Annotated in this window: 58 protein-coding genes and 1 pseudogene (2 of these 59 cut by a window edge); 30 read left to right on the plus strand and 29 right to left on the minus strand. The window is 67.6% G+C overall.

Translation table 11 applies throughout. The features are described from left to right. The 4 genes from EV643_RS26790 to EV643_RS26805 form a co-directional block, all read right to left on the minus strand. On the minus strand, positions 1-1,342 hold the 5' portion of the coding sequence (locus tag EV643_RS26790; RefSeq protein WP_133802916.1) for a VanW family protein. It extends 422 nt beyond the left edge of the window; 1,342 of the gene's 1,764 nt are visible here — the first part of the coding sequence; it begins with the start codon at positions 1,340-1,342; its stop codon lies beyond the left edge, outside the window. Positions 1,343-1,508: 166 nt separating this feature from the next. Beyond that, positions 1,509-2,024 carry a flavin reductase family protein gene (locus EV643_RS26795; protein WP_133802917.1) on the minus strand — a complete coding sequence of 172 codons (516 nt, stop codon included), beginning with the start codon at positions 2,022-2,024 and terminating at the stop codon, positions 1,509-1,511. 106 nt (positions 2,025-2,130) lie between these two features. Next, positions 2,131-3,042, minus strand: coding sequence for an N-acetyl-1-D-myo-inositol-2-amino-2-deoxy-alpha-D-glucopyranoside deacetylase (mshB, locus tag EV643_RS26800; protein ID WP_133802918.1), 912 nt, complete (start codon positions 3,040-3,042; stop codon positions 2,131-2,133). A 65-nt stretch (positions 3,043-3,107) separates the two neighbouring features. Beyond that, positions 3,108-3,404, minus strand: a complete 297-nt coding sequence (locus EV643_RS26805; RefSeq protein WP_238165824.1) for a response regulator transcription factor — start codon at positions 3,402-3,404, stop codon at positions 3,108-3,110. A gap of 121 nt (positions 3,405-3,525) precedes the next feature. Between EV643_RS26805 and EV643_RS26810 the strand changes: the two genes are divergently transcribed. Then, the gene (locus EV643_RS26810) at positions 3,526-5,973 is read left to right on the plus strand and encodes an ATP-binding protein (protein WP_133802920.1); all 2,448 of its coding nucleotides are present in this window, start codon (positions 3,526-3,528) and stop codon (positions 5,971-5,973) included. Positions 5,974-6,062: 89 nt separating this feature from the next. On the opposite strand, the gene EV643_RS26815 is transcribed toward EV643_RS26810, so the two are convergent. From EV643_RS26815 to EV643_RS26840, 6 genes are all read right to left on the minus strand, one after another. Further along, complete coding sequence (locus EV643_RS26815; RefSeq protein ID WP_133802921.1) at positions 6,063-7,760, minus strand: ABC transporter substrate-binding protein; 1,698 nt, start codon at positions 7,758-7,760, stop codon at positions 6,063-6,065. Positions 7,761-7,945: 185 nt separating this feature from the next. Continuing rightward, positions 7,946-8,986, minus strand: coding sequence for an ABC transporter ATP-binding protein (locus EV643_RS26820; protein ID WP_133802922.1), 1,041 nt, complete (start codon positions 8,984-8,986; stop codon positions 7,946-7,948). A 19-nt stretch (positions 8,987-9,005) separates the two neighbouring features. Further along, positions 9,006-10,076 carry an ABC transporter ATP-binding protein gene (locus tag EV643_RS26825; protein WP_133802923.1) on the minus strand — a complete coding sequence of 357 codons (1,071 nt, stop codon included), beginning with the start codon at positions 10,074-10,076 and terminating at the stop codon, positions 9,006-9,008. A 16-nt stretch (positions 10,077-10,092) separates the two neighbouring features. Then, positions 10,093-11,097: an ABC transporter permease gene (locus EV643_RS26830; protein WP_133802924.1), complete on the minus strand. Its 1,005-nt coding sequence runs from the start codon at positions 11,095-11,097 to the stop codon at positions 10,093-10,095. A gap of 3 nt (positions 11,098-11,100) precedes the next feature. Then, complete coding sequence (locus tag EV643_RS26835; protein WP_133802925.1) at positions 11,101-12,147, minus strand: ABC transporter permease; 1,047 nt, start codon at positions 12,145-12,147, stop codon at positions 11,101-11,103. A gap of 91 nt (positions 12,148-12,238) precedes the next feature. Beyond that, positions 12,239-12,664, minus strand: a complete 426-nt coding sequence (locus tag EV643_RS26840) for a (deoxy)nucleoside triphosphate pyrophosphohydrolase (RefSeq protein ID WP_133802926.1) — start codon at positions 12,662-12,664, stop codon at positions 12,239-12,241. Between the two features lie 50 nt (positions 12,665-12,714). Here EV643_RS26840 and EV643_RS26845 point away from each other — a divergent pair, with 50 nt between their 5' ends. From EV643_RS26845 to EV643_RS26880, 9 genes are all read left to right on the plus strand, one after another. Further along, positions 12,715-13,341, plus strand: a complete 627-nt coding sequence (locus EV643_RS26845) for a hypothetical protein (RefSeq protein WP_133802927.1) — start codon at positions 12,715-12,717, stop codon at positions 13,339-13,341. 107 nt (positions 13,342-13,448) lie between these two features. After that, positions 13,449-13,742 carry an Rv0250c family protein gene (locus EV643_RS26850; protein ID WP_133802928.1) on the plus strand — a complete coding sequence of 98 codons (294 nt, stop codon included), beginning with the start codon at positions 13,449-13,451 and terminating at the stop codon, positions 13,740-13,742. A gap of 79 nt (positions 13,743-13,821) precedes the next feature. Next, complete coding sequence (gene sdhC / locus EV643_RS26855; RefSeq protein WP_133802929.1) at positions 13,822-14,622, plus strand: succinate dehydrogenase subunit SdhC; 801 nt, start codon at positions 13,822-13,824, stop codon at positions 14,620-14,622. Positions 14,623-14,654: 32 nt separating this feature from the next. Further along, entirely contained in the window at positions 14,655-16,535 is a 1,881-nt protein-coding gene (locus EV643_RS26860) for a fumarate reductase/succinate dehydrogenase flavoprotein subunit (RefSeq protein ID WP_133802930.1), read from the plus strand. A gap of 76 nt (positions 16,536-16,611) precedes the next feature. Next, complete coding sequence (locus EV643_RS26865) at positions 16,612-17,364, plus strand: succinate dehydrogenase/fumarate reductase iron-sulfur subunit (protein WP_133802931.1); 753 nt, start codon at positions 16,612-16,614, stop codon at positions 17,362-17,364. A gap of 78 nt (positions 17,365-17,442) precedes the next feature. After that, positions 17,443-17,745, plus strand: a complete 303-nt coding sequence (locus tag EV643_RS45920) for an AarF/UbiB family protein (RefSeq protein ID WP_238165825.1) — start codon at positions 17,443-17,445, stop codon at positions 17,743-17,745. Beyond that, on the plus strand, positions 17,745-17,909 hold the full coding sequence (locus EV643_RS45925; protein WP_238165826.1) for a hypothetical protein: 165 nt from the start codon (positions 17,745-17,747) through the stop codon (positions 17,907-17,909). The genes EV643_RS45920 and EV643_RS45925 overlap by 1 nt, the downstream gene beginning before the upstream one ends. Before the next feature lie 44 nt (positions 17,910-17,953). Beyond that, positions 17,954-19,357, plus strand: coding sequence for an MFS transporter (locus tag EV643_RS26875; protein WP_133802932.1), 1,404 nt, complete (start codon positions 17,954-17,956; stop codon positions 19,355-19,357). 105 nt (positions 19,358-19,462) lie between these two features. Continuing rightward, positions 19,463-19,750, plus strand: coding sequence for a 4a-hydroxytetrahydrobiopterin dehydratase (locus tag EV643_RS26880; RefSeq protein ID WP_133802933.1), 288 nt, complete (start codon positions 19,463-19,465; stop codon positions 19,748-19,750). 1 nt (position 19,751) lies between these two features. Here EV643_RS26880 and EV643_RS26885 read toward each other — a convergent pair whose 3' ends face one another. From EV643_RS26885 to EV643_RS26895, 3 genes are all read right to left on the minus strand, one after another. Continuing rightward, positions 19,752-20,102: a VOC family protein gene (locus tag EV643_RS26885; RefSeq protein WP_166665590.1), complete on the minus strand. Its 351-nt coding sequence runs from the start codon at positions 20,100-20,102 to the stop codon at positions 19,752-19,754. 38 nt (positions 20,103-20,140) lie between these two features. After that, positions 20,141-20,983 (minus strand): helix-turn-helix domain-containing protein, encoded by an 843-nt coding sequence (locus tag EV643_RS26890; protein ID WP_133802935.1) that lies wholly within the window; start codon positions 20,981-20,983, stop codon positions 20,141-20,143. Positions 20,984-21,051: 68 nt separating this feature from the next. Continuing rightward, positions 21,052-22,071, minus strand: a complete 1,020-nt coding sequence (locus EV643_RS26895) for an NADPH:quinone reductase (protein WP_238165827.1) — start codon at positions 22,069-22,071, stop codon at positions 21,052-21,054. A 112-nt stretch (positions 22,072-22,183) separates the two neighbouring features. Between EV643_RS26895 and EV643_RS26900 the strand changes: the two genes are divergently transcribed. Beyond that, complete coding sequence (locus EV643_RS26900) at positions 22,184-23,008, plus strand: acyltransferase domain-containing protein (protein WP_133802936.1); 825 nt, start codon at positions 22,184-22,186, stop codon at positions 23,006-23,008. A gap of 26 nt (positions 23,009-23,034) precedes the next feature. On the opposite strand, the gene EV643_RS26905 is transcribed toward EV643_RS26900, so the two are convergent. Next, positions 23,035-23,670, minus strand: a complete 636-nt coding sequence (locus tag EV643_RS26905) for a DedA family protein (RefSeq protein WP_238165828.1) — start codon at positions 23,668-23,670, stop codon at positions 23,035-23,037. 75 nt (positions 23,671-23,745) lie between these two features. After that, positions 23,746-26,655, minus strand: a complete 2,910-nt coding sequence (locus EV643_RS26910; protein ID WP_133802937.1) for a helix-turn-helix transcriptional regulator — start codon at positions 26,653-26,655, stop codon at positions 23,746-23,748. A gap of 351 nt (positions 26,656-27,006) precedes the next feature. Between EV643_RS26910 and EV643_RS26915 the strand changes: the two genes are divergently transcribed. The 4 genes from EV643_RS26915 to EV643_RS26930 all read left to right on the plus strand — a co-directional run bounded on the left by EV643_RS26915 (position 27,007) and on the right by EV643_RS26930 (position 31,370). Continuing rightward, positions 27,007-28,077, plus strand: a complete 1,071-nt coding sequence (locus tag EV643_RS26915; RefSeq protein WP_133802938.1) for a class I SAM-dependent methyltransferase — start codon at positions 27,007-27,009, stop codon at positions 28,075-28,077. Between the two features lie 136 nt (positions 28,078-28,213). Further along, positions 28,214-30,274 (plus strand): alpha/beta hydrolase, encoded by a 2,061-nt coding sequence (locus EV643_RS26920; RefSeq protein WP_238165829.1) that lies wholly within the window; start codon positions 28,214-28,216, stop codon positions 30,272-30,274. Positions 30,275-30,607: 333 nt separating this feature from the next. Then, a complete protein-coding gene (locus EV643_RS26925; RefSeq protein WP_238165830.1) occupies positions 30,608-30,940 on the plus strand; it encodes an ArsR/SmtB family transcription factor in 333 nt (110 codons plus the stop codon). Then, entirely contained in the window at positions 30,924-31,370 is a 447-nt protein-coding gene (locus EV643_RS26930; protein WP_133802940.1) for an SRPBCC family protein, read from the plus strand. The genes EV643_RS26925 and EV643_RS26930 overlap by 17 nt, the downstream gene beginning before the upstream one ends. Positions 31,371-31,385: 15 nt before the next feature. On the opposite strand, the gene EV643_RS26935 is transcribed toward EV643_RS26930, so the two are convergent. From EV643_RS26935 to EV643_RS26970, 8 genes are all read right to left on the minus strand, one after another. After that, positions 31,386-32,141: an ABC transporter permease gene (locus EV643_RS26935; RefSeq protein ID WP_133802941.1), complete on the minus strand. Its 756-nt coding sequence runs from the start codon at positions 32,139-32,141 to the stop codon at positions 31,386-31,388. Between the two features lie 25 nt (positions 32,142-32,166). Beyond that, a complete protein-coding gene (locus EV643_RS26940) occupies positions 32,167-33,000 on the minus strand; it encodes a 2-aminoethylphosphonate ABC transporter permease subunit (protein ID WP_133802942.1) in 834 nt (277 codons plus the stop codon). Beyond that, positions 33,000-34,034: an ABC transporter ATP-binding protein gene (locus EV643_RS26945; protein WP_133802943.1), complete on the minus strand. Its 1,035-nt coding sequence runs from the start codon at positions 34,032-34,034 to the stop codon at positions 33,000-33,002. Before EV643_RS26945 ends, EV643_RS26940 begins: the two co-directional genes overlap by 1 nt. Beyond that, a complete protein-coding gene (locus EV643_RS26950; RefSeq protein WP_133802944.1) occupies positions 34,031-35,062 on the minus strand; it encodes a 2-aminoethylphosphonate ABC transporter substrate-binding protein in 1,032 nt (343 codons plus the stop codon). The genes EV643_RS26945 and EV643_RS26950 overlap by 4 nt, the downstream gene beginning before the upstream one ends. After that, positions 35,059-35,766, minus strand: coding sequence for a phosphonatase-like hydrolase (locus EV643_RS26955; protein WP_133802945.1), 708 nt, complete (start codon positions 35,764-35,766; stop codon positions 35,059-35,061). The genes EV643_RS26950 and EV643_RS26955 overlap by 4 nt, the downstream gene beginning before the upstream one ends. Further along, entirely contained in the window at positions 35,763-36,866 is a 1,104-nt protein-coding gene (locus tag EV643_RS26960) for a TIGR03364 family FAD-dependent oxidoreductase (RefSeq protein ID WP_133802946.1), read from the minus strand. Before EV643_RS26960 ends, EV643_RS26955 begins: the two co-directional genes overlap by 4 nt. 153 nt (positions 36,867-37,019) lie before the next feature. After that, on the minus strand, positions 37,020-37,721 hold the full coding sequence (locus EV643_RS26965) for a GntR family transcriptional regulator (RefSeq protein WP_133802947.1): 702 nt from the start codon (positions 37,719-37,721) through the stop codon (positions 37,020-37,022). Positions 37,722-38,095: 374 nt separating this feature from the next. Next, the gene (locus EV643_RS26970) at positions 38,096-38,275 is read right to left on the minus strand and encodes a DUF5302 domain-containing protein (protein ID WP_133802948.1); all 180 of its coding nucleotides are present in this window, start codon (positions 38,273-38,275) and stop codon (positions 38,096-38,098) included. Between the two features lie 132 nt (positions 38,276-38,407). Here EV643_RS26970 and EV643_RS26975 point away from each other — a divergent pair, with 132 nt between their 5' ends. Beyond that, positions 38,408-39,127 carry a hypothetical protein gene (locus EV643_RS26975; protein WP_133802949.1) on the plus strand — a complete coding sequence of 240 codons (720 nt, stop codon included), beginning with the start codon at positions 38,408-38,410 and terminating at the stop codon, positions 39,125-39,127. Positions 39,128-39,187: 60 nt separating this feature from the next. Next, positions 39,188-39,838 carry a LysE family translocator gene (locus tag EV643_RS26980; protein WP_202869774.1) on the plus strand — a complete coding sequence of 217 codons (651 nt, stop codon included), beginning with the start codon at positions 39,188-39,190 and terminating at the stop codon, positions 39,836-39,838. Positions 39,839-39,866: 28 nt separating this feature from the next. Here the strand turns inward: EV643_RS26980 and EV643_RS26985 are convergent, their stop codons facing one another. Next, the gene (locus EV643_RS26985) at positions 39,867-40,502 is read right to left on the minus strand and encodes a class I SAM-dependent methyltransferase (protein ID WP_238165840.1); all 636 of its coding nucleotides are present in this window, start codon (positions 40,500-40,502) and stop codon (positions 39,867-39,869) included. A gap of 560 nt (positions 40,503-41,062) precedes the next feature. Between EV643_RS26985 and EV643_RS26995 the strand changes: the two genes are divergently transcribed. Then, positions 41,063-41,353 (plus strand): helix-turn-helix domain-containing protein, encoded by a 291-nt coding sequence (locus EV643_RS26995; RefSeq protein WP_133802951.1) that lies wholly within the window; start codon positions 41,063-41,065, stop codon positions 41,351-41,353. Further along, entirely contained in the window at positions 41,350-42,639 is a 1,290-nt protein-coding gene (locus tag EV643_RS27000) for a type II toxin-antitoxin system HipA family toxin (RefSeq protein ID WP_133802952.1), read from the plus strand. The genes EV643_RS26995 and EV643_RS27000 overlap by 4 nt, the downstream gene beginning before the upstream one ends. 72 nt (positions 42,640-42,711) lie before the next feature. Here EV643_RS27000 and EV643_RS27005 read toward each other — a convergent pair whose 3' ends face one another. After that, the gene (locus EV643_RS27005) at positions 42,712-43,026 is read right to left on the minus strand and encodes a YciI family protein (protein WP_133802953.1); all 315 of its coding nucleotides are present in this window, start codon (positions 43,024-43,026) and stop codon (positions 42,712-42,714) included. Positions 43,027-43,118: 92 nt separating this feature from the next. Here EV643_RS27005 and EV643_RS27010 point away from each other — a divergent pair, with 92 nt between their 5' ends. Next, entirely contained in the window at positions 43,119-44,063 is a 945-nt protein-coding gene (locus tag EV643_RS27010) for an AraC family transcriptional regulator (protein WP_166665592.1), read from the plus strand. 118 nt (positions 44,064-44,181) lie between these two features. Here the strand turns inward: EV643_RS27010 and EV643_RS27015 are convergent, their stop codons facing one another. The 3 genes from EV643_RS27015 to EV643_RS27025 form a co-directional block, all read right to left on the minus strand. After that, positions 44,182-45,243 carry a hypothetical protein gene (locus EV643_RS27015; RefSeq protein ID WP_202869775.1) on the minus strand — a complete coding sequence of 354 codons (1,062 nt, stop codon included), beginning with the start codon at positions 45,241-45,243 and terminating at the stop codon, positions 44,182-44,184. A gap of 144 nt (positions 45,244-45,387) precedes the next feature. Continuing rightward, positions 45,388-46,464 carry a redox-regulated ATPase YchF gene (gene ychF, locus EV643_RS27020; protein ID WP_133802955.1) on the minus strand — a complete coding sequence of 359 codons (1,077 nt, stop codon included), beginning with the start codon at positions 46,462-46,464 and terminating at the stop codon, positions 45,388-45,390. A 140-nt stretch (positions 46,465-46,604) separates the two neighbouring features. Continuing rightward, complete coding sequence (locus tag EV643_RS27025) at positions 46,605-47,135, minus strand: GNAT family N-acetyltransferase (RefSeq protein ID WP_133802956.1); 531 nt, start codon at positions 47,133-47,135, stop codon at positions 46,605-46,607. 138 nt (positions 47,136-47,273) lie between these two features. Here EV643_RS27025 and EV643_RS27030 point away from each other — a divergent pair, with 138 nt between their 5' ends. The 3 genes from EV643_RS27030 to EV643_RS27040 all read left to right on the plus strand — a co-directional run bounded on the left by EV643_RS27030 (position 47,274) and on the right by EV643_RS27040 (position 50,286). Next, positions 47,274-48,149, plus strand: coding sequence for a DUF817 domain-containing protein (locus EV643_RS27030; RefSeq protein ID WP_133802957.1), 876 nt, complete (start codon positions 47,274-47,276; stop codon positions 48,147-48,149). 70 nt (positions 48,150-48,219) lie between these two features. Then, positions 48,220-48,981, plus strand: a complete 762-nt coding sequence (locus tag EV643_RS27035; protein WP_133802958.1) for a polysaccharide deacetylase family protein — start codon at positions 48,220-48,222, stop codon at positions 48,979-48,981. 72 nt (positions 48,982-49,053) lie between these two features. Continuing rightward, a complete protein-coding gene (locus EV643_RS27040) occupies positions 49,054-50,286 on the plus strand; it encodes a DNA recombination protein RmuC (protein ID WP_133802959.1) in 1,233 nt (410 codons plus the stop codon). Here the strand turns inward: EV643_RS27040 and EV643_RS27045 are convergent. Then, entirely contained in the window at positions 50,257-50,931 is a 675-nt protein-coding gene (locus EV643_RS27045) for an ArsR/SmtB family transcription factor (protein ID WP_133802960.1), read from the minus strand. The genes EV643_RS27040 and EV643_RS27045 overlap by 30 nt on opposite strands. 70 nt (positions 50,932-51,001) lie before the next feature. Here EV643_RS27045 and EV643_RS27050 point away from each other — a divergent pair, with 70 nt between their 5' ends. The 7 genes and pseudogenes from EV643_RS27050 to EV643_RS45930 form a co-directional block, all read left to right on the plus strand. Then, a complete protein-coding gene (locus EV643_RS27050; RefSeq protein WP_133802961.1) occupies positions 51,002-51,583 on the plus strand; it encodes a dienelactone hydrolase family protein in 582 nt (193 codons plus the stop codon). A 305-nt stretch (positions 51,584-51,888) separates the two neighbouring features. Beyond that, positions 51,889-53,076: a glycoside hydrolase family 64 protein gene (locus tag EV643_RS27055; RefSeq protein WP_133802962.1), complete on the plus strand. Its 1,188-nt coding sequence runs from the start codon at positions 51,889-51,891 to the stop codon at positions 53,074-53,076. Between the two features lie 726 nt (positions 53,077-53,802). Next, positions 53,803-54,285, plus strand: a complete 483-nt coding sequence (locus EV643_RS27060; RefSeq protein ID WP_238165831.1) for an ArsR/SmtB family transcription factor — start codon at positions 53,803-53,805, stop codon at positions 54,283-54,285. Continuing rightward, positions 54,282-54,731 carry an SRPBCC domain-containing protein gene (locus EV643_RS27065; protein ID WP_133802964.1) on the plus strand — a complete coding sequence of 150 codons (450 nt, stop codon included), beginning with the start codon at positions 54,282-54,284 and terminating at the stop codon, positions 54,729-54,731. The genes EV643_RS27060 and EV643_RS27065 overlap by 4 nt, the downstream gene beginning before the upstream one ends. A gap of 63 nt (positions 54,732-54,794) precedes the next feature. Next, positions 54,795-55,847: an aromatic ring-hydroxylating oxygenase subunit alpha gene (locus EV643_RS27070; RefSeq protein WP_202869776.1), complete on the plus strand. Its 1,053-nt coding sequence runs from the start codon at positions 54,795-54,797 to the stop codon at positions 55,845-55,847. A gap of 76 nt (positions 55,848-55,923) precedes the next feature. Next, a pseudogene (locus EV643_RS47000) lies at positions 55,924-56,148 on the plus strand (sigma factor); the annotation flags it as partial. Between the two features lie 163 nt (positions 56,149-56,311). Continuing rightward, on the plus strand, positions 56,312-56,479 hold the beginning of the coding sequence (locus EV643_RS45930) for a hypothetical protein (RefSeq protein WP_238165832.1). It continues 459 nt past the right edge of the window; only the first 168 of its 627 coding nucleotides appear in the window; it begins with the start codon at positions 56,312-56,314; its stop codon lies off the right edge, out of view.

A 56,479-nucleotide genomic window follows, 5' to 3' on the forward strand; every position in this document is an offset into this window, starting at 1 on the left:
CCTCGCGGCCCATCGGGTAGCGGCTGATGTAGACGCTGTGCGCCTTGTGCTCGACATCCTTCAGCCCGGCGAAGAAGGCCGCGTTGAAGGTGGTGGTGGCCGACTGGGAGACGCCGCCGCCGAGGTCGAGGACGAACTTGCCGCCGTTGATGATGTTGCCCTCGGTGAAGCCGTTCTCCTTGGTCCGCTCGCCGACGATCTTGTTCAGGCTGAACGTCTCGCCCGGCTTCAGCATGGTGCCGTTGATCTTGCGGGCCGCGGTGCCGATGTTCACGTTCCGGTACTCCGCGTACGGGAACCGGGTGGTGAACTCGCCCATGATCTCCTTGATCTCAAGGGCCTGCGCCTGCTCGGTGGTGAACTCGGCCTTCGACTTGGCCAGCCCGACCGCCGCCCTCCGGTCGCCTTCCGGCTTGGGCAGGATCGACAGGATCGCGGGCACCACCTTGTCCCGGGCAACGACCTGGCCGTCGACCGCGGGGACTACCTGCGGCTTGCCGTTGACGATCTGGACGGTCGCGTCCTTCGGCAGCGTCTCCAGGTCCTTGAACCGCTCCTGGAACAGGGGTTCGAGCTTCTTCGCATCCAGGCTCGGGGTGAAGTCGCCGTCCTTCGCGACCAGCTTGAGCGCGGGCGCGAGATCGGACGGCTGCAGGTTCACACCCTTGTCGCCGACGGTCAGCCGGATCGGGCCGGACATCGCGGGCTCGGCGTACTCCTTCATCGCCTTCTCGATCGCTTCCGTCCCGGCCTGCGGCTTGGTCACGCTGACCGGGAGGTCCTTGGCCTTGCCGTCGGACGGGTAGGCGGCGACCAATGTGTCGGTGGCCTTGCCGTTGTCCAGCTTCAGACCGTCGGCCGGCGGGTGCTGCTCGGCCTTGGCGTCGGGGAACGTGATGGTGCCTTCGGTGGCCGTCCGGTTCACCTGCTTGGCGAGCCGGTCGACGGCCGCCTTCAGCTTCGGCTCGTCCCGCTTCACCACCGGCGTGATCGCGTTACCGCCGGTGAGCACCTGCCACATCCGGGCCGGGCTCAGGCTGCGCCCGGCGCCCGCCTCGGCGATGGTCGCGTCCACGTCCAGGCTGAGCCCGGCGTCGGCCGGCTTCACCTGGTACGTCGTCTCGCCGGCGGTCAGCTTGATCGGCTGGTTCCGCCGGTCCTTCAGCCCCGCCTCGAGTTTGGCCTTGGCCTCCTCCTGGGACAGTCCGCCGAGCGGAATCCCCAGCACCGTCGTGTCCCCAGGGACCTTGTCTCCGGTCACCGCGAACGTGACACCATAGGCGACCACGAGCACGCCGAACCCTGCCGCGGCGATGATCCCCGCGAGCTGTTTTCTCCCCACCGGACAGAGTCCTCCTGCTCGTTACCGACGCCAGACGGCACATCTTACGGGACGGACCGGCATCGTCCTGCCCCGGAGTTCCCCAGGTTGCCCCGGGATTCCCCAGCGGACCACGTCTCCGCCAGGCACTCGGAGGTTCGACTCCGGAAGGCGCCGAAAAGTTCGGCTACTCACCTGGGAGTTCGCGGTACTGCCCCGCGTAGTACATCAGTGCGACGGGGTCAGCGGCCTCGTTCGTGCCCAGACTGAGGATCTCGCCGACCACGATCGTGTGGTCGCCGCCCTCGTACGTCGCCCACGTGCGGCACTCCAACCACGAAAGCGCACCCGTGACCAGCAGGCAGCCGGTCTTCGGCCCTGCCGTGGTGGGAATCCCGTCGAACTGGCTGTAGAGGTCTCTCCCCGACCGGGCGAAACGCTCCGCGATCGGTTGCTGACTCGCAGCGAGTACGGAGGCGGCCCAGTACCCACAGTCCAGCACCGCGTCGTGCATCCGGACGCCTTTGTCGACGCAGACCAGTACCAACGGTGGATCCAGCGAGACCGAGGTGAACGCGTTCGCCGTCATCGCGTGCGCCACCCCGGCCTGCAACGTGCTCATGATCGTGATCCCCGACCCGAACCGGCCCAGCGCCAAACGGAAATCCCCGGGGGCGATGGTGCCACTGGGTTCCGACGTCACCCCAGCAGCCTAGATCGCGCAACTGGTTGATGCCTCAACCCACCGTGTGGAACCGCTCACGTCCGACGCCGGCGGCCAGCCCACAGGCCGGTTGAGGGGCCGAAACTCAGAGACCGGCGAAGAGGTCGTGCTCGAGACCGTCCGGACCGGGCGCCGCGGTGCCCTTGACCAGGCGGTAGGACTCGTCGCCCCAGATCTGGTTGCCGTTGTTGTTCGACAGCGCGAAGAACGGGCCGTCGACGGTGATCTGGGTCGCGTGCGCCTTCATCGCGTTCATCTTGCGGTCGACGTACTCGCCCGCCGGGACGACGCAGTCGATGAACCGGTCGGGCGTCACGAACGGACCGAGCGGCCCCTCCGGGTCGAGCCCTTCGAAGGTCGTCGAGTCACCGGACTCCCGCAGCTGCCGCAGACTCGCCCGCATCGCCGACTCCGCCATCGCGGTCCAGTAGATCTTTGGGATGTCCCACACCTCGCCCAGGTCTTCCCGGTACGACGGCGCGGCGGCGAGCGCGGCCGCATACGTCGCGACGCGGTGCGCCTGCACGTGATCTGGGTGCCCGTAGTTCCCGAACTGGTCGTAGGTCACCAGTACCTGGGGCTTGAGCTCCCGGATCACCGGCACCAGATCGTTGGCCGCGGTGAGCAGATCGGCCTGCCAGAAGCTGTCCGGCCGGGTCTCCGGCGGCTCGGCGGCGTTGCCGTCGGCGTCGTACACCATCCCGGTGTCGCGGTACTTCCCCGGACCGCCGAGGAACCGGTGGTCGGTCACGCCCAGCTCGGCCATCGCGGTGTCCAGCTCGCCGATCCGGTGCTGGCCCAGCTGATCGGTCTGGTCGGCGGCCAGGTGGATCAGGTCCGGCACCAGCACCTCGCCCTCCTCACCCAGGGTGCAGGTGATCAACGTGACCTGGGCACCCTCGGCCACGTAGCGCGCCATCGTCGCGCCGTTGTTGATCGTCTCGTCATCCGGATGCGCATGCACCAGCAACAGCCGGCGATCGGGAAGCTCACTCATACTCAAACCCTACGTGCCGCCCCGGACAGTTCCAGTTCCTTCCCGAACAGCTCAGTCGGAACAGCTCAGCCGAAGCGGCGGACCAGGAGGCAGCCTGCCTGGAACCGGGAGCGGGCGCCCAGGCCCGCGATCAGGGCGCTGATCTCCGCGCGGACGGTGCGCAGCGACAGCCCGAGCTGGCGGGCGATCGCGGCGTCCTTGGCGCCGGTGGCCATCAGCCGGCCGATCAGGATCTGGCGGTTGGTCAGCTCCTTCGCAGCGGCCGGGGCGCGGCGTCGCGACCCCAGCTCGTAGACCTCACAGACGATCTCCGGCGCGAAATCCTCCATCCGCACCGCAGGAACAGCCTGGTATGACGACATCCAGCATCTCCTCCCCCAGGTGGGCCAGCGGATGCTCATTCTTCAAGCGGTGCAGAAAGGTTGACCAGGTACAACCCATACAGTTCACCCATACAAATCCGGTGGATGCGGGGAGCGAAGAGTGGAGTCGCAGTTCGCGGCCCTGCTGCGGCGGCACCGTACGGCGGCCGGCCTGACCCAGGACGAGCTGTCCACGGCGTCCGGCGTCAGTGTGCAGGCCATCAGCACCCTCGAGCGCGGCACCCGTCGCTACCCGCAGCTGAGCACCGTCACCGCCCTCGCCGACGCCCTGCACCTGAACCCCGACCAGCGAGCCGCCCTGACAGCCGCCGCCTCCCGCCCCGGCAGGAAGGGCGGACGGGGAATAGGCGGGGGTCGAGCGGGTGGGCTCGAGGCGGGCGGGGCCGGAGCGGGCGGGGGCGGAGCGGGCCGCACGACGGTGATTGGCGCCGCCGCCTACTCCGTTGTGTCGCCGCGGCAGTTGCCGTTTGCCAGTGGGGACTTCACCGGGCGTGAGCGTGAGCTGGGCGAGCTGAGTCGGTACCTGATCAGCAGTCCCGGCGTCAGCCTCACCGCGATCACCGGGATGGGCGGGATCGGCAAGACCACGCTGGCCGTTCACGTGGCCCACGAGGTGGCCGACCACTACCCCGACGGCCAGTTGTACCTTGACCTCAGCGGCTTTGGCCCCGGCGAACCACTCGAACCGCTGAAGGCCCTCACCTACCTCCTCGAAGACCTCGGCGAACCCCCGCCGGCCGACCTGCCCACCGCATCGGCCCGCTTCCGTAACGCACTCGCCAACCGGCGGCTGGTCCTCCTCCTGGACAACGCCGCCGACCCCAAACAGGTCCGTCCCCTCCTCCCCGGCACCGGCTGCTGCGGCGTCATCGTCACCAGCCGCCGCAGCATGGCGGGCCTGAGCGGCAGCCGCCAATACCCATTGGGCGTCCCACAGCTCCCCGAGGCGATCGACATGCTCCGCCGGATCTCCGGCCGCACCGACGCCCCCGAGGACGAGTGCGCCGAGGTCGTCCGCCAGTGTGGTGGCCTCCCACTGGCCATCCGGATGGCGGGCGCCCGTCTCGCCTCCCGTCCCTCCTGGCCGGTCGCCCACCTCGCGCAACGCCTTGCCGACGGGCGTCGCCGGCTCGACGAACTCCAGCTCGACGACTCCGGCGTACGGGCGACCCTGGTGCTCTCGATCGAACAACTGGCCGGCAGCGTCGACCCGGTCGACGTACAGGCGGTCTCCATGTTCGCCCTGCTCGGCCTGTCGAACGCCCTCGACCTCACTGCTCCCCTGGCCGCAGCCCTGTCGGACAGCCCGGAGCCGGAGGCCGAGGTCGTCCTCGAACGCCTCGTGGACGTCCACCTGCTCACCACTCCCGCTCCCGGCCGCTACCGCTTCCACGACCTCGTCCGGGTCGCCGCGCAGGAACTGGCCGAGCAGACGCTGTCCGAGGCCGACCGGATCGCCGCGACCACGCGCTGGGTCAAACGGGTGTCCGCGGTCGTCTGGAAGGCCAGCGAGTACGCCGGACACGGGCTGACCCGGGAGAAGTGGCTCAACCAGTCCTGGCTGGAAGGGGCCGACGACCTGGCCAACCAGGACGACGTACTGGCGTGGCTGGACAACGAGCGAACCAGTCTGGTCTCCACCATCCAGCAGGCCGTGCGGGAGCAACCACAGCTCGCCGTACAACTCGCTGTCGGCCTCAACGCGTACTACGCCCTCCGGCGTGCGTGGCTCGACTGGTTGCAGGCCAACGAGTCCGTACTACGCCTCGTCCGTGGCGGGCCGGATCGGACAGCCGAGGGGATCGTCCTGCACGATCTCGGAGCGGCCCACGCCGAACTGGAGCAGTACCAGGAGGCCGTGGCTCCCCTACGACAGGCTGTGCAGGCCGCGCACGAATCGGGCGACGAGAACCTGCAGGCGCTCTGCCTGAGCAGCCTCAGCCACGTCCTCGAACGCGCCGGCCGCATCGCCGACGGCATCCCGTACGCCGCCCGCGCCCGCGAGATCGGCCTGACCCTGGGCAGCCCACCACGTGCCGCGTGGGCCTGTCTCGCCCTCGGCATGCTCTACCTGCGCACGGGAGCGACCGACTCCGCCCAGCACCACTTCACCGAGGCCCTGGACCTCCTCGTCGAACCAGGGCAGGAGCGGTACCGCGGCATGGTCGCCCAGAACGTCGGCGTCGCCTACCGCGAGGCCGGCCGCCTCGACCTCGCCGACCGCTACCTGCAGCAGGGCCTCGACCTGTACCGCGAGGCCGGAGCCGCGATCCAGCAAGCCGAAGTCCTCAACGAACTCGGCAAGCTCTGCCTGGACACCGACGACCTCGACACCGGCGCCGCCCACCTCACCGAGGCCCTCGCCATCGCCGGCCGGCACAGCGACTGGCTCTGCGAGGCCGACATCCGCACCACCCTCGGCCAGACCCGCCACCGCCAAGGCCGCCGCCCCGAAGCCCACCGCGAGTGGCGCCTCGCCCTCACCCTCCACGACCAGCACCACAGCCACCGCGGAGCCGCCCTCCGCAGCCTCCTCGACGAGGCCTGAACGACAGGGCCTGAACGCGCCGCGGGGCGGCACCCGGAAGGATCCGGATACCGCCCCGCGGTTTCAGTCGCGGTTGTCGTCCGCCTGGCTCAGTTCGCCTGCTTGAGGCCGATCTGGGTCAGGTCGGGGTAACCACCGGTGTTCGGGTCGGCCACGGCGTTGGCGATGTTGGAGCCGACGACGTACACGTTGAGGTCCTGAACGGTCGGCACCAGCGGGGCCGTCTTCATGATCTCGACGTAGAGGTCGGACAGGCCGGTCTCCACCTTCTGCTTGTCGGTCTCCTTCGCCAACTCCGCCATCTTGTCCCAACCGGCCTGGCCACGACCGTAGTTGTTCTGCGCGGCCTTGTTCGGAGCGGTCGTGTCCGGTCCGAGCACGGACGGAACGATCGTCGTCAGGCTCGCCCAGTCGTAGCACCACCCGGCGGTGATCAGGTCGGTAGCCGCGGAGTCCTGCTGCTGGGTCGAGTAGTAGTTGTCGCCCGGGATCTTGCGGATGTCGACGTTGACGCCGATGGCCTTCCAGGACGCCTGCGCGGCCTCGGCGGCCTTGACCGCCAGACCCGTGTCAGCGGTGCCGAGGACGAGCTTCTCGCCCTTGTAGCCGGCCTCTGTAAGCAACGCCTTGGCCTTGGTCTGGTCGCCCTCCGGCGGAGCCTTGAAGGTCTCCTCCGCCTTGTAGCCCTCCATGTCCTGCGGAATGATCGAGTCGACCACCGCCGCGAGCCGCTCGCCACCACGGCCATCGCGGTAGAGGGTCCGGTCCAGACCGTAGTACAGCGCCTCGCGCAGCTTCTGATTCTTCAGCAACGGCTTCTGCTGGTTGAACGCGATGTACCGGCGGCAGATGTCGGTGCCCTCGACCACGCGGTCCTTGACGTTCGCCTGGTTCGTCTTGGCGATGTTCTCCGGCTGCACCGGCGAAAAGCTCAACGAGCTCTTGTCGGCCGCGCCGTCGGCGAACAGCCGCTGGTCGACGGTCGCCTCGGCGTCACCGAACTTGAAGATGAACTTGTCCGGCAGGGCTGTGCGCAGCGGGTCCGTCTTCTGGTCCCACTGGTCGTTGCGGACCAGCACCAGCTGCTTCTTGCGGGTGTAGGACTCGATCTTGTACGGGCCGGTGGAGACCGGGTGGTTGTCGTACTGGGTCTTGGTGTCCTTGGCCTGCGGAACCGGCGAGAAGACCTTCATGCTCGCTGTGCCGTCGAAGGACGAGACCGGGCGGTTCAGCTTGAAGATGATCGTCTTGTCGTCCGGCACCTCGATCGCGGTGCAGCCCTTGCCGCCGTTGTTGCCGGCCACGTACGGGCCCTTGTAGCCGGGGCAGTCGAGGTACTCGTGGGCGTACGGCGCACCCTCGGCCATGTCGGCGGAGAACGAGCGCTCGGCGTTGTACTTGATGTCGGCCGCCTTGACCGGCGTGCCGTCCTCGTACTTGATCCCGTCCTTCAGCTTGAAGGTCCAGGTCTTGAAGTCCGGGCTGGATTCGTAGCTCTCGGCGAGGTCCTTCTCCAGCACGATCTTCTTCGCCTTGGCGTCGTAGCGGTAGTCCGTCAGCGACCGGCCGATCAGCTTGCCGATCATCTGGGAGTCGGTGACGAAGTTCCGCGCCGGGTCGAGGTGCTCGACGTCGGTGACGTGATAAACGGTGACGGTGCCCCCCTTGGCGCCGGCCGTGGCCTGGGTCGTCGGCGTACCGGTTTCGTCCCCGCCGCATGCGGTCGCCGTCAGTGCCAGTGCGACACCTACGGCAATCGCCGGTCCGACTCGTTTGGCATGTTTCATAGCCAGTGTTCCTTCCTTGTCATGACGTTCAACGCCGGGTCACGGCGGCCTGAGAAAACCATCTCCGTCATTTCGCGGTCATCAATTCACAGATTCATAAGGGGCGCAACGCAGGTAGGCCCCCTTGATCGGATCGTGACCGCTTCAATGCCATCGCTAGATAATGAGGCTACTTTCGGTAATGGTCAGATCACATCCCGTTCCTCAGGAAAATGGCAGGCCGCTAGGTGGCCCGGAGCGCCGATCTGGAGCAGCGGCGGCTCCTGTGCGGCACAAATGTCCTGGGCCTTCCAGCACCGGGTCCTGAACCGGCAGCCGGACGGTGGGTTGAGTGGGCTCGGCACGTCGCCGGTGAGCCGGATCCGCTCCCGGTTTGCTGTCGCGTCAGGATCAGCCTCCGGGACGGCCGACAGCAGCGCGTGCGTGTACGGGTGCCGGGCGTGGTTGTAGAGCTCGTCTCGGTCCGCGGTCTCGACCACCTTGCCCAGGTACATCACCGCCACCCGGTCGGAGATGTGCCGGATCACCGACAGGTCGTGGGCGATGAACAGGTAGGCCAGCTCGAAGTCATCCTGCAGGTCCTCCAGCAGATTCACGATCTGCGCCTGGATGGAGACGTCGAGCGCCGACACCGGCTCGTCGCAGACGATCAGCTTCGGCCGCAGCGCGAGTGCCCGTGCGACACCGATCCGCTGCCGCTGACCGCCGGAGAACTCGTGCGGGTAGCGGTTGTAGTGCTCGGGGTTCAGCCCGACCCGTTCCATCAGCGCCTGGACGGCCTTCTTCGTGCCGTCCTCGGTCTTCACCTTCTGGATGTCGAACGGGGCGCCGATGATGGTGCCGACCGTCTGCCGCGGGTTCAGCGACGAGAACGGGTCCTGGAAGATCATCTGGATCTCCCGCCGGATCGGCCGCATCTTGGCCCGGTTCAGGTGGGTGATGTCCGTGCCCTCGAACCGGATGGTGCCCCCGGTCGGCTCGTCCAGCCTGGTCACCAGCCGGCCCGTGGTGGTCTTGCCGCAGCCCGACTCCCCGACCACGCCCAGGGTCTCGCCGGTGCGGATGGACAGGTCGATCCCGTCGACCGCCTTCACCGCCCCGGTCTGCTTCTGGAAGATGATCCCCCGGGTGACCGGGAAGTAGCGCTGCAGGCCCTCGACCTCGAGCAGCACCTCTCCCTTCGCCGTCTTCCCGGGCGCTTGTTCCACCGACGTCGACGTACTCACGTCTGCTCCTTGTCCGCGATCACAGGCTCGGCTTGATCTGCTCGGTGAACAGCCGTTCGCGCTGCAGGTGGTCGATGTGGCAACGCACCCGGTGTCCCCCCGTGTCCACCTGCAACAGCTCGGGCAGCTCGCTGACGCAGGAGTGGCCTTCGACGTGCTCCTGGTAGTCGCAGCGAGGCTGGAACGGGCAGCCCTTGGGCAGGTTGATCAGCGACGGAGGGGTGCCCCGGATCGACTTGAGCCGGTGGTCGCCGCCGCGATTCACCCGCGGGATCGAACCGAGCAGCCCCCAGGTGTACGGCATCTCCGGCCGGTAGAAGATGTCCCGGACGTTGCCTTGTTCAACCACCCGGCCGCCGTACATCACCACCACGTCCTGGGTCATCTGGGCGACCACGCCGAGATCGTGGGTGATGATGACGATCGCGGAGTTGAACTCCTTCTGCAGATCCATCATCAGGTCCAGGATCTGCGCCTGCACGGTGACGTCGAGCGCGGTGGTCGGCTCGTCGGCGATCAGCAGCGCCGGGTCGCACATCAGCGCCATCGCGATCATCGCGCGCTGCCGCATCCCGCCGGAGAACTGGTGCGGGTAGTCGTCGAAGCGCTTGTTCGGGGCCGGGATGCCGACCCGGTCGAGCAGGTCGATCGCGCGCCTCTTCGCCACCGCCTTGGACACGCTGTTGTGCACCAGGTAGGCCTCGGTGAGCTGGTCACCGACCCGGTAGAACGGGTGCATCGCGGACAGCGGGTCCTGGAAGATCATCGCCACCTGCTGGCCCCGCAACCGGCGGATCTCGGCCACCGACATCGACACCAGTTCGGCGCCATCCAGCCAGATCTCGCCGCCCACCTTGGCCCGGCTGCCTTTGTGCAGGCCCATGATGGCAAGGCTGGACACGCTCTTGCCGGAACCGGACTCGCCGACGATGCCAAGGGTCTTGCCGCGCTCCAGGGTGAAGCTGAGGCCGTTCACCGCCTTCACCAGACCGTCGTCGGTCGGGAAGTGCACCTGCAGGTCCTTGAGCTCCAGGAACGGCCGGCCGGTCTCCCGCGCAGGCGTCGCCGCTGTTGCCACTGACTCGGTCATTGGTCTCCTCGTCGGGTCAGGACAGCCGCACGCGCGGGTCGATGAAGGCGTACAGGACGTCGACGACGATGTTCGCGACGACGACGAAGATCGCCGCGAAGAGCACCACGCCCATGATCGCCGGCAGGTCGTTGCCGAGCACCGAGTCGATCGCTAACTTGCCCAGCCCGGTGATGCTGAAGATCTGTTCGGTGATCACCGCGCCGCCGAGCAGGCCGCCCAGGTCGAGGCCGAAGATGGTCACGATCGGCGTCAGCGCGGACCGCAGCCCGTGCTTGAACACCACGGTCCGCTCACTGAGGCCCTTGGCCCGGGCGGTCCGGATGTAGTCCTCGTTCATCGTGTCGATCATGTTGGCCCGGGTGAGCCGGGTGTAGAGCGCCGCGAACACCAGCGCCAACGTGATCCACGGCAGGATGTAGAACTGCAGCCACTTCACCGGCCCCACCGTGAACAGGGCGGCATTGGCGGTGTCCGGGAACGGAATCCATTGCAGCTTCACGATGAAGAGGAACAACAGCAGATAGCCGAACACGATGGTCGGGAAGGACACGCCGAACAGGGCGATTCCGACGCTCAGCTTGTCGATCAGCTTGCCCTTGCGTAATGCCGCGATCAACCCGAGCATGACGCCGAAGAACAACCACAGCACCGCCGCGCCGGTGGCCAGCCACAGCGTCGCCGGGAACGCGTCGGAGATCGAGTCCCAGACCGGGATGCCGTTCTGGTACGACTCGCCGAAGCAGGGCCACGGGCACTCCCGCTCACTGCCCTCGGAGCCGATCGTACGGCCGCCCGGGCTGAGCAGGCCCTGCATGTACGTGCCGTACTGCACGATCAGCGGGTCGTCGAACCCATATGTCGCGTTGACCTGCGCGACGGTTTCGGTGTTGCAGTCCTTGCCGCAGATCAGCAACGCCGGGTTCGCCGGGGTGGCCCAGAACAGGAAGAACGTGATGGCGCTGATCACCAAGAGGATGACCACGGTCTGCAGCAGGCGGCGGATCAGATAGCGGCCCATGCGTCAGCCCCTTCCGGCTCGCGGGTCGAGGGCGTCGCGGACGGAGTCGCCGAGCAGGTTGAAGGCGAGCACCGTGATGAACAACGCCAACCCGGGGAAAAACAGGTAGAGCGGGTTGCTCTCGATCCAGTCCGAGGCGTCGGCGATCATCCGGCCCCACGACGAGGTGGGTTCCTTGATGCCGACACCCAGGAACGACAACGCCGCCTCCGCGGTGATGTAACTCGGAATCAGCAGGGTGGTGTAGACCAGCAGCGTCGGCAACAGGTTCGGCAGGATCTGCCGGAAGATCACGTAGCCCGGGCCGGCGCCGAGCGACCGGGCCGCCTCGACGAACTCGCGTTCGCGCAGCGACAGCGTCTGGCCGCGGACGATCCGGGCCAGGTAGGCCCAGCCGAAGAAGCCGAGCACGAACATCAGCACGCCCATCCGCAGCTTGTTGTCGTCGGGGATGCCGAACAGGTCCTGCCCGCGGTCGGCGATCACCGGCGTCAGGGCCATCACGAACAGCAGTGAGGGGAAGCTGAGCATGATGTCCATCAGCCGGCTGAGCAGGGTGTCCACCCAGCCGCGGAAGTAGCCCGACACCATCCCGACGACGGTGCCGATCACGATCGCGATGATGGTGCCGCCGAGCGCGACCAGCAGGGACACCCGGGTGCCGTAGACCAGCCGGGAGAACACGTCGCGGCCGTTCTGCGGCTCGACGCCGAGCCAGTGCTCGCTACTGGTCCCGCTGCCCCACAGGCCGCCGATCGGGATCCCGCCGTCGCGCGTGTTCAGCAGCGGCGACCCGTCGGCGTTGGTCTTGTTGAACTGATCCGGCGGGAAGCCGTTCAGCTTCACGATCAGCGGCGCGAAGACCGCCACCGCGATGATCAGCAGGATGATGATCGCGCTCGCGATCGCGATCTTGTCCTTCTTCAGCCGCGCCCAGGCGATCTGCCCCAGCGACCGTCCCTCGATCTGCTTCGCCTCGGCGGTCTCGGCCAGATGATCAGCCGGCAGTCCGCCCTCTGGCGACTGGGCCTCTGTTACCCCCAGCGTCATTGCTGTTCGCCCGTCCTTCCCGGTCGTTGCCCGGCAGCCCACCCCGCAACTGCAGAGTTGCCGGAACCCTACGTATCTCGAAGTATGGACGCTATGCACCGGGCCCGCTCGTATCGGAATCGTGACGGATCAGATTGCCCATCAGCTTGGCCCGAAGGACCGGCAGAAAGGGACGATCGGCCGGCAACCAGCCCAGTTGGCCGAGTTCCGCGGGGCCGATCCAGCGCACTTCAGCGTGCTCGTGCGGGACCGGGTCGCCCGCGATCAACTCAGCGAGATAGACCCGTAGCAGGTAGTGATCGCCGATCGGCGAATCGATGCCCAGCGGCTCGCCGACCTCGACCATTACGCCGAGTTCTTCCTCGAGCTCACGCGCGCCGGCCGCTCGCTCGGACTCCCCCGGCTCGACCTTCCCGCCGGGGAACTCCCAGCCGCCTTCCGGCCCGGGGCGCAGGGCAACCAGCACCCTGCCCTCCCGGATCATCGCGACCCCGACGACCACCTGCCTGTCAGTCACGGAGATGCACTGTGCCAGAAACTGTCGGTGGCGGGGTTAAGAATGAGTGGGTGCCGCTGCAGAACAGGGTGTTGCCGACGCAGGAGATCGTGGCCGACGAGGGCCGTGGTCTGCTGATGGGCAATCGCGGCTCGCTGCACGGCGTGGACCGGCGGCTCGGCACCACCCGCTGGCGGTCGAAGGCGTGGATCTGCTGCCTGCTCGACTACAAGGGCGTCCGCCGCGATCCGATGCCGCCCGGCCGGTGGACCGCGTTGTTCTTCTTCGACGAGGCCGTCGCACTCGCCGCCGGTCATCGCCCCTGCGCGTACTGCCGCCGTCGCGACTACCTCCGGTACGCCGGTGCGTGGGCCACCGGCCGCGATCTGCCCGAACGGCCCCGGGCAGCCACGATGGACGCGCAACTCCACCTCGAGCGGGTCGAACCACGCACCCGCCGGCAACGAACCACGATCGCCGAGCTCCACGAACTCCCTGACGGCGCGATGATCTCGTACGACGCCGTACCGGCCCTGGTCATCGACGGGAAAGTGTTGCGTTGGTCATGGAACGGGTACGCCGAACCGGTCGAGCCACCCGGCCACCGGCAGGTCGTAGTACTGACTCCACCGGCGAATCTCGTTGTACTGAAGGCGGGATACGCCCCATTACTCCACTCGTCGGCGGCCCGCAACTGAGGGCAGCCTAACTAGAAACACGCCGTACCGAGGGGTCTTCCGTTGAGCGCCGCGCAAGGGCAAAGTGTGCCCATACTGACAGCGACAAAAAGACTACTGGAGTCGGCATGGGCGACGGCAGCAGTTCCGTGGCGGCAGCGCAGCGCGCACTCGAAGCACTGCACGCGAGCGTCGGCAAACTCAGCCAGGAGTACGGTGACACCCTCGGCGTCCGCCGACTGGTGTCGGACGTGGCCAGGTTGAGCGACGACCTGGTCGAGCTCGGCCCACCCGACCCGCATCACAAACCCGGACCCGTTCCGGAGGAGCTCGAGGAGATTCCCGACGTGGAGTATGACGCGTCCATGTGGACCGACGCGGAGCAAGAAGGCTTCGGCGCGCCTGATCGGCACGCGCCATGAGCGAGGGCACCGAGCGAAAAATTAAACATAGCGGCTTCGTGCCAGCAGCAACGCCCGCAGCGAAGCGAGGACGTTGCTGATGGCACTAGGAGTTGAGAGCACCGGTCGCGCTTCGATCGGGCAGAAGACACTGCGTACCGATCGCTGGTGGCTGGCGCCGCTGCGGATCGGGGTGATCCTGGGCTTCTTCGTCGTCTACGCGACGGTCCGGATCTTCATGAACAAGTGGTACTGGGTCGACGAGTTCCATTACCTCACCCCGCTGTACTCGCCCTGTGTGACGGAGTCCTGTGTGCCGGGCTCGAGCCACCTGGGTACGTGGTTCGGCGAGTTCCCCCGGGTCATCCCGTTCAGCATCATCACCTTCGCGGTGCTGGCCGGCTTCCGCGGCACCTGTTACTACTACCGCAAGGCCGGCTACCGCTCGCTGTTCTTCGCGCCGGCCGCCTGCGCGGTGCCGGAGCCGCACAAGAAGTACACCGGTGAGCGCAAGTTCCCGCTGATCGCGCTGAACCTGCACCGGTACTTCTTCTACGGCGCGCTGGTTTTCGGTGTGCTGAACGTCTACGACGGCATCCAGGCCTTCCACGGCGAGGACGGCGGCTTCGGCATCGGCTTGGGCACCCTGATCATCTGGATCAACCTGGTGATGCTCTGGCTGTACACGCTGTCGTGCCACGCCTGCCGGCACATCGTCGGCGGCCGGCTGAAGAACTTCTCCAAGCACCCGCTGCGCTACCGGTACTGGACCTTCGTGTCCAAGCTGAACCCCAAGCACGGCACGTACGCGATGATCTCGCTGGTCACCGTGATCGCGACCGACGCCTACATCATGGCGGTCTCCGCCGGCTGGTTCTCCGACCTGCGCATCTTCAACTGAGCTGTGCCGAATCGAAAACAGGACATTCCTCAATGACTGAGCTGGAACGACACTCCTACGACGTCGTCGTGATCGGGGCCGGCGGCGCCGGTCTGCGGGCGGCGATCGAGGCCCGTGAACAGGGCAAGCGCACCGCGATCGTGTGCAAGTCGCTGTTCGGCAAAGCGCACACCGTGATGGCCGAGGGCGGTTGCGCCGCCGCGATGGGCAACGCGAACTCGAACGACAACTGGCAGGTCCACTACCGCGACACGATGCGTGGCGGGAAGTTCCTGAACAACTGGCGGATGGCCGAGCTGCACGCCCAGGAGGCCCCGGACCGGGTCTGGGAGCTGGAGACGTACGGCGCCCTGTTCGACCGGACCCCGGACGGCCGGATCAGCCAGCGGAACTTCGGCGGCCACACGTACCCGCGGCTCGCGCACGTCGGCGACCGGACCGGCCTGGAGCTGATCCGCACGCTGCAGCAGAAGATCGTGTCGCTGCAGCAGGAGGACTTCCAGGCGACCGGCGACTACGAGGCCAACCTCAAGGTGTACGCCGAGTGCACCGTCACCGAGTTGCTCAAGGACGGCGACGCGATCTCCGGCGCGTTCGGGTACTGGCGCGAGTCGGGCCGGTTCATCCTGTTCGACGCCCCGGCCGTCGTGCTCGCGACCGGTGGGGTCGGCAAGTCGTTCAAGGTCACCTCGAACTCGTGGGAGTACACCGGTGACGGGCACGCGCTGGCGATGCGGGCCGGCGCGACGCTGATCAACATGGAGTTCATCCAGTTCCACCCGACCGGCATGGTCTGGCCGCCGTCGGTGAAGGGGATCCTGGTCACCGAGTCGGTTCGCGGCGACGGCGGCGTACTGAAGAACTCCGAGGGCAAGCGGTTCATGTTCGAGTACGTGCCGGACGTGTTCCGCGCGCAGTACGCGGAGACCGAGGACGAGGCGGACCGCTGGTACAAGGACCCGGACAACAACCGGCGTCCCCCCGAGCTGCTGCCGCGCGACGAGGTCGCCCGGGCCATCAACTCCGAGGTCAAGGCCGGCCGCGGTACGCCGCACGGTGGTGTCTTCCTGGACGTGTCGACCCGGCTCCCGGCCGAGGAGATCACCCGGCGGCTGCCGTCGATGCACCACCAGTTCAAGGAACTCGCGGACGTCGACATCACCGCCGAACCGATGGAGGTCGGCCCGACCTGCCATTACGTGATGGGTGGCGTCGAGGTGGACCCCGACACCGCGCAGTCCGTCGTACCGGGTCTGTTCGCGGCCGGTGAGGTTGCCGGTGGCATGCACGGGTCGAACCGGCTCGGTGGCAACTCGTTGTCCGACCTGCTGGTGTTCGGGCGGCGCGCCGGAATGGGTGCGGCGACGTACGTCGATCAGCTCGGCAGCGAGCGGCCGAAGATCGCCGAGGCGGACATCGACGCCGCGGCGGCCGAGGCGCTGGCGCCGTTCGAGCTCGAGGGCGGCGAGAACCCGTACACGATCCACACCGAACTGCAGCAGTCGATGAACGACCTGGTCGGCATCATCCGCAAGGAAGAGGAGATGGAGCGGGCGCTGGCGAAGCTGGCCGAGTACCGCGGCCGGATCGCGAAGATGACGGTCGAGGGACACCGGCAGTTCAACCCGGGCTGGCACCTGGCGCTCGACCTGCGCAACATGCTGACGGTGTCCGAGTGTGTCGCCAAGGCGGCGCTGCAGCGGCAGGAGTCGCGCGGCGGTCACACCCGGGACGACTTCCCGGGCATGAACGCCGACTGGCGCAAACTGCTGCTGGTCTGCTCGCTCGACACCGACGGCGGGGTGAATGTGGTCCGCAAGGACCAGATCCCGATGCGCGATGACCTGCTGGAGTTGTTCGAACTCGACGAGCTGAAGAAGTACCTGACGGAAGAGGAGCTGCCGGCCACATGACCGAGCGAAGCGAGGGCATCAAACAGCGCAGTGTGCTTCGTGCCTCATCGGCGCCCGGAGCGAAGCGAGGACGTCGATGAGCTACAAAGGCAAGTTTCGCGTTTGGCGTGGGGACTCTGAGGGCGGTGACCTCAAGGACTACGAGGTCGAGGTGAACGAGGGCGAGGTCGTCCTCGACGTCATCCACCGGCTGCAGGCGACCCAGGCGCCCGATCTGGCCGTCCGGTGGAACTGCAAGGCCGGCAAGTGCGGCTCCTGCAGCGCCGAGATCAACGGCATGCCGAAGCTGATGTGCATGTGCCGGATGAACACGTTCGAAGAGGACGAGGTAGTCACGGTCACGCCGATGCGCACCTTCCCGGTGATGCGCGACCTCGTCACGGACGTTTCGTACAACTACCAGAAGGCCCGCGAGATCCCCGCGTTCACGCCGCCGGCCGACCTGAAGCCGGGCGAGTACCGGATGCAGCAGGTCGACGTCGAGCGCTCGCAGGAGTTCCGCAAGTGCATCGAGTGCTTCCTCTGCCAGGACACCTGCCACGTGATCCGGGACCACGAGGAGAACAAGGAGAGCTTCTCCGGCCCCCGGTTCCTGATGCGGATCGCCGAGCTGGACATGCACCCGCTCGACGCTGCCGACCGTCAGCACGAGGCACAGGAGCAGCACGGCCTGGGCTTCTGCAACATCACCAAGTGCTGCACCGAGGTGTGCCCCGAGCACATCAAGATCACCGACAACGCGCTGATCCCGATGAAGGAGCGCGTCGTCGACCGCAAGTACGACCCGATCGTCTGGCTAGGCAACAAGATCCGCCGCCGCGGCGCCTGATCGACCCGATCCCGGCCCCGACCGCCTGCCCGGCGTTCGGGGCTGGGGCGTTTCAGGGGCGGCTCCATCGCACGGGTGATGCAGCGACTCGATGGCATCCCGCTCGGTAACGCCGCTCCCGCGATCGCCGAACAAGACTTGGACGCCGGTCGGCTGGCGCGGATCCTGTTCGACTGCCTGCTCGGCCAGGTGGCGATCGACGGGGTGTTCCACGCGGACCCGCACCCGGGCAACTTCCTGCTGCTCGCGGGCGGCCGGATCGGGATGCTCGACCTCGGCTCGGTCGGCCGGCTAGCCCCGAACACCCGGTCCGCCCGCGGCACTTCACCGCCCTGCTGCACCAGCTCCTGCTCGCCGTTCTCGGCGCGACCGCGGGCCTGATGGCGGTCCTCCTGCTCGGCACACCCGGTGGGCCGCAGGTCACCGAGTCGATGACCCTGTACCAGCTGTTCGCCTACAACCTCCTGGTCATCTGCGCGGTCCTGGTACTCCGTGTCCTGATCCTCGTCTTCCGCCTTCCCGACAACAGATCGCGGATTTCCTAGTCCGGGTTGACTTGAAGTTCGCTTGAACTCCGAGGATGGCCGGCATGTCTTCCACCGAGCTTGCCGCAACCCGGCATCGCCTGTTCAGCGGCGCCCATCTTCCCCTGGTCCTCGGCGTGGTCGGGCTGGTGACGTTGGGCGCGTTCGAGAACCGGGCGGTCGGGACGGCGCTGCCGACGATGGTCCGCGAGTTCGATGCCCTCGGCAGCTTCGGACTGGCGAACGCGGCCCCGAACGCCAGCTACCTGGTCTCGCTCGCGGTCGCCGGGCTCTGGGCCGACCGGCGCGGCCCGATCCCGGCACTCCGGACCGGCGCGATCACCTTCGCCCTCGCGCAACTCCTCGTCGGCACGGCCCAGGCGATGCCGATGGTGGTGGCGGGCCGTCTGCTGAGCGGGCTGGCGGAAGGACTATTGGACGTCGCGCTGATGGTCCTCGTCGCCCGTGCCCTCCCGCCTGTACTCCGGCCGCGGATGTTCTCGTTGTTCGCGGCGATGTGGATCCTGCCGTCGGTCGCCGGACCAGTCCTCACCGGACTTGTGACGGAGCAGGTCGGCTGGCGGTGGGTCTTCCTTGGCGCACTCGTTCTGCTGGTACCGAGTTGGTTCCTGCTCCGACCGGCGATGCGGCTCGCCGCGAAGGCGGCCGCCCCGGAGCGTAGTACCGAAGAAGTCGCCGAGCTGGAGGCGTCGAGATCCCGGCTGCCGTGGGCGTTCGCGGCCTCTGTGGCGCTGTTCGTGCTCACCTGGTCCGGGGATCAGCTCGAACCGCATCCTGTGCTCGCGGGTCTGGCGATTGCGGTGAGTCTGGTCGTGCTCGGGGTCGCCGCGGTGCGGGTGATGCCCGGCGGGACCTTCGTGGCGCGGCGAGGGTTTCCGGCCGTCGTTGCGGTGCGCGGACTGGGCGGAGCCGCGTTCGCTGGGGCGGGCGCGTATCTGCCGTTGCTGTTGACGTTGTTGCACGACTTCAGCCCGTCGCGAGCCGGGATCACGTTGTCGATCACCGGGGTCAGCTGGGCGTTCGGTTCGTGGTTGCAGGGCCGCGAGCATGGTCTGGCTCGAGTGACGGTTCTGCGGATCGGGCTCGCGTTGATGACCGTCGGCCTGACCGGTACATCGTTGCTCGCTTGGGCGGATTCGCTGACCTGGGCCGGCCTGATCGGCTGGATGATCGCGGGCGTCGGGATGGGGCTGAGTTCGTCGAGTCTGTCGGTGCTCACCCTCGACCTGTCCGACGCGAACAACTCCGGCCGCAACAGCAGCGCGGCCCAGATGGCCGGCACGATGAGCATCGCCACCGCCCTCGCCGTCAGCGGCGCCCTCCTCGCTGTCAAGGCCGATGCGCCAGGCCCGTGGGTCTTCGGCACCATCATCACCGCCTCCGCCGCCCTCGCCCTGGCGGGCCTCTTCACCTCCACCCGCATCCAGCGTTCCTCCACCACGCAGTAAGCCGGTCCCCCGGACCAATGCTGAGCCTGGAGCACCCGCCTACTGGGCCAGAGCACGGGGTTACTGAGTGGTGGGGATACGGTCGCTCAGCACTAGAGTGTCGGTATGGCCGAACTGCTGACGGACGATCAGATCGATATGGCGATCCGCGAACACCTGCCGAACTGGACGGCTGCGGACAACGCTCTCGTCCGCAGCGTGCAGAAGCCGACCTTCCTGGACGGCATCCGCCTGGTCGCGACCGTCGCGCAGCTGGCGGAGTCGATGAACCACCACCCCGACATCGACATCCGCTACACCACCATCACGTTCCGCGTCAGCAGCCACGAAGCCGGCGGCATCACCGAAGACGACCTGGTCCTTGCCCGCCACATCGACACCGCCGCCGGCTGATTCAGCTGGGTTGTTTTAGTCCGAGGAGAGTGCCCTCGGGGTCGCGGACATAGACCATCCGCCCGACCCCGGGGATCTCCTGCGGCTCCCCCGCCGCCTCCCCACCGGCCGCGACCACCGCCGCCAACGTGTCCTCGAGATCATCGACCTGCAACCACGCGATCGCAGCCTGCTGCTGGTACTCCCGGCTCATGATCGCCCCGTCGATCCCGTCCCCCTCACCAGTCGCCGCGACCAGATACCCAGCCAGGAACGGCGACGGCTCCGCCTTCCACCCGAACACCTCGGCATAGAAGGCCGCGGCCCGATCGAGATCGGCCGCCGTCAACTCGACATGAATGATCCGTCCCACCAGGTTCTCCCTCACCGCTACGACATCGCCAGAGAACCTCAGCCTCCCCCGGCCACCCCTTCGCCGTCTTGGACGGATCTCTCATGCATCAACGCCGCGATCCCGTTCTGTACCGCGAGGAACGACGAGGCGCTGACCCCCGTGTACCGCTTGAAGTCCCGCGCCGCATGCGCCTGGTCGTAATACCCATGCAGCGCAGCCAATGTCGCCGCCGCATCCGCCGGTCCGTCCAGCAGTTCACCGACGAAGTGGAAGTACCGCACGATCTCGCTGAACTGCTTTGGCCCAACCCCGGTCAACCCATGAAACGTCCGATGCAACGTGCTGTACGGCGTGACCAGTGCGCGACCCAACTCGGCAACCGTCCACGTGCCACGGTATTTCTCCACGAGATCGACGGCCCGTTCCACCAACTCGAACCGAACCACCTGCACCAACGGCTCAAGGAACGCGGCCAGCCCATCCGCTCGCGACGCGCCGAACTCGACCGCACGTAACCCACCCGCCAGTCGTCCCGTAGTACCGGCACCCAGCCAATCGTCGAGGGGCAGGACCGCGTCGACCAGTCGATCGGAGCGGCCGAGTGCGGCCACTCCCCAGGGTTTGAGTTCGGCGCCGACATAGCTGGACGGGCCGGACTGCGACAGGACATGCGGCCGGGTCATGATCCCGAACAGCGAACCCTCGTTGCGCCATCGGGCTCCGCTCAGCGGATCGTGCCGGAAACCAGGCTCGGCCAGCGCGACGGCGAAGGCAGGCCGGCCGTTCGGGATCAGGATCTGGCGCTGGACCTCGGCCGAGCCCGATCCCTCCACCATCCAGAAATGCTCGACGACGTCACGCAACGAGGGCGGCGGAGGGAACCGCAGGTAGGCGACCACGGACTCACGATATGCAGGTAGGCGATCACGGACTCACGATCTGGCTCTAGCGCAGCGGCAGGAGCTACCTACACGGTGATGAGAACCTTGCCGACCGCTCCGCTCTCGACGGCCGCGTGGGCTGCCGCCGTCTGATCGAGGCTGAAGCGGTGAAGCGGCAGCCCAGCCTCGTCGCCGACCCGGAATCCGCCCTCTTCGATAGCCTGATTGATGTCCGCGGCAGCCGCAGCGATCCGGTCCCAGCCCACGGTGTAGAGGAGGACGAACTGGTAGCGGGCGTTGAGGCCCATGTTGCGCCGTACGTCGAGGTTGAACGAGGCGCCGCCGTCGTTCGCGTAGATGGAGATCGTCCCGCGCGGGCGGAGTACGGTCTGGTCGAGGTCCGCGTTCGCGCCCGCTGCGACTTCGACGATCAGATCGACGCCGTCGGGGGCGAGGCGGCTGATCTGCGCGGCGGCGTCCGTGTCCCTGTAGTTGACGACATGGTGAGCGCCGGCAGCGACGGCGAGCTTCCCTTTCGTGTCACCGCTGACGGTGGCGATCACTCTTGCGCCTGCCCAGCGCGCGAGCTGTATGGCGGCGTTGCCGACTGCACCCGCCCCGCCTGCGACGAGCACGATTCGGCGGTCGAGGGCGTTCGGATGCAGGCGCGCTGGGCCGTCTTCGGCAACGGTCAGCGCGCGATGTGCGGTGGCGGCGGGGATGCCGATGCTGGCGCCCAGCTCGAAGTCCGCGGCAGCCGGCAGCGGGAAGACGCGTTCGGCAGGGACGACGGTGTACTCCTGGGCGGTGCCGCTGCCTGGCCGGCCGTCGCCGGCGAGCGTGACCCAGACGCGGTCGCCGACGCTGAAGCCGGTGACGTCGGCGCCGAGCTTGTCGACAACGCCCGACCCGTCATGGTTGGGGACCGTGGCCTGGGTCGTCGTGCCGCCGAACGCGCCGCTGCGAGACTTCCAGTCGGTCGGGTTCACGCCCGAGACGACCACGCGCAGCCGCACCTCGCCCTCTCCGGGCTCGGGATTCGGCCGCTCCACGAGTTCGAGTACGGACGGATCGCCGGCCTGCGTGTAGGTGACTGCTCTCATCATCTCGTCCGACTCCCGATCGTCAGCGGCTTACCTGGGCCATTCTCCTCTGCGCGCGCCGGAGAACGCTGACCGGCAGGCGCTGCGGTTCGTAAGGATCTGACATCCTTGTCCGGTGACCACTGCTGACGAGTACCGCCTGCTGGGATTCACCGACGCGGATCGGGAGGACGCCGAGAAGCTGTCGGTCGACCCGGCGGCGGTGGCGGAGTTCGCCACGGAGTTGCGCCGGTTGATGGGGACCTTCCCGGCGGAGGACGAGCTGAAGGTCCCGGACGACCCGCTGGTCTCGGTGGCGACCTTCCTGGCGACGCTGCCGGACATCCGCCGGTACCACCAGCAGCGCGGGATCCCCGACGAGATCAGCTGGGCCACCCTCGCGGATCTCGGCAAGCAGCTCGACGTCAACCGCCGGACCCACGGTAGCTTCGGGCTCGAGACCCACTGGTGGATGACGATCCACTGGACCGGGGTGATCTACGCGCTCGGCCGGCTGCAGTTCCTGCTCCACCAGTTGCCGGCATCCACTCCGGTGCCTGGTGTGGAGCCCGGCGAGTGGGTGATCGGCGTACACATCCCGGAGAGCGGCCCGCTCACCCCCGAAGCCGTGGACGCCAGCTTCGCGCAGGCCCGCGAGTTCTTCCCGCGCTACTTCCCGGAGTACCCGGTCCGCATTGCGACGCTCGGGTCCTGGCTGCTCGACCCGTACCTGCTGGACAACCTCCCGCAGGACTCCAACACGGTCCGCTTCGGCCGCCGGTTCACCCCGTACGGCGAACCCCGCGACTCCCAGGACAGCGCGATCTTCTTCACCTTCCGCAGCCACGACCTGACCAAACTGGACGAGTTCCCCCAGGACACGACTCTCCAGCGCCTGATCGTCTCCCGGATCAAATCCGGCGGCACCTGGCAAACCGCCCACGGCTACCTGACACTCTGACCGCGAGCCGGTACGGACCTGCGCGGTCAGTCGGTGGCGGCTGCGGCTTTCGCGGTTTTGCGGCGGTTGGTGAGGCGGCGGGTGGTCTCGAAGAGGAGGCCGATGCCGACGGCGAGGCTGAGGCTGAAGGCCAGCGCCTTGAGCGAGTCATGGGCGAAGGCGTCGCCGCCGAGGTAGCCGAGCAGCGCGACGTACGTGTACGCGACGGTCACGCCGGCGAAGGTGAAGACGACGAACTTGCGAAACGAGTACTTCGTCGCGCCCGCGGTCAGGGTGGCCACCATCCGCGCGCCCGGGATGTAGCGGACTGTCATCAAGATCAGCCCGCCGCGCGAGTGCAAGGCGTTGGACACCTTCTCGTACATCCGCTGCCGGGCCTCTCGCCGCCGCAACCAGCGGTGCAACGCCGGCCCGGAACCGCGGCCCATGAAGTAGCAGACGCACTCGCCGATCACCGAGCCGAGCATCGCCAGCACGATGACGAGCAGCAGGTTCTGGTGTCCGGCGGCCGCGGCCATGCCTGCGGTCACCACCAGGCCCTCGCTCGGGATCACCGGGAAGACAGCGTCGATCGCGGCCGCGAAGAACAGGATCAGCAACAGCCAGTGGGAGGCCATCGCGAGGCCGAGCAGCTCCCGGGCAGCCTCCATCAACTCTGTCACGCCTGAAGCATTACATCCGCAGTCAAGGCCGGCCCAATCCCATCACTGTCATTCACGCTCACTCACAGCTGGAATTCACTCACTGTTCACAGCCTCCTCGAGGATCTTCGCCAGTTCGCCCCGGCTGTGGATACCGAGTTTCATGTAGACCTTGCGCAGGTGGTACTCGACCGTCTTCGGGCTGAGGAACAACCCGGCCGCGGCGGCGCGAATACTCTGCCCGTCGGCCAGTAACAACGCGACCTGCCGTTCCTGCGGGGTCAGCTCGTCCGCAGTACTGGCCTCTCGGCGCCTGGCCGTCTCCCCGGTCGCCTTCAACTCAGCCGCAGCAAGATCGGCCCACGTCCGGGCCCCTAACTGGTCGAAGGCGCTCACCGCTACCCGCAGCTGGATCCGGGCATCGATCCGGCGCCGGACCCGCCGCAGCCAGGAGCCGTACACCAACCGAGTCCGCGACGTCTCGAACAGATCCAGCGTCTGCGCATGCCACCCCAGCGCGGCCTCGAACTCCCGCTCCTCCCCGCCCAGCAGACCGTTCACCCGCGCCGCGCGCGCCAGCGACCACGGCAGCGCCTTCTCCGCCGCCGCTCGCGCGAACGACCGCCCGACCACCTGAGCGTCCTCACTCCGCCCCTGCCGGAGGTACGCCTCGACCAGCTCGGGTGCCGGCGACAGATCCGGATCGAGCATCCCGGTCGCCGCCAGCATTTCCAGCAAACGCTCGTACTGCGGTACCGCGGCCGCCGGATTCCCCCGGCCCAGCTCCAGGTCGCCGAGCGCGAACAGGGACCAGGCCATGCCGATATGGATCTGCCGGTCCGTACAGATGTCGATCGCCTCGGCCGTCAGGGTCTGGCAGTCCTCCGCCTGCCCACGATGCGCGGCGAGCCAGGCTTGCCCGGCCAGGCTGATCGCGAGTTCGGTGGTCTGCCCGGTCTCCCGGGCCAGCCGGATCGCTTCGTCGTACGACGAGGCTGCGTCCGCCCAGCGATCGGTGGTCGCCTCGTCGCGGGCCAGGTAGAACAGGAACGTCGGCAGCTGGCCCAGCGCCACCCGGCTACGCCGATCGCGCATCGCCCGCTGGATCAGGACCCGCCCGGTCGCGCTGTCGCGGAGGAACAGCGGTGCGAGCACGGACCAGACCTGCCACCGACGATCCCCGTCCAGCTCGGCCAACGGTGCCAGCACAGTGGCCTCGCGGATCTGCTCGGTCCCGCCACGGCCTGCCATGACCCGCGCGATCCCGCAGGAGAGGAGGCCCAGCGTCCGGATACCCGGCTCATCGACCCGGGTGAGCAGGTCCTCGATGTCCTGAGCCGCACGCAGAGCGGTCCGCGCGTCGCCGAGATGGAAGCAGGCGTTCACCACATCGCTCAACAAGCCGATCGAAACCTGCGGATCCACTGACCGTGCGGCGGCCGCGAGCAGCAGGTCCCGCGCGCTCGCCGGCGAACCGCACTTGCCCGCGATATCGGCCCGCAGTTCCTCCGCCCGGATCATCACCGGCAGCGGTGGTTGCCGCTCCAGCGCGGCGACGAGCAGGTCATCCGCGCGATCGGGCATCCCGGCGAGCCAGGCCGCCTCACCCGCGGCGACCAATCGGCCCGCTTGGTCCTGCGGGCGTTCGGTCAGTCTCGCGGCTCGCTCCAAGGCGGTCGCGGCGACGGCATGAGCGCCGCGCTCGACGGCATGGCCCGCTGCCTGTTCGAGTGCCGCCGCGACCTCGTCGTCCGTACCGAGCACCGCTTCCGACAAGTGCCACGCCCGCCGGTCCGCATCCAGTACCGCCGAGGCCACCGCCCGATGGACCGTACGCCGCTCCGCCGGAGCCGCGCTCGCGTAGATCGCCGAACGCGCGAGTGGATGCCTGAACTCGACCACACCGTCCACGATCGTCACCAACGCGGCCTGCTCCGCCTCGGCCAGCGCGGCAATGTCGATCTGCAGATCGGTACAGGCACGAGCCACGACACCAAGGTCGCCATCGCCGACCGCGGCCACCAGCAACGCGGTTCGCGCGGGACGGCTCAACCGGTCTGCCCTGGCGGCGAAGGCATCCGCGAGGAGCTGTGGCACCGGTCCCGGCAGAACGGGCGGCAGGCGACGCAACTGGTCCGGGTCACTGGTCAGTTCGAGCAACGCCAGTGGGTTACCACCCACCATCTGATGAACCTGCGTGACCAGATCAACCGGCAACGCCCGATCGCTCACCAGCTCCCGAGCGGCGTCCAGAGCAACCCCTCCAAGCGCAAGCTGCGGCAGATCCGCCTCGCCCAGCGGATGGGAAGTCCCAGAGCGCGCCGCGATCACCAGCACGATCGGATCGGCGACGAGTCGCCTGGCGGTGAACAACAGTGCTTCGGACGACGCCCGATCCAGCCACTGCGCATCGTCCACGAAGATCGCCACCGGCACCGACTCGGCGTACCGGCAGATCAAGCTCAGCGACGCAGCCCCCACCGCAAACCGATCAGCAGGCGCCCGCCTCCCCACCCACTCCCCGGCCCCAGGCACCACCGCCTCCCCCGGCCCCACGCCTTCACCACCCACCACCTGCTCCCCCACCACCCGGCCCTGCGCGGCCACGCCTTCACCCACCGCCCGGCCGTCCGGGCCCACGCCTTCACCACCCACCACCTGCTCCGTCGACCGCACGCCGGTGCCACCCGGCGGTCCTTCCGGGGGTGTGGTGAGGGCGAGGGCAGCGGTGAGGGCGTTGCGTTGTGGGGGTGGGATTCGGTCGAGTTCGCCGAGCGCTGGGCGGAGAAGTTGCAGCAGGCCGCCGAACGGGATCTCCTGTTCGGCCTCGGTTCCACGGGCCCGGAGGACGCGCAGACCCGCGGCGAGTGCCGCCGCCTCGTCGACGAGAGCGGTCTTCCCGATCCCCGGTTCACCGGTGATCAAGAGCACCCCGCTGGTTCCCACCCGCGCTCCCGCGACCAGCCGTTCGATCGCCCGCCGTTCGGCCTCCCGCCCGATCAGCATCCTCGCAGTCTAGGGTCCTGGGTCGGGAGTTGGTGCAGTAGCTCCGGTGTCCAGGTAGGTGCATCGCAAGGCGGAGAAGCTGCCTCGATGCGGTGTTCATCGTGGCTGCTTCTCCAACGCCGCGAGGTGCCTGCCTGGGCGCCGGAGCTGCGCACGAACTTCCGACCCAGGACCCTCGGGCTCCACTCTGGGCTGTCACGTGAACGATCGCCCGCGCACCCGACGCGATCCGCACGTCACGACCAGGTGCCCCACCTGATGCGAAGACGAACACCGCGCTCCTACGTTCGCCGTACCAAGCGACTCAGCACCAGCGGTGACTGAGGACCAGCAGTGACTAGGGGAGGAACCATGACAACCGACCAGGCCGTCGCCGTCGATGGCGACAAGCTGATGGCGTTCGTGTTCAATGCCGTCGGCGAAGTGGGGGCGACGTTGAACGCCGCGCTCGTGGTGATGGGCGACAAGCTCGGGTACTACGACGCGCTGGCCGGCGCAGGACCGACCACGCCCGCCGAACTCGCCGACCGGACGAACACCGACGACCACTACGCCCGCGAGTGGCTGAACGCCCAGGCCGCGGGCGGTTTCGTCGAATACGACCCGGCGACCGCGACGTACACGCTGCCGCCCGAGCAGGCGGTCGCGTTCACCGACGAGAGCAGCCCGGCGTACCTGCCCGGGATCTTCCAGATCGCGCTCGGCACCGTCCAGGACTCCAGCCGGCTGATCGAGGCCGCCCGCAGCGGAGCAGGGATCGGTTGGCACGAGCACGACTCGGACGTCCACATCGGCTGCGAGCGTTTCTTCCGCCCCAGCTACCTGGCCAACCTCAGCGAAAACTGGCTGCCCGCGCTCGACGGCGTGGTCGCCAAACTCGAACGCGGTGCGAAGGTCGCGGACATCGGTTGCGGTCACGGCTCCTCGACGATCCTGATGGCGCAGGCCTTCCCGCAGTCCAGTTACACCGGGTTCGACTATCACCCGGAATCGATCGAGACCGCGCGGATCCGGGCTGCCGAGGCAGGGGTGGACATCACGTTCGAGGTGGCCGGCTCCACGGCGTACGGCGGATCGGGGTACGACCTGGTGACGACGTTCGACGCGTTGCACGACATGGGCGACCCGGTCGGCGCGGCCCGGCGGGTGCGCGAGTCGCTGGCGCCGGACGGCACGTGGATGGTCGTCGAACCGATGGCCGGCGATCGCGTCGAAGACAACCTGAACCCGGTCGGCCGCGCGTACTACGGCTTCTCGACCCTGCTCTGTACGCCGGGAGCGCTGTCCCAGGAAGTCGGTCTGGCACTCGGCACCCAAGCCGGCCCGGCCCGCATCCGCGACGTGACGACGGCCGCCGGCTTCACCCGATTCCGCGTCGCCGCCGAAACCCCCTTCAACCTGGTACTCGAAGTCCGCCCCTGACACAGTTGGCACCGGGGGAAGACCGATGACAGAGCAACCAGCACGCCCCGTAATCCCCGCGCCGACGCAAGGTCGGCGCGGGGACGCGGTACGGGCTCGGCGGGGGGATGTGGGGTGGGGGGCTCGGCGGGCGGACGTGGAGGGGTCCGTCGAGCGGGGTGGAGTGGAGATCGCGTATCAGGTGTTCGGGGACGGGCCGACGATTCTGTTGTTGCCGACCTGGCCGATCGTGACTTCGCGGTGCTGGAAGGCTCAGGTTCCTTATCTGGCACGGCATTTCCGGGTGATCACCTTCGACGCTCGTGGTTCCGGCGGATCAGGGCGGCCGGTCGGCGCAGTGGCGTACGACGACACCGAGTTCATCGCCGACACCCTCGCCGTCCTCGACGCGACCCAGACCGCGTCCGCAGTACTGGTCGGATTCTCCCGCGGTTGCCCCTGGGCCCTGGAGGTGGCGCTGGACCAGCCGGACCGCGTACTGGGCGTGATCTGCATCGGCCCGGCGACCAGGCTCACCCCGATGCTCGAGGAACGCACCCGCTGGACCTTCGACGCGCGCCACGACACCACCGAAGGCTGGGCGAAGTACAACCGGCACTACTGGGTCGAGGGCGGGTACGACGACTTCGTGGAGTACTTCTTCACCAAGCTGTTCCCGGAGCCGCACTCCACCAAGCAGATCGAGGACACGATCGGCTGGGCCCACGAGATCGCCCCGGAGCGACTCGTCGACACCGAGGACGGGCGCCAGAACCATCTGCCCCCGGAACGGTTCGCCGACCTCCACCAACCGGTCCTCGTCATCCACGGCTCCGACGACGCGATCCGCCCGCACGCCGAGGGAGCGCGGCTCGCCGAACTGACCGGTGGTTCGCTGCTCACGGTCGCGGGCGGCGGCCACGCACCACACGCCCGCGACCCGGTCGTGGTCAACCATTCGATCAAGGACTTCACCGATCGCGTCGCACCCCGCCCGGTACGCCGTACCTGGGTGCGCGCAGCCGGACGGCCCCGCCGAGCCCTCTACTTGTCGTCACCGATCGGCCTCGGCCATGCCCGTCGGGACCTGGCGATCGCCCTCGAACTGCGCGTGCATCACCCGGATCTGCAGATCGACTGGCTCGCCCAGCACCCCGTCACCCGGGTACTCGCGGACGCCGGCGAGACCGTGCACCCGGCGTCGAAGTGGCTGTTCAACGAGTCGAGGCACATCGAGTTCGAGGCCGACGAGCACGACCTGCATGCGTTCCAGGCGATCCGGCGGATGGACGAGATCCTGGTGGCGAACTTCCACACCTTCGCCGACTTAGTGGCGGACGAGCACTACGACCTGGTGATCGGGGACGAGGCCTGGGAGGTGGACTACTTCCTGCACGAGAACCCGGAGCTGAAGAGGTTCGCCTACGCCTGGCTGACCGACTTCGTCGGCTGGCTGCCGATGCCGGATGGCGGGATCGAGGAGGCTGCGCTGACCGCCGACTACAACGCGGAGATGATCGAGCAGCGGGCGCGGTACCACCGGCTCCGGGACCGGTCGATCTTCGTCGGCGACCCGGACGACATCGTCGACGCGACCTTCGGACCAGGACTGCCCACGATCCGCGACTGGACCGAACGCAACTTCGACTTCGCCGGCTACGTGACCGGATTCGAGCCGGAGCCGGTGGATCGCGCGTCGCTCGGGTACCGGACCGATCGGCCGCTGTGTGTGGTGACGGTGGGCGGCTCGGGGGTCGGATCCTCCTTGCTGCACAGGATTCTCGCCGCGGTCCCGGCGGCGCGGGGACTCGTACCGGGGCTGGAGTTCGTGATCGTCACCGGGCCGCGCATCGATCCCGCGTCGCTGCCTCGTGTGCCCGGGGTGTCGATCCGCGGGTATCTGCCGGACCTGCACCGGCATCTGGCGGCCGCGGATCTCGCCATCACGCAAGGCGGTCTGACGACGTGCATGGAGCTCACGGCCCAGCGGATCCCCTTCCTGTACGTCCCGCTGCGGCATCACTTCGAGCAGAACTTCCACGTCGCCGCCCGACTGGATCGCTACAACGCCGGCCACCGCCTCAGCTACCCAGAAGCCGCCGACCCGACCCGCCTCGCCGAAGCGATCGCCAAGGCCCTCACCCAGCCGATCGACTACCTCCCAGTCGCAACCACCGGCGCCACCCAAGCCGCCAACCTCCTCGCTCCACTCCTCTGACCTCCCCACCTGCCTCCCACCCCGCTCTGCCCCGCCCAAGCACCCGCACAACCCGCACCCCGCCCGCACAACCCGCACCTCGCACAGCCCGTACCCCGCCCGCACAACCCGTACCCGCCCGCACAACCCGTACCTCGCACAACCCGCGCCTCGGCCACCCCGCACAACCTGCGCCCCCACGCAACCGACACCCTGCACGACCGGCACCCGCACCCCACCGACACCCGCACAACCCCATCCGGGGCTCACGCACCCCGCACCCCCTCTGTTTCCGCGGCTTCCGCGAAGGGTGGAGGGCTGCTGCACTTGACTGATACTTCACCGTCTGGTGAAGTGTTCGGTGTGCTGACGACGACGTTCGGGGCGCTGGCGGATCCGACTCGGCTGGCCATTGTGGAACGGCTGAGCCGGAGTGAGGCGACGATGAGCGAACTGTCCGCGCCGCACGAGCTGAGTCCGCCGGCGATGACGAAACACGTCGGCGTGCTGGTCGACGCGGGGCTGGTGACCCGGCGCAAGGTGGGCCGCACCGTCGTCTGCGCGTTGCGGCCGGCCCAACTGTCCGAAGTACAGGCCTGGCTCGGCGATCTCACGACGTACTGGAACCGCACCGTCGATCGACTGGCGGAGCTCGTGGAGGGAGAAGGCGATGACGACCGGCACTGAGATCCGGATCGAACGGGTGCTGAAGGCAACGATCGGGAAGGTGTACGACGCCTGGACCCAGGTCGACCTGCTCGCCCAGTGGTACTGCCCGAACCCCGCCCTCGACCTCAAAGTCGATGCGGACGTCCGCGTCGGCGGCGACTACGTCGTGGTGATGGGCCCGTACGTCGTCCGCGGCACCTATCTCGAGGTCGAGCCGCCAACTCGGCTGGCCTTCACCTGGAAGTGGGACGAGGACGACGGCGACCCGACCGAGGTCCGGGTCGAGCTGACCGAGGTCGACGACGGCACCCGGATGCTCCTCACCCACACGGGGTTCGCCGACGCCGAGGACGCCACCCGCCACCAGGAAGGCTGGGGACCCGAACTCGACCGCCTGGCCGCCCTCCTCAACCCGCCACAGCCCGACCCCACAACCGATCGAGCCTGACCACGAGCAGGACGATCACCGCTCGACAGCTCGGCCCCGCAAGCGGTCGAGGGTGACGACGAGGACGACGGTCACCGCGAGCAGCACCAGCGACTCGGCCGCGGCGACGAAGGTCTGACCGCGATCCGTCAGCGCGAACACGCTCACCGGCAAGGTCCGCCACGACGCCGGATACACCATGATCGTCGCGCCGACCTCGCCCATCGACAGCGCGACGGACAGGCTCGCCGCCGACACGATCGCGGGGCGCAGCATTGGCAGCCGTACCTGCCAGAGCACGCGCGCAGGCGAAGCGCCAAGCGATGCGGCGACATCCGCGTAGGCGTCATCGGTACGTTGCAGGGCGGCCGCGACCGTGCCGTAGGTGAACGCGACCATCAACACGAGATGGGCGATCACCACGATCCACTTGGTTCCGTTGAGTAACAAAGGCGGCCGCGAGAACGCGACCAGCAAGCCCAGACCGACAACGACCGACGGTACGGCGATCGGCAGGTGGTACAACGCATCGGTGAAGCGCACGAGCGGTGCGGACGCAGTACGGCTCGCCAACGCAGCCCAGGTGCCGAACACGACCGCCAGCAGTCCACCGAGCAACGCTGTCTGCAGGCTTACCGTCAACGAGGCCAACTCGTCGCCTGACAACGCATCGCGCAGGTGGGACGTGGTCGGGTCGGACGGGAACACGCCGTTCCAGCTGCCCGAGAACGCCGCGGCACCGACCACGACGAACGGCGCGAGCACGAGTACTGCGAGCACGATCGCGAACACGAATCAGGTGACGAGTCGGCCGGGTCTAGTCCAGACGAGCACGGCGACCTCCGAGGGCGGACCGAAGTACGGCGTACAGGGTGATCGACAGCAGGATCTGGACGACGGCGATCACGCAGGCGCCCGGGTAGTCGAACATCACGATGCCCTTGGTGTGCACGAGCATCGGCAACGTCGTGGTGTCGCGAGCGCCGAGGAACAGCACGATCCCGAACTCGTTGAGCGTGAGCAGCAGGGTCAGACTCCCACCGGCGACGAGTGCGGGTTTCACCTCGGGCAGCACGATCTTGCTCAGTACCCGCCAAGGACCGCCGCCCAGACTCGCCGCGACGTCCAGCTGGACCCGCGGGATCCGGGCCATTGCCCCGAGCAACGGCCGCATCACGAACGGGGTGTAGAAGGTGATCTCGGCAAGTACGACGGCCCATGGGGTGGTGAGGAAACCGCCCGCCAGGGAGCCGAGTACGCCGGCCGTTCCGTACAGGAACGTGAACGAAAGCGCGACCAGGAACGACGGCAGGGACAGCATCGCGTCGACCACGCCGGACACGATCCGCGCGCCGGGGAACGGGACGAAACTGATCACCGCAGCCAGGAACGTCCCGACGATCAGGCAGCCGATGGTCGAAGTCACGGAGATCTGGATAGTTCTGATCAACGCGTTCCTGAACTCGGTGGAGCCGACCACCTCGCGCCAGGTCGCCAGACCGCCGGTGAACGATTCCGTCGCCACCAGCACCAGTGGGTACACGACCAGTGCCGCGAGCAACAAGATCGGCGGCAGCAGCCAAAGGGATCTCTTGGACTGACGCCCTTTGTTACTTGGAGCAACTTGGAAATTGAGTGCTTCGACGGCCATCAGCGCGTTCCCGCTGGGACCAGGCTGCACGCCTCGGGCGGCAGCACCATCGACACCTGCGCGCCGACCTCCGGCAACGGTCCACCTGCCGGCACGTCGATGTGCACGCGCACGTCGGGCAGCCCGTCGATCGCACATGTCAGCCGACTCGACGCACCACGCCACTGAGCCGCGAGAAGTCGCGCCGGCAGACCTCCAGACCCGAGGCGCACCGCGTGCGGCCTGATGCACAACAGGTTGTTGCCTTCCTTCGCCCGGACTCCGGCCAGCGGGTGGCCGGCTACTCGGACCTCATCGGCCGAAACCTCCACGGGCAGGAGGTTCGCGCCGCCCAGGAAGGATGCGGTGAACGCCGATGGCGGAGCGGCGTACAGGTCGGCGGACGGAGCGATGTCGACCAGTCGGGCAGCACGCATCACGGCGATGCGGTCGGCGAGCGCGAGAGCTTCGGCCTGGTCGTGGGTGACGTACACGATCGCGACGTCGGGGACCTCGCGGCGGAGCTTCTGGAGTTCGTCGAGCATGTCGGCCCGAAGTTGGGCGTCGAGGGCGGCCAGGGGATCGTCCAGGAGGAGGACGGGCGGCCGGATCGCGAGTGCTCGGGCGATGGCGACTCGTTGCTGCTGGCCGCCGGACAACTCGCGCGGGAATCGCCTGGCGTAGGTGCTCATACCGACCATGTCGAGCATCTCCGCGACCCGCCTGGTCACCTCGGCCTTCGGTCTGCGGGCCGCTCGGAGGCCGAAGGCGACGTTGTCGGCGACCCGGAGATGCGGGAAGAGGGCGTACTGCTGGACGACGACTCCGATCCCCCGCTTGGCCGGTGGAACGTCGGTGACGTCGACGCCGGCGATCCTGATCCGGCCGCGGCTCGGCCGGACGAAGCCGGCGACCGCCTTGAGCGCCGTCGACTTCCCCGAACCGGACGGGCCGAGGAGAGCAACCGTCTCCCCGGCCGCCACGGTGAGGTTCAGACCCTCCAGCGCACACGTCCGGCCGAAGTGCACCGTGACGTCCTCGAGCTGGACGGTCATCCCTGCACGGCCTTCTTATAGGCCGCCGCATCCGCATCGAGTTCGGCCAGCACCGTCGTCCAGTCCGGCTGCCAGACCTCGACCCCGGCGATCAACTTACTCACTGTTTGGAAGTTGGCATCGGTCGGCTTCACGTCGGCGCGGGCCGGGATCCCGAAGGCGTCACTCGAGGCGGTCTGCTGGGCCTCGGTCGAGAGCAGGTAATCCATCAGCTTCTTCCCGCCGTCGGTGTTCGGGGCGTTCGCACCGAGACCCATCACGTACGGAAGGGCGAGGGTGGTCCGCTTGCCGTCCTTGCCGGCCGGAAAGAACACACTGAACGCGGACTTGTCGTTGGTGATCGAGGTGAGGTTCATCTGGACATCGCCGTTCGCGACCCAGATCTCACCCTTGCTCACCTTCGGCTGGAGCTTGCCGGTGGATGCGGACGGGCCGACGTTGTTCGTCTCCAGCTTGGCCAGATAGTCGAGCGCGCCTTGCTTGCCGAGCAGGTGTTGCAGGAGCAGGAGGACCGCCGTACCGTCGCCGGCCTGGCCGGGAGTCGAGTACTGGACCTTGCCCTTGAACCGCGGGTCGAGCAGATCATCGAAGGTCTTCGGCTGGCCGGCCTTCTGGTTCTCGATGAAGCTCAGGTAGTTGTCGATCACGGTGACGTAGTCGGACCCCTTCAGGCCCTTCACCTGGTCGGCACCCGGTACGTCGTACGGCTGCAGCAGTTTGTCGGCCGATGCCTTCTGGATGAACGGCGGCAGCGTGACCACGACATCGGCCTGCGGGTTCGACTTCTCCTTCTGCAACCGGGAGACGACCTCGCCGGAGCCGGCCTCGACCAACTGGACCTTGATCCCGGTCTGCTGGGTGAATGCGTCGAAGCGGGTCTTGTACCAGTCGGCCAGCCCGTCCGCGCTGTAGACGGTGACGGTCTTGGCGGTGTCCGTGGATGCCGCTCCGGTGCCACCACAGGCGGCGGTGGTGAGCGAGATCGTGGTGAGCAGGGTGGCGGCGAGCAGAGTTCTGAGGGCCTTCACTTCTCCAGCTTTCGGTCTCGGAGCAACCCGGGCAGGTCCCGGATGGATTCGATGACGTGCGTGGCGCCGGCGGCTTCGAGCTGTTCCTTGCCATGGGCACCGGTGAGGACCCCGGCGACCAGGCCGGCACCGGCCCGCCTCCCCGAGGTCATGTCGTAGGCGGTGTCGCCGGCCACGGCCACCGCGGCCATGGCGTCGGCTTGCAGTTCCAGAACGGCCTTGAGGACCATGTCCGGATGGGGACGGCCCCGTCCGGCCTGGGCCGGGCAGAGGGTGAGATCGGGGAGATCACGCCAGCCGAGCGCGGTCAGAATGCGCTGCTGGGTGGTCTGGGAGAATCCGGTGGTCAGGCAGACCTTGATCCCGTTGTCTTGAAGCCGCCGGATCGTGTCCTCGGCGCCATCGATCGGGCGGCAATACCCGTCGTCGACAAGCATGGCGTACGCGGTCTCGAACGCCTTGTTCGCTTGCCGGACAGCGTTTTCGTCCTGGTCGAGGAGATGCCGGAAGACGGTGATCTTGGACTCGCCCATCGTCGCGCGGACGTACTGGAGCATGTCGTCGTACCGGGGTTCGCCAGAATGGATGCCCTGGGCACCGATCGCCTCGGTGAAGGCATGCTCAACGAGTCCGTTGTCAGCGACCGTAGTACCGGCCATGTCGAGAACCGCGACCTGAATTCCGGTTGCCGCGTTCGCGTTCATCCGGCGACCGCCTCGAGGCTGGCTTCGGCGATCGCGGGTGCCATCGTCATCCCGCGACCACCCGGGCCGGTGACCAGGTGCACCCCGTCGGCCACGGTACGCCGTACGACGACCTCCCCTTGTTCGGTGGCCTGCGAGTAGACACCTGCCCAGCGTCGGGTGATCTCCGGAAGCGGCCCACCGAGGATCTGCTCGACGGTGTCACGGAGGTGGTCGTACGGCTCGCTGCTGACGTCGAACGGGAACGGCTCGGCGTACTCGTGCGTGTCCCCGATGGTCAGCCCGCCATGCGTCCGCTGAACCATCAGCAACTGCATGGCGTTGCTCGCGGCAACTGTTGGCTGAGGCGTCTGCCTGAGCGCGTCCAACGCCGGCCCCTGGTACGCCGGGTAGTAGCGGAGGCTGTCCCCGTCGGCGACCGCGGTGGTCAGCTGCTCGTCGAGCGGAGCCGTCTGCATCATCTGCAACCGGACCCGCCGCAGCGGAAGATCCTCGGTCAGCTCACGAATCAGCCCGCCGTGCCAGGCTCCCGTACAGAGAAAGATCAGGTCGGCCGCATACGTCTCACCCTGATCGGAGCGGACCTGATTCGCTTGCACAGCACGAATCTCGCGGCCGCTGTGGAACTCGTAGCGCCCTGACTTCTGCAGCTCGGTGCGGAGAGCAGGCAGCACCTCGCGCGGCTCGACGATCGCGTCCCGCGTGCATTCCAGCGCCCCGAGCAGGTCGCCCCGGATGGCCGGATTCCGCTTCCTGGCCTCGTCCGCATCGAGCACCCGGAACCCACGCTCACCGGCATCCGACCGAGCCGCAGCGTCCTTGGCCACGGCCAACTCGTCCTCGGTCCGGCAGACCGTCAGCGATCCCGCCGGCCGGAAGCTGATCCCGGGTACATGGGCCCACAGCTCCCGAGCCCGCTGAGCGGTCGCCAACTCCGGCCCGTCCGCCCGCCCGCTGACCCAGACCAGCCCGAAGTTCCGCACGCTGGCCCCGCGAGCCTCGGCCTCCCGCTCGACCTGGACCACCTGATGCCCCCGCCGCACCGCCTCCCAGGCATGAAACGTGCCCAGCACGCCCCCGCCCACCACGACCACCCGCACAGTCCAGCTCCTAACCTCGGCAACACCGCCAAGATTGGTCCGGACCAATTACGCTCGCGCAGCCCAAACTTGTCCACTAGATGAACCCCGCCCAAACACTGAATTCGCCCACCCTCCGCCGACCCACGCGTGCAGGCGGAGGGCGGCGCGGAGTTAGGGGCGGAGGGTGGCGCGGAAGCCTACGCGGTCGCCTCGGTAGAGGGAGCGGACTACCTCGATCGGGCGACCGTCGGTGTCTCGGCTGTTGCGGTGGAGCAGGAGCATGGGCAGGGATTGGGTTGCTTTGAGGAGTTCGGCCTCGCGTGGGGTCGCGATGACGGTCTCGACGAGTTCCTCACCTTCGGCGAAGCGGACGCCGAGCTGATCGGTGAGGCAGCGGTACAGCGACCCCGTCGGCTCCAGCACCGCCCGCAACGCCGGGAACCGCGCCACCGACAGATAGGTCGTCTCCAGTCCGATCGGCTGTCCGTCCGCGGACAGCACCCGTTCCAGCCGATGAACCGGCTCTCCCTCGCCGATCCCCAACCCCCCGGCGAGTTCCACATCCGCCGCGATCTCGTCGAACGTCACGACCTCACGCCCGGGGGTCTGCCCCTGCGCCCGCAGAGCCTCGGTATAACTCACCAACGCCAACGGCTGGATCAGCTTCGGTGTCGCCACGAAGGTCCCCTGCCCCTGCCGGGCCCGCAACCGCCCGTCGGCCACCAGTTCCCGGATCGCCTGCCGCATCGTCCACCGCGACACCCCGAACTCGGCCGCCAGCGCCCGCTCCGGCGGCAAGGCAGCCCCCTCCCCCAACCGATCCAGCAACTCCACCAACCGCGTCTTCACCGCATAGTGCAGGGGCACACTCACCCGCCCGACAATAGACGACCACACCCCCGAACCAACGGCCCGACGACCTTGGGCGCCGGCAAGTCACGTTCCCTGCCAGATCACGCCCACCAGGTGCTCAAGGCGGACCGAGGCGGACCGAGGCGGACCGGGAACCAGCCGACCGCGCGGCGTACGGGACGTACGGTCCGACGACCTTGGGCACCGACTAGTCATGTTCCGTGCCGGATCACGCCTGGCGGGTGCTCAAGGCGGACCGTAAGCGTCCGCGGCGTACGGGGAAAGCGACCGGCCGCGGCGTACCGGAAGACGGCCCGGCGACCGACCGCGGCGTACCGGAGAAAAAGAGAGCCCCGGGTGGCAGCCCGGGGCTCAGATGGATGGATGGCGGCTGGTCAGCTACCGGACTTGCGCCGGAACTGGCGCTTCTGCTTGTCGTTGTGCGCCTCGCCGACGCCCTCGTGCCGCGGCCCGGTGCCCGGGTGCTCCCCGTGCTGGGCGTTCTTCTTGGCGAGTGCCTCGCGGAACTTCTTCTGCAGATCGTCCTGCGCCGGCTTGCTGGGCTTGTCGCTCATACCGTCTCCTTCACAAACCGTCAGGCTTACAGACTCTAGCTAACCAACCGCCGCCCCGCCAGCAGTTTTCACCGGGGCCCACAGTCTGCCCGCCCGATACTGTCCGCGCTCGCCACTAGCCTGCCACACACGATGAACGCATTCCGGGACAGCGAAATCGCACGGCTGCTCACCAGCGGCTGGACCACGTGTACCGCGATCGCCGGCCTCGTCCGCGATCGAGGCCTGCCCGCGATCACCCACGAGTACCTGACGACCGCCTTCTCCCCGACCGAGTGGGAGCGGGCAGAGAAGGCCGTCACCGCCCTCACCGAACACTTCAGCAGGGCCCGCTTCGCCGACGAGACCCAGTACGGCGTGGTGCTCGTGCCCGCACCTGGTTCGTTGGATACCCGGCGAGCCCAACCGGCCGTAGTACGGGCTGATCAGGTCGGTCATGCCGCGGACGACGTGTTCGATGAGCGGCTACCCGACGGGGTTGCGTTGACGAGTGGGCGCGAGTGGAGTCTCGTGGTGGGCGTGACCGGGGTCTACGGGCCGTCGCTCGGCAGCTACCAGGCCGTCGTCGACGCACCGGTCGAGGACTTCACCGTCCTGGGCGTGGACACGCGTCGATTGATGACGCGGCAGGTCTGGGGTGCCCGGGTCCTGCAGTGTGGTGCCGTTCCACCAGACTGCGAGCACAACGACCGCTGGACCTTCACGCTCTTCCCGGGCGAACCGCCGGCGGACGGTCTGGCCGAGTCCGGCACCGTACTCAAGGGCAAGGTCCGCTTCCGCCTCGGCAAACCCGATCGCGGGATCGGGTCGGCCCGCGTCGCCCCGGCCCTCCTTGTCTCACCGGCCGAATAATCCCGGGAGGCGCCCCGCGACCGCTGTTAGGTTCGAGCCGAATCCGTCGGAGGGAGCACTGTGATCGTCAGCGCCGAGGCACTCGCCGGGATCGCCCTGATCGAGCTAGGTCTGGTGATCATCCCGGGGCCGAACATGATCTACCTGGTCTCCCGTTCGGTGGCGCAGGGCCGGAAGGCGGGCCTGATCTCGCTCGCCGGGGTGGGCGTCGGATTCGGGGTCTACATGCTCGCCGCCGCGGCCGGGCTGGCGACTTTGTTCGCCCTGGTACCGGAGATCTACGTGACGCTGAAGCTGGCCGGCGCGGCGTACCTGCTGTGGCTCGCCTGGAACGCGCTCCGCCCCGGCGGCGGTTCCGTCTTCACCCCGAACGAACTGGCGCCGGACCGCCCGCGCAAGCTGTTCGGTATGGGGTTGCTGACCTGCATCCTCAATCCGAAGATCGCGATCCTCTACATCTCCCTGCTGCCGCAGTTCGTCGACCCGTCGCGCGGCCACATCGGACTGCAGAGCCTGGTGCTCGGCTTCACCCAGCTCGCCGTCGGCGTCGCCGTGAACGGCCTGTTCGTGATCACCGCCGGTTCGGTCGCCATCTTCTTCACGCGCCGCCCGGTCTGGATGCGCGTCCACCGCTACCTCACCGGCACCGCCCTGGCCGCCTTCGCCATCCGCATCGCCACCGACCGAGCCCGCCCCCTCCCGACCCACTAGTACGCGGGGAACTTGCCCCAACGCCGTACTACGGCCGCCGGGCGACGAACACGAACTCCCGCCCCGGCCGATCCGGCGCATCCCGTACCTCGTCCACCACGAACCCCGCGACCACCAACGACTCCTCGACCTCAACCCGGCTCCGGAACCGCAACGTCGAATCCGAGGTCAGCACCGCCCCATCCGACGCGAACACATACGTGTGCCTGAACGACACGAACGGCAACTCCACCGCCGTCAGCTCACACCACGTCTCCACCCCGCCGACCCCCGGGATCTCCGCCTGCACCCGGGTCCGCTCAGGCGTCCACTCCAACCACGCCTGCCGCGCCGGATCCCGAGTCTCGAACACGAACCGCCCACCCGCCCGCAACGCCCCCCGTACGCCGGCCAACGTCGCCGCCCACTCCTCGTCGGTGAGGAACACCTGCGCCACATTCCCCGTCATGGTCGCCAGATCCACCGCCAACGGCGGCAACCCCGTCGCATCCCCCTCCACCCACCGCACCCGATCCGCAAACTCCTTGCCCCGAGCAACCTCCAGCGAGGCCGCCGCCGGATCCACCCCCACTACCTCAACCCCACGCCCAGCCAGCAAACATGCGAACGTCCCCGTCCCACACCCCACATCAAGCACTACCCGAGCCCCGAACTCCCCCACCATCCCCGCATAAGCCTCCAAATCCCCCCGATCCGGATCCAACGGATCGTAAACCTCCACCAACCGACCCACCGCAAACAACGCATCAGCCACACCCCGACGCTAGGCGCACCCCAAACCCCGAGCCAGCCAATATCGGCCCAGCCCACCCAATGGCAACCCTTTGCTGGCAGCAACTTTCTCCCAGTCAGTGGCACCATCGAGCACCCCACGCACAGCCCTTTTCACATCCGTCGAACCGCCCGGAACGACCCGCTGTACGTCGTCAGCCCCTCAACCTCGTCATCGCGACCTGACTCGCTTCGGCAGGAGCTGATCCGCACGGCCCCGCCCCAGATCCGTCTCGTACGGCTCCAGTGCCTCAACCACACGATCCAGCGCGCCGAGCACACGGCCGACGTTGAGAAACACATCGAGCCCGACCGTGGTCTCCCGCCCGAGCCAGCCAGATGTAGCCGTACGGCGACATTGAGACTTTGTCGCCGTACGTTTACATGTGCAATTTGTCGCCGTACGCTGACATGGTACAAATGTGAGCGTACGGCGACATACGAAAGGCAGCGATGGACATCCGGACTACGCATGCGCTGGGCGCCGCTGTGCGCGGTCGCCGCCGCACGCTCAATCTGACGCAGGCCCAGGTCGCCAAAGCCGCCGGGGTGTCCCGGCAGTGGCTGGCCGACTTCGAGTCGGGGAAGCCGACGGTGGAGCTCGGCCGCGCGCTCGCCGCCCTCGAGGCACTGGACCTGACGCTCGATCTTCGACCCGCCGGCGAAACATCGGCGGAGACATCAACGGGAGAGTTGCGAGATCTGGCCTCACTGATCGAGTCGTATGAGCGAGGCGACGAGTGAGTAAGGGTGAGCTCAGCCTGCTCCTGGGGGACGAGGTCGCCGGGACGGTGACGCGACTGGCCGGAGGGAAGCTGGGCTTCGCCTACCGTCCCACCTATATCGCCAACGACCGTCCAGCTACCCCGGTGTCGGTCTCAATGCCAACCCAGCTCGCCTCGCACAGCGACAGCCGGATCACGCCATGGTTGTGGGGACTCCTTCCGGACAACGACGCCGTCCTCAACCGCTGGTCGCGGGAGTTCCATGTTTCCACCAGTTCGGCCTTCTTTCTTCTGACAACGCCGCTGGGTGAAGACTGCCCGGGATCAGTCCGGCTGGTTCCACCAGATCGCCTGCCGAACATCCAGAGCCGGACTGCTCACGACGGCGTCGACTGGCTCACAGAGGCCCAGGTTGCCCAGCGCTTACGGGATCTCAAGCGCGACAACACAGCCTGGCTCGGTGCAAACAACGCCGGGCGATTCAGTTTGGCAGGCGCTCAGGCGAAAACAGCATTGATTAGCGATGGCGCCCGATGGGGCGATCCGCAGGGAGCGATGGCCACGTCACACATCCTGAAGCCTGCCATCGAGGGCTTCGACGACCACGACCTGAACGAACATCTGTGCTTGTCCGCCATGCGCGTCGCGGGACTGCGCGCAGTACGAACCAGCGTCGAGCGTTTCGAGGATCAGAGCGCGATCGTCGTCGCCCGATACGACCGAGTCCTCCGGGACGGGCGGCAACTTCGTCTCCATCAGGAGGACCTATGCCAGGCGCTCAGCGTGCACCCAGCAAGGAAGTACCAGAACGAGGGCGGACCCAGTCCTCGGGACATCGCCGTTCTGTTCCGCCGAGTGATGCATCCCTCCGTAGCCCGCGACGCGACCCAGGCTTTTCTGGATGCGCTGGTGTGGAACTGGGTCATTGCCGGGACTGACGCGCACGCCAAGAACTACTCGCTGCTCTTGCTCGGAAACGAGGTCCATCTCGCTCCGTTCTACGACGTCGCCTCCGCGTTGCCCTACGACTCCATTCCCGAGCAGAAGATGCGCCTGGCAATGAAGTTCGGAACCGGCTACAAGGTCAACCCCGGCAGCAGCCCCTGGGAACGACTGGCCGCCGACTTGCAGCTCCCCGAGGACGAGATCCGCAGCCGCGCGGCAAAGGTTTTGGCCAACGCCCCGGACGCATTCTCGATTGCAGCCGCCGACCCCGGAGTACGAAGCCTCGTAAGCTCGCTCCCACCGCGCCTCACAGATCTTGTCGCCGCCCGAGCCAAACGCTGCGCGAAGTACCTCGCCTAGACCGGAAACCTCAGACGTTGAAGGGGAATTCGACGTCGTCGATCAATCTCAGCCAGCAAGGACGGGTAGGGCTCAAGCGGGCGAGATGGTTTGGCTCACCTGGAGTGCGCCGCCTCGGCCGATGAACGGGTGCTTGCGTAGCAACTCGGCCGCGGCGGTCAGGTCGTCGGCTTCGACGATCGAGTAGCCCGCGGCCGGGCCAACCGCGACGCCGTGCGCGACACCTTCGCTCGACACGACAGCAGAGCCGCCGAGCGGGGCTCCCGGATCGACCAATGCGGAGCCGACCTGGTTGACCCAGGCCATGAACGCGGCCATCGCCTGCTGCTTCTCCTCTTCGTTCCGAGGGGCACCGGCACCGTGGTACGTCACAAGGAATTTCGCCATACCGACGACGCTACGGAGGCGCGCGAGCGATCTGAATGTCCTACAGGACAAGCATCATGTCCGATCGTTCAAGCGTCCTTTACGCTGGCCTCATGAGCCGCGTCAGCCCTCCGTCGGACGACCTCGCCGAGGTGCTCAAGGCCATCAACGTCCGGAGCACGATCCTGTGTCGCTCGCACTTCACCGCTCCGTGGGGCTTCCGGGTCGACGGTTCCGATCTCGCCAAGTTCCACATCGTGCTCGACGGCGCGGCGTGGCTGGAGCTCGACAGCTCGGCCGAGTCTCATCGGCTCGACACCGGCGCCATTGTCCTCCTCCCGCGCGGCACCGGACACGTCGTACGCGATGACCCGCGCACTCCGGTGCGCCACCTCGAGGCGATTCTCACGGATCACCCGCTCGACTCTGCGGGACGCCTCCGGTACGGCGGTGACGGCGCGAGCACGACTGTCCTGTGCGGTGCGTTCGAGGGCGTCCTCCTGCCCGACGACATGACCGACCTACTGCCGGCCGCTCTCGTGCTCGACCAGGACGGAAGCAGCAGGGTGACCCGCTGGCTGCAGCCGATCGCCGACCTGTTGGCCTCGGACAGCACCGCTCCGGGCGACGCCGCCGTCCTGGCGAAGGTTGCCGACGTGTTCCTCACCGAGTTCCTCAGGCAGTACCTGGCGCAGCAGGAGGCTGCCTTGGTGCATCTGCCGACCGCCGAAGGCGCGAGCGCACCGGTTGCTGCCGCCCTGCGACTCATGCGACGCGATCCTCGGGCGCAATGGACGGTTGAGGGCCTCGCGAGACAGGTCGGGATGTCCCGTACGGCGTTCGCCACTCGGTTCCGCGATTCCGTCGGTGAGCCGCCTCTCAGCCACCTGACCCGGGTCCGGCTCAGTCAGGGCGCCGGCTACCTCGCGACAACCTCACGCACCATCGGCGCCATCGCGAGGGACGTCGGCTACGACAACGAATCGTCGTTCTCGAAGGCGTTCAAGCGAGTGTACGGCTGCTCCCCCGGCGCCTTCCGCACCGAGTGGTCCCCGTGACGAACCTCAGACGTTGAAGCGGAATTCCACCTCGATCCGCCGCCGGCCAACCTCTTCATCGAGAAGTGGAACTCAACAGCTGTTCGCTCAAGAAGAGCATGCCGCACGTCCGTGATCGTCAAGCGTCTTCGCCGTCGGAATCCTCGTTTCGGGACCCTTCCTCGCTTGACTGTTCTTTCTTTTTCGACTTGAACAACCCCGCTACATTGGCCCCAACGGCGCCCGCTGCTCCGACAATCGCGCCACCTATGCTCTTGGCGTTGGTCTGCGCCATTTCATCGGCTCGCTTCACGGCTGCCAGGTAGACCTCCGCGTCGACATTCGGAGGTGGGAGTTCCCTGAGGTGCTCCATAAGCCGTTTCGATTGAACGCGAAGAGTCACAAAGGTGAGACCTCCCGACACCACTCCCCCCACCACCGGAACGACCTTGCTCACAGTCTTGGCGAAGCTCTGCTTGGTGACCTGCACTCCGACCACCCGCAGCGTCTGCTTCATTGGGATGTACCACGCGGTTTTGGTCAGCGCCACACCTGTAATCTTTTTCTGGACGGCGGGGCGGGCAACTTGAGTAGCGAAGACACTCACTGAGACCGATGCACCGCCGACCCCCATCATTACGCCGAGGAACGCTGCAAGCATGCCCAAGGACTCGTCGTCGATGTCATCGATGTCGTCCAAGAACGAATGCCAACCGTACACATAGGCGATCTTCTGCATGACCCTGAAGGCGTGGACGTAGAACTGAGTGATGTCAGCAGGCACCGTTCCAATCATCGCAAACCCGCCAGGCAAGCCGGCAGCAAACGACAATGCCGTAGATTTCCCGGTCTCGAACTCGATAACACTCCGGGCGATGTCGTCGAGCATGGTCGGCGAAATGCCAGCTACCGCAGGATTCTCTCTGACAGCCCGATCTATTGCGGCTGCACCAACACCTCTTTTGTGAAGTTCCGCCCTGAGAAATTGCGCCCGGTCGATGCGTACGCCGCGTAGCCGTATGACTTTCTTCAGGAAGGCTATGGCGAACTGCTCGGCCTCCCGGTCCTGCTCGGACAGCACGGAGTTGATACTCGGATCGTCCCCTTCGTCCACGTTGAGGCTTTCGCTGTCGACGTCGGCGGCTACCGAAGAGTCCTCCGCCAAGACTTTTTCTATGCCCTGATGGTTTTCATCGCCCACAGCGCACATCATTCCCATGGTTCAGGAAATTGTCTATAGCCGAGCTGATCACAACTGCCCCTGCAGACCAACCGATGCACAGACAAATGAAAGGCTGGTCCCGCAGTAATCAACTGCCGGACCAGCCCTTATCCGTATGAAGAACTAGACGTTGAAGCGGAATTCGACTACGTCGCCGTCGGTCATTATGTAGTCCTTGCCTTCCATGCGGACCTTGCCGGCGGCTTTGGCGGCGGTCATCGAACCGGCTGATATCAGGTCGTCGTAGGAGACGATCTCGGCCTTGATGAAGCCGCGCTGGAAGTCGGTGTGGATGACGCCGGCCGCCTCGGGGGCGGTGGCGCCGCGCTTGATGGTCCAGGCGCGGGTCTCTTTCGGGCCGGCGGTCAGGTAGGTCTGCAGGCCGAGGGTCTCGAAGCCGACCCGGGCCAGTACGTCGAGGCCGGGCTCGTCGATGCCCATCTCGGCGAGCATCTCGCGGGCCTCGTCCTCGTCGCCGAGCTCGACCAGTTCGGCCTCGAACTTGGCGTCCAGGAAGATCGCCTCGGCCGGCGCGACCAGGTCGCGCATCTGCTGCAACAGTGGCTCGTCGGCGAGTTCGTCGGCGTCGCAGTTGAAGACGAACAGGTAGGGCTTGCTCGTCATCAGCATGAGTTCGCGGATCGCGTCGCGGTCGACGGAGGTGGCGATGATCGGCGTACCGGCCTCGAGGTGCTTCTGGGCCTCCCTGACCGCTTCCAGCACGACGGCGCTCTCCTTCTTCAGCCGCGCCTCCTTCTCCAGCCGCGGGATCGCCTTCTCGACCGTCTGCAGGTCGGCCAGGATCAGCTCGGTCTGGATGGTGGAGATGTCGTCGGCCGGCGAGACCTTGCCGTCCACGTGGGTGACGTCGTCGTCGCGGAACACCCGGGTGACCTGGCAGATCGCGTCCGACTCGCGGATATGGCTGAGGAACTTGTTGCCCAGGCCCTCACCCTCGGACGCGCCGCGGACGATCCCGGCGATGTCGACGAACTGGACCGTGGCCGGGAGCTGCTTGGCGGACCCGAACAGTTCGGCCAGCTTGCCCAGCCGCGCGTCCGGTACGCCGACCACGCCGACGTTGGGCTCGATCGTCGCGAACGGGTAGTTCGCCGCGAGCACGTTGTTCTTGGTCAGCGCGTTGAAGAGCGTCGACTTGCCCGCGTTCGGGAGGCCGACGATTCCGATGGAGAGTGCCACGGGCGTCAAGGGTACGCGCCGACCCCCGCCGTACCCCAATCCGCCGACCCCGCCGTACGCCGATCCGCGTCGCACCCCAATCCACCGACCCGTCGTACCCCGATCCGCCGACCGCCGTCGGACCCCGCTCCAACAGTGGCTCAGATCACGAAGCACTCCAGTTCGGTGCCGTACCAGCGGTTCGTCCGGCCCAGCGCCCGCATCCCCAGCCGGCGGCAGACCGCCAGCGATGCGCTGTTGTCCGGCCGCACCACCGCGTAGATCTCGGGCAGCCCGGCCCTGAATCCGTGCGCGATCGCGCCACGGGCAGCCTCGGTGGCCAGGCCGCGACCCCATGCGTCGGGATGGAAGTGCCAGCCGATCTCGATCTCGCCCTTGCTCTCGGTCCCGTCCGACGGGTCCGGCAACGGCACCAGCATCACCGTGCCCGCGATCGTCCCGGTGGCCCGTTCCTCGACCGCCCAGACGCCGTACACGGGGTCCTGGTTGCGCTCGTTCCAGCGTTCGATCACCCGGGTGGCCGCGTCCCGGTGGGCCATCACCTTCGGGTCCGCGCCGAGCCAACGGGACACCTCCCAGCGCCGGTAGATGTCGAACACCCGGTCGCCGTCGCCGACAGCCCAGTCGCGGACCACCAGCCGATCCGTCTCGAAGATCACCTTCGGTTCCATCCCGGGCACCTCCCCCATCACTTGCCGTTCATCTATCCGGCCGAACCACTCAAGAGCAAGCGACGTCTCCACACTGTGATCACAGGGAGAGCGGAGGCAAGTGCTCCGACACGGGACACTAGGAGTTCGTCACGGATCGTGTTCGGCTGCCTGCAGTTTCTGCGGTTCGGCCGGCTGGAGATGGTGTCCTGCCTGTTCCCGTTCGCGTTGTTCGCCGGCCTCGCGCTCTCGAAGTACGTCGACCTCCCGATCTCGCGGTACGACGCTCTGCTGGTCTACTGCCTCGCTCTGACGCTGCTGTTCTGGGTGGTCCGGCTGGAGACGTGGCGGGAGGTCGCGGTGATCTTCGGGTTCCACCTGGTCGGGCTCGACCTGGAACTGTTCAAGGTCCAGGTCGGGTCGTGGCAGTACCCCGGCGACGCGGTGACGAAGATCGCGGGGGTGCCGTTGTTCGCGGGGTTCATGTACGCCGCGGTCGGGAGCTACCTCTGCCAGGCGTGGCGACGGTTCGACCTGCGGGTGAGTGGATACCGGCCGGTGCTGACCACGGTGCTCGCGCTGGCGATCTACGCGAACTTCTTCACCCACCACTGGATCGTGGATCTGCGGGTGCCGATCGCGATCGGGTTGCTGCTGGCGTTGCGGCGTACCTGGGTGTTCTACACGGTCGGCGTACGGCGGTACCGGATGCCGCTGGCGGTGTCATTCGTGCTGATCGGGTTCTTCCTGTGGCTCGCCGAGAACGCGGGGACGTTCCTGGACGCGTGGAACTACCCGGACCAAGTGGACGTCTGGCGGCTGGTCCATCCGGCGAAGTTCGGCGCATGGGCATTGCTGGTCAGCATGAGCTTCGTTTTGGTCGCGAGCGTGAAGTCGCTGGAAGGCAAGCTGTACCACCGTGGCACGCCTGCGACGGTCATCAGCTCGCGGGCGACCGAGGCGGGCGATTTGCCTGCCTGGGAAGGGAATGAGATCTCCTCGCAACACGATGCTGCCAACCAGAACAGGAATTGAGGCGTCTCCCAATCGAAGCTCCTGAGGGGGAGCGACTGGGGAACATCCGCCTGATCCGCAAGGGAGCATCATGTCCCGAAAGCTTGCCGCTGTCGTCGGTACCACCGTGGCCGCCGCACTCGTCGTCTGCTCGATGATCGCCATCGCGTTGACGCGAGCGCATTCGCCGCAGCCGTCGATCGCGTCGCACACCACGCCGACGGTGACGCCGACCACGACGCCGTCCAGCCCGACGACACCGCGGACCACCGCCGGCAGCCCGCTCTCGGATCCGACCGCAGCTCTTGCCGCAGGCAACAAAAAGGTGATGTTCCTGAGCTTCGACGACGGCCCGGACCCGCTCTGGACGCCGAAGGTCCTGCAGGTACTGCGCAAGTACGGCGCGCACGCGACCTTCTTCGAACTCGGTCAGATGCAGGGCGCCCACCCCGGACTGCGTGAGCAGATCCTTGCCGACGGCAACACGATCGGCAGTCACTCGATCACGCATCCGCAGCTGACCGCGGTATCGGCGGCCAAACGGCACCACGAGATCTTCGACGGCCCGAAGTCGAAGTGTTTCCGGCCGCCGTACGGCGCGACGAATCCGAAGGTGCGCGCGGACATCCGGGCGGCGGGGATGACCCAGGTGCTCTGGGACATCGACCCGCGCGACTGGGCCAAGCCCGGCGCGACCGCGATCGTGAACAACGTCCTGCACCACGCCCACCGGGGCGGCATCATCCTGATGCACGACGGCGGCGGGTACCGCGGCCAGACCGTCGCCGCACTCGACCAGATCCTCGCGACCCTGACGGCCCAGGGCTGGTCCTTCCCCGCGATGGACTGCTGATCTTTCGCTGATCCATCACCGGCCCCGCGTGATTTTCAGAAACTGTCGGCGGCTTGTGTCACTGTCTGTTGCATGACCGGTACTACAGTGTTGTTGCTGCTGGTGTTCCTCGTCGTCGGGCTGTCGCTCGGCACGGTGTTCGGCGTGCTCTGGTCCCGCGGCCGCGACGGAGCCGAGCTGGCCAGGATCACCGCCGAGCGCAACGCGGCCGAGGACCGGGTGGTCGAGCTGACCCAGGAGCGGCAGTCGGTCGGGCAGCAGATGTCCGGCCAGGCGGTCGTGAAGGAAGCGCTCGATCGATTGCATGCCCAGCTCAACCAATTGGAGAAGGGCCGGGCCGCCTGGCAGTCGCAGCTTCACCAACAGGTGAACGAGGTTCGGATGAGTGGCGAGGCGCTCCGCCGCGAGACCGCGTCCCTGTCGACCGCGTTGCGCAAACCCCAGGTCCGTGGGCGCTGGGGCGAGCTGCACCTCCGCCGTACGGTCGAGCTGGCCGGCATGGTCGCGCACTGCGACTTCACCGAGCAGACCTCGACCGTGACCGACGACGGGCTGCTCCGGCCGGACCTGGTGGTGCGACTTGCCGAGGGCAAGAATCTGGTCGTCGACTCGAAGGTCCCACTCGCCGCGTTCCTCGAGGCGGCCGAGTCCGATGACGCCGACTTCCGGGAGGAGCGGTTGCGGGCACACGCCCGTCACCTGCGGACCCACGTCGACCAACTGTCCGCCAAGGCCTACTGGTCACGGTTGCCCTCGACACCGGAATTCGTCATCCTGTTCGTCCCCGGCGAGTCGTTCCTGTCCGCGGCCCTCGACGTCGAGCCCGCACTGCTCGAGTACGCCGCCGAGCGCCGCGTGATCCTCGCGACGCCGACCACACTGATCGCCACTCTCCGGGCGGCCGCCTACGCGTGGAACCAGTCCGCCCTGACCGAGTCGGCCCAGCAGGTGTTCGAGCTCGGCCGTGAGCTGTACGAACGCCTCAGCACGATGGGCGAACACTTCAGCCGCGTCGGCCGCTCCCTCACCTCGGCCGTCGACGCCTACAACCGCGGCGTCGGCTCCTTCGAGAACCGCGTCCTCACCACCGCCCGCAAACTCCGCGACCTGCACGTCACCCAGGCCGAGATCACCGCGATGGAAACCATCGAGGCCTCCGTCCGCCCATTGGCCGCCCCCGAGCTACTCCCCCTCGACGAAACCGACCCGGACACCACCCGCCGATGGGTGACCACCCCACCCGTCGACCGCACCACCCGAGACACCCCACCACCCCTACCCGGCTTCGACACCCGAACCGGCTGAGCCCTCCGCACCGGCCGAGCCGTCGCCACCACCCACAGCGCCTTCGTCTCCTGCACCAACTGAGGCGCCTTCGTCGGGGCGGGGTGGGAGCGTCGGGTAGTCGACCATGGGATAGAGGCCGACCGCGAAGCCGTAGGTGGTGTCGCCCGACCGCGGCAGCCGGTCGAACTCGTGGATGATGTCGTCGACACGCCGCCAGAACTCAGCGGCCTGCTCTTCAGGGATCCGGGCATGCCGGATGAAGGCGCGCACCGTACCGGCATCGAACGCACCGGCCGACTCCTTGGCCGCAACCTCGAAGTCGTTGAAGTCAGGCGGTAGGTCGACCCCGTCCCTGCGCCGGCCGAGCCCGACGTAGAACATCCGCGCCGTCCTACCGAAGTACCGCTCCTCGATCGCCCGCACGCGGCGGGTGCGGACGACCCGGAGCAGCCCGGCGTCGAACAGCACGTTGACGTGGTGCGCGACCGTGCTCTTCGGGCGTTTCACCGCGGCAGCCAGTTCCGTCACCGTCGCGGCCCGCTCGTGCAGCAGCCCGAGCAGCGTCGTCCGCAGCGGGTCGCCGATCGCCCGCACCTGCTCAGCGGTGGTGAGCTCGATCGTCTCGTCGAGGTCGTAATCCGGTATCGAAGTGTTGATCGACATGATCGGAATAGACTAACATCGCCGATCATTCCAAAGATTTGGTTCATTAGCCTTCGAAAGCGAGCAGATCATGGCCGAGGTCGTGCTGTACCACCACGCGCAGGGACTGACCGAAGGAGTGCAGGCCTTCGCCGCCGAGCTGCGCGGAGCGGGTCACACCGTCCACCTACCGGATCTGTATGACGGCAACACCTTCAAGACCCTGGACGAGGGGCTGGCCTATGCGCGGCAGGTGGGATTCGGCACGCTGCTGGACAACGGCGTCGCCGCGGCCGACGGGCTCGGCGAGGAGCTGGTCTACGCGGGCTTCTCGCTCGGCGTGATGCCGGCCCAGCGACTGGCCCAGACCCGGGCCGGCGCGAAGGGCGCCTTGTTGTTCTACTCCTGCATCCCGGTGTCCGAGTTCGGCGAATCCTGGCCGGCCGGCGTCCCCGTCCAGGTGCACGGGATGGATGCCGACCCGTTCTTCACCGAAGAGGACGGCGATCTCGACGCGGCGCGTGCCCTGGTCGCCTCCACCGACGAGGCGGAGTTGTTCCTCTACCCCGGCAAGGAGCACCTGTTCGCCGACTCGTCACTGCCGTCGTACGACGAGGCCGCGGCAACCCTGCTCATCCGCCGCACCCTCGACTTCCTCAACGGCATCCGCTGACCCGACCTCGACGGGTCCCGCCGACCCCCAGCCGACGGGACCCACTGACTCCCAGCCGACGGGATCCGCCGACTCCCACCCATTGACAATCCTCCGGTCCCCCGAAACCATGAGAGCGCTCTCAGCCATCCGGTGATCCACCGTCCCTCGCCGGGTGAGCCGTGGGTACCGCCTGCCATCGGCCTGCCATCCCCGGCTTCGACCCCGGGTCGCGACCCCCGGCCGCGACCCGGTGGCCGTAGCCACCTTCGCCAGGTCTGTTCGGTGCCCGCCTTCTCTCACGGGACAGACCTGAGGAGGAGCACGTGCGCTTCAAACTCCTGGCAGTCCTCACCGCAGCCGCCAGTCTGGCCGCGGCGATACTCATCACCACCGGCGCCGGCAAGGCCGACGCGGTCCCGCCCACCATCCCGCTGCAGATCAGCAACAACTCGGGCCGTGCCGACCCGGTCTACATCTACAACCTCGGCACCAACCTCAGCACTGGCCAGCAAGGCTGGGCCGATGCAGCAGGCACCTTCCACCCCTGGCCCGCCGGCGGCAACCCGCCGACTCCGGCGCCGGACGCGTCGATCCCCGGCCCCGCCAACGGCCAGTCGATCACCATCCAGATGCCGAAGTTCTCCGGCCGGGTCTACTTCTCCTACGGCCAGAAACTCGTCTTCAAGCTCACCACCGGCGGCCTCGTCCAGCCCGCGGTCCAGAACCCGTCCGACCCGAACCGTGACATCGTCTTCAACTGGACCGAGTACACACTCAACGACTCCGGCATCTGGATCAACAGCACCCAGGTCGACATGTTCTCCGCTCCCTACGCGGTCGGCGTACAACAAGCGGACGGCGCCACCAAGAACACCGGCCACCTCAAACCCGGCGGCTACACCGGCTTCTTCAACGCCCTTCGGAGCCAACCCGGCGGCTGGGCCAACCTGATCCAGACCAAGTCCGACGGCACGGTCCTGCGCGCCCTCGCCCCGACGTACGGCGTCGAGATCGGCGCGCTGCCCGCGAACGTCATGGACGACTACGTGAACCGGGTGTTCTCGAAGTACAGCTCGGAAACGCTCACCGTCACCCCGTTCGCCGACCAGCCGAACACCAAGTACTACGGACGCGTGGCCGGCAACGTCATGAACTTCACCAGCAGCTCGGGCGCGGTCGTCACGTCGTTCCAGAAGCCCGACGCGTCGAGCATCTTCGGCTGCCACAAGTTGCTCGACGCACCGAACGACCTGGTCCGCGGACCGATCTCCCGGACCCTGTGCGCCGGGTACAACCGGTCCACTCTGCTGGTGAACCCGAACCAGCCCGACACCAGTTCGGCCAACTTCTACCTGGACGCCGTGACGAACCACTACGCCCGCAAGATCCATGCCCAGATGGCCGACGGCAAGGCGTACGCGTTCGCCTTCGACGACGTCGGCAACCACGAGTCCCTGGTCCACGACGGCAACCCCCAACGCGCGTACATAACCCTCGACCCCTTCAACTGACCCCCTCACCCACTCCCCGGGCCCCGCGCGACCGCCCCGCGCCGGGCCCGGCATTCCCCATCCCCACCACGCCCGCTCCCCCACCACGCCCTCTCCCCCAACCACGCCCACTCCCCCAACCACGCCCGCTCCCCCCACCACGCCCACTCACCCCCACCACGCCAGGTCCCCACCCCCGCCACGTCCCGACACCGGCGCCCCGCCCCGGCCACATCCCGACCCGGCACGCCGCCCCACCCCGCCCACTCACCCCCACCACACCCACTCACCCCCACCACGCCCACTCACCCCCACCACGCCCGCTCCCCCCACCACGTCCGCGCCAGGTCCCCACCCAGCCACGTCCCGACACCCGGCGCCCCGCCCCGCCTCGCAGCACCGCCCCGCCCACCCCGCCTCGCAGCGCCGCACCGCGCCGCCGCCAGGTGCGACGTACCGGGTCGGCGGCCTTGGGCACTGACCAGTCGTTGGGCAGCCGGAAACGCGACCGGCTGGTGCTCAAGGTGGGCTTTCGGACGCGCGCCCAGGTTGCGGCGCCGCTGGCGGGTTGCAACACGCCAGGGGTGCGACGACCCGTCAGCGGTTCCGGCCGACGCGCTGGGACGGTGCGACCTTGGGCACCGGGCGGGCATCTGACGGCCGGGAAAGTGACTGGTCGGTGCTCAAGGTGGGCTTTCGGAGGGCGAGAGGTTGACACGGGGAATGGTTAGTGGGAGCTTACCGTTCGTGGGGACTTACGGTGGACTGGGTGTGGTGGCGCCGGTGCTGGACGCGCTGGGGGATCCGACGCGGCGGGTGATTCTGGAGACGTTGCGGCGGGACGGGCCGAGTTCGGTCGGGCGGCTGGCGGAGCGGGTGCCGGTGAGCCGGCCGGCGATCTCGCAGCACCTGAAGGTGCTCGGGCTGGCCGGCCTGGTCGATCACGAGTCGAAGGGCACGCGGAACATCTACCGGGTCGACCGCACCGGGCTCGATCCGTTGCGCGGTTGGCTTGACCAGTTCTGGGGCGACGCCCTGGACGCCTTCGCCGAACACGTCCGCCGTACGGAAGCCAGCGAATCACGGGGTCCACGTGTACGGCGCACCGGAGACGAACCAGAGGGACCAGGCGTACGGCGCACCGAAGACGAACCAGAGGGACCACGCGTACGGCGTACTGGAGGAGAGTCAGGCCGTGTACGGCGTACTGGAGGGGAGGGGTTGGGATGAGTGTTGAGCAGGAGTTGGCGGCGATTGTGAAGTCGGTGGTGGTGCCGGTTTCGCCGGATCGGGCGTTCGAGGCGTTCACCGTGGAGATGGGGCAGTGGTGGCCGCTCGTCACGCACTCGGTCGGTGAGGAGAAGGCGACCGACGTACGGCTCGAGGGTGCGGTCGGTGGGCGGATCGTGGAGTACGACGCCGACGGGCCGATCGGGTACTGGGGTACGGTCTCCGACTGGGATCCGCCCAAGTCGGTCAGCTTCACCTGGCATCCCGGCACAGATCCGAAGCAGGCCGGTCACGTGACGGTCAGGTTCACCGAGGTCGCCGACGGGACCGAGGTCGAGCTCACCCACACCGGCTGGGAACGCCGCCCGGACGGCGCCCAGGTTCGCAGGGGCTACCTCGTCGGCTGGCCGTATGTGCTCGACTTCTACCGGAACCACACCCGATAGTGGGCGGGTGACCGCACCCGTCGACGCCCGAGCCCTCGCGGAATCCCTCCGTCCGCACGGCGAATGGTGATGCTCCCACGCGAGGCATACACCGACCCGGCCGTGCTCGCCTGGGAACGCCGCCACTTCTTCGCAGCCCACTGGACCTGCCTGGGCCGGGCCGACGAACTCAGCACCGGTACGACGTACTGCGCGACCGAGGTCGGCGATGTCGGGGTGCTGCTCACGTTCGGGGATCGCCCGCGGGCGTTCGCGAACACGTGCCGGCATCGCGGCCACGAACTCCTCCAACAGGGCGAGTCGAGCGATCGGCGTGCTGTGGTCTGCCCGTATCACGGCTGGTCGTACGAACTGGATGGCGCTGTGCTTGCCGCGCCCCGGATGGGTGAGGCATTCGACCCAGCGCCGTACGGATTGGTGGAGCTGCCGACCGAGATGTGGCACGGGTGGGTGTTCGTGAACGCCCTCGGTACGGCGGCCCCGTTCAGCGAGTACGTCGGGGGTTTGGCCGGCCTGGTCGCGCCGTACCGGCCGGAGTTGTTGGTCCTCAAGGCGCGGCACAGCTACGAGGTCGCCGCGAACTGGAAGACGGTCGTGGAGAACTACCACGAGTGCTACCACTGCCCGCTGATCCACCCCGAACTGTGCAAGGTGTCGCCGCCGACCTCGGGCGACAACTGGGACCTGCCTGGCGCGTGGATCGGCGGCCTGATGGATCTGCGGCCGGGCGCCGAGACGATGTCGCTGGACGGGAAGTCGGGCGGAATCCCCTTGCCTGGTGTGGATCCGAGGACGGTGAACTACCTCGGCCTGTTCCCGAACCTGCTGCTCTCGTTGCACCCGGACTACGTGATGACGCATCGACTCGTTCCGCGGGCGCCGGGTCTCACCTGGATCGAGTGCTCGTGGTACTTCCCGGCCGAGGTGGACGATCCGTCGTACGCCGTCGAGTTCTGGGACATCACCAACCGCGAGGACTGGGCCGCCTGCGAATCGGTCCAGCGCGGCGCGGAGTCCCCGCATTTCCGGCCCGGACCACTCGCCCCCGCCGAGGACGCCGTGTACCAATGGGTCACCCTCCTGGCTCGCGGCTACCTCGGCAAGAGCCTCTACTGACGGATCTCGGCAGCGCACTCAACCTTTTGCCGTCGCCCGGTCGTCCCACACTGCAGAACGCAGACGGGGGAGAGCGATGGATCCAGGCCGGGACGAGGAGTTCGCCGATTTCGTCAACGGGCGGTTCACTGCGCTGCAACGGTTCGGGTACCTGCTGACCGGCAACTGGCATTCGGCCGAGGACCTGGTTCAGGCGTCGCTCGTCAAGGTGTGGTTTCACCGCAAGTCATTGCGCAGCGTCAGCGCTCTGGAGAGTTACACGCGGACGGTGATGGTCAACACCAACACCCAGTGGTGGCGCCGCAAATGGAAGGGACCTGAGGGACAAGTTCCGCGCTCTGGTCGCGGACCCGCCGCCGCCGACCGGCGTACCGAGCGAGGCCGTTTTCGCCCGGGTCCGGACGATCCGTCGCCGTCGCGCGACCGGAGCCGCAGTACTCGCGAGCGGGGCCATCGCCGCCATCGTGGTGACGGCCGGCAACCTCACGGGCGTCGACTCCGCCCCGCCCGTCACCAAGACGCCCAACCAGCCGCAGACCATCATCACCGGCCCACCGACGACCAACCCGACCACGACGGTGACGGTGACGCCGAAGGAGTCGATCATCGCGTCGGCGAACACCCTGCCGCCG

This window comes from Kribbella caucasensis, from assembly GCF_004361855.1.
Lineage (GTDB): Bacteria > Actinomycetota > Actinomycetes > Propionibacteriales > Kribbellaceae > Kribbella > Kribbella caucasensis.

Excerpts from the sequence above, each read along its gene's own strand:
- mshB (WP_133802918.1), bottom strand. The coding sequence starts at position 3,042 with ATGAGTGAGCTTCCCGATCGCCGGCTGTTGCTGGTGCATGCGCATCCG.
- EV643_RS26805 (WP_238165824.1), bottom strand. The coding sequence starts at position 3,404 with ATGTCGTCATACCAGGCTGTTCCTGCGGTGCGGATGGAGGATTTCGCG.
- EV643_RS26815 (WP_133802921.1), bottom strand. The coding sequence starts at position 7,760 with ATGAAACATGCCAAACGAGTCGGACCGGCGATTGCCGTAGGTGTCGCA.
- EV643_RS26825 (WP_133802923.1), bottom strand. The coding sequence starts at position 10,076 with ATGACCGAGTCAGTGGCAACAGCGGCGACGCCTGCGCGGGAGACCGGC.
- EV643_RS26830 (WP_133802924.1), bottom strand. The coding sequence starts at position 11,097 with ATGGGCCGCTATCTGATCCGCCGCCTGCTGCAGACCGTGGTCATCCTC.
- EV643_RS26835 (WP_133802925.1), bottom strand. The coding sequence starts at position 12,147 with ATGACGCTGGGGGTAACAGAGGCCCAGTCGCCAGAGGGCGGACTGCCG.
- EV643_RS26850 (WP_133802928.1), top strand. The coding sequence starts at position 13,449 with ATGGGCGACGGCAGCAGTTCCGTGGCGGCAGCGCAGCGCGCACTCGAA.
- sdhC (WP_133802929.1), top strand. The coding sequence starts at position 13,822 with ATGGCACTAGGAGTTGAGAGCACCGGTCGCGCTTCGATCGGGCAGAAG.
- EV643_RS26860 (WP_133802930.1), top strand. The coding sequence starts at position 14,655 with ATGACTGAGCTGGAACGACACTCCTACGACGTCGTCGTGATCGGGGCC.
- EV643_RS26865 (WP_133802931.1), top strand. The coding sequence starts at position 16,612 with ATGAGCTACAAAGGCAAGTTTCGCGTTTGGCGTGGGGACTCTGAGGGC.
- EV643_RS45920 (WP_238165825.1), top strand. The coding sequence starts at position 17,443 with ATGCAGCGACTCGATGGCATCCCGCTCGGTAACGCCGCTCCCGCGATC.
- EV643_RS45925 (WP_238165826.1), top strand. The coding sequence starts at position 17,745 with ATGGCGGTCCTCCTGCTCGGCACACCCGGTGGGCCGCAGGTCACCGAG.
- EV643_RS26875 (WP_133802932.1), top strand. The coding sequence starts at position 17,954 with ATGTCTTCCACCGAGCTTGCCGCAACCCGGCATCGCCTGTTCAGCGGC.
- EV643_RS26880 (WP_133802933.1), top strand. The coding sequence starts at position 19,463 with ATGGCCGAACTGCTGACGGACGATCAGATCGATATGGCGATCCGCGAA.
- EV643_RS26895 (WP_238165827.1), bottom strand. The coding sequence starts at position 22,071 with ATGATGAGAGCAGTCACCTACACGCAGGCCGGCGATCCGTCCGTACTC.
- EV643_RS26910 (WP_133802937.1), bottom strand. The coding sequence starts at position 26,655 with ATGCTGATCGGGCGGGAGGCCGAACGGCGGGCGATCGAACGGCTGGTC.
- EV643_RS26915 (WP_133802938.1), top strand. The coding sequence starts at position 27,007 with ATGACAACCGACCAGGCCGTCGCCGTCGATGGCGACAAGCTGATGGCG.
- EV643_RS26930 (WP_133802940.1), top strand. The coding sequence starts at position 30,924 with ATGACGACCGGCACTGAGATCCGGATCGAACGGGTGCTGAAGGCAACG.
- EV643_RS26940 (WP_133802942.1), bottom strand. The coding sequence starts at position 33,000 with ATGGCCGTCGAAGCACTCAATTTCCAAGTTGCTCCAAGTAACAAAGGG.
- EV643_RS26945 (WP_133802943.1), bottom strand. The coding sequence starts at position 34,034 with ATGACCGTCCAGCTCGAGGACGTCACGGTGCACTTCGGCCGGACGTGT.
- EV643_RS26955 (WP_133802945.1), bottom strand. The coding sequence starts at position 35,766 with ATGAACGCGAACGCGGCAACCGGAATTCAGGTCGCGGTTCTCGACATG.
- EV643_RS26970 (WP_133802948.1), bottom strand. The coding sequence starts at position 38,275 with ATGAGCGACAAGCCCAGCAAGCCGGCGCAGGACGATCTGCAGAAGAAG.
- EV643_RS26975 (WP_133802949.1), top strand. The coding sequence starts at position 38,408 with ATGAACGCATTCCGGGACAGCGAAATCGCACGGCTGCTCACCAGCGGC.
- EV643_RS26985 (WP_238165840.1), bottom strand. The coding sequence starts at position 40,502 with ATGGTGGGGGAGTTCGGGGCTCGGGTAGTGCTTGATGTGGGGTGTGGG.
- EV643_RS26995 (WP_133802951.1), top strand. The coding sequence starts at position 41,063 with ATGGACATCCGGACTACGCATGCGCTGGGCGCCGCTGTGCGCGGTCGC.
- EV643_RS27005 (WP_133802953.1), bottom strand. The coding sequence starts at position 43,026 with ATGGCGAAATTCCTTGTGACGTACCACGGTGCCGGTGCCCCTCGGAAC.
- EV643_RS27010 (WP_166665592.1), top strand. The coding sequence starts at position 43,119 with ATGAGCCGCGTCAGCCCTCCGTCGGACGACCTCGCCGAGGTGCTCAAG.
- EV643_RS27025 (WP_133802956.1), bottom strand. The coding sequence starts at position 47,135 with ATGGAACCGAAGGTGATCTTCGAGACGGATCGGCTGGTGGTCCGCGAC.
- EV643_RS27035 (WP_133802958.1), top strand. The coding sequence starts at position 48,220 with ATGTCCCGAAAGCTTGCCGCTGTCGTCGGTACCACCGTGGCCGCCGCA.
- EV643_RS27040 (WP_133802959.1), top strand. The coding sequence starts at position 49,054 with ATGACCGGTACTACAGTGTTGTTGCTGCTGGTGTTCCTCGTCGTCGGG.
- EV643_RS27045 (WP_133802960.1), bottom strand. The coding sequence starts at position 50,931 with ATGTCGATCAACACTTCGATACCGGATTACGACCTCGACGAGACGATC.
- EV643_RS27050 (WP_133802961.1), top strand. The coding sequence starts at position 51,002 with ATGGCCGAGGTCGTGCTGTACCACCACGCGCAGGGACTGACCGAAGGA.
- EV643_RS27065 (WP_133802964.1), top strand. The coding sequence starts at position 54,282 with ATGAGTGTTGAGCAGGAGTTGGCGGCGATTGTGAAGTCGGTGGTGGTG.
- EV643_RS27070 (WP_202869776.1), top strand. The coding sequence starts at position 54,795 with ATGGTGATGCTCCCACGCGAGGCATACACCGACCCGGCCGTGCTCGCC.